Consider the following 53,471-nt stretch of genomic DNA (forward strand, 5'->3'; position numbering starts at 1 on the left):
GGGTGGGTGGGTGGGTGGGTGGGTGGGTTAGAGCTTGGTCCAGGCTTGGGTTAGGACTGTGCGGAGGGTCTGTTCGATCTCGTCGAAGTGCTGCTGTTCGGCGATCAGGGGTGGGGCCAACTGGATGACGGGGTCGCCCCGGTCGTCGGCCCGGCAGTAGAGGCCCGCCTGGAACAGTGCGGTGGAGAGGAAGCCGCGCAGCAGGCGCTCCGACTCGGCCTCGTTGAAGGTCTCCCGGGTGCTCTTGTCCTTGACCAGTTCGATGCCGTAGAAGTAGCCGTCGCCGCGGACGTCGCCGACGATCGGCAGGTCGTACAGTTTCTCCAGGGTGGCCCGGAAGGCGGCCTCGTTGGCGCGTACGTGCCCGACCAGGTCTTCGCGGGCGAAGACCTCCAGGTTGGCCAGGGCCACCGCGCAGGAGACCGGGTGTCCACCGAACGTCACCCCGTGGGCGAACATGCCGGTCTCGGTGAGAAACGGTTCCATCAGCCGGTCGCTGGCGATCATCGCGCCGAGCGGGGCGTAGCCGGAGGTGATGCCCTTGGCGGTGGTGATGATGTCCGGCTGGTAGCCGTAGCGCACCGCGCCGAAGTACTCACCCAACCGGCCCCACGAGCAGATCACCTCGTCCGAGACGAGCAGCACGTCGTACGCGTCGCAGATCTCCCGTACCCGGTCGAAGTAGCCGGGCGGGGGTGGGAAGCACCCGCCGGAGTTCTGCACGGGCTCGAGGAAGACCGCGGCGACCGTGTCCGGCCCTTCCCGCTCGATGGCCCGACCGATCTCGTCGGCGGCCCAACGACCGAACGCCTCGGGGTCGTCGCCGTGCTCGGGCGCCCGGTAGTAGTTCGTGTTCGGCACCTTGATCGCGCCCGGCACCAGTGGCTCGAAGTCGCTCTTGATGCCGGGCAAGCCGGTGATCGACAGGGCGCCCATGGAGGTGCCGTGGTAGGCGATGTAGCGGCTGATCACCTTGTACTTGTTGGGCTTGCCGGTGCGCTTGAAGTAGGCGCGCGCCAGCTTCCACGCCGCCTCGACGGCCTCGGAGCCGCCGGTGGTGAAAAAGACCCGGTTGAGGTCGCCGGGGGTGAGCGTGGCGATCCGCTCGGCCAGCTCGACGGCCTTCGGGTGGGCGTACGACCAGAGTGGGAAGTAGGCCAGCTCGCCGGCCTGTTTGGCGGCAGCCTCAGCCAGCTCGGTGCGGCCGTGGCCGGCGTTGACCACGAAGAGCCCGGCGAGCCCGTCGAGGTAGCGGCGACCCTGCGCGTCCCACACGTACGCACCCTCGCCGCGCACGATGGTCGGCACCTCGCCGGCGGAGTAGCTCGCCATCCGGGTGAAGTGCATCCAGAGGTGGTCGGTGGCGTTGGCCATGTCAGCCCCATCGGTCGTCGGGCCGGTCAACGGGGTGAGGCCGGCCGCTCTGCCAACGGTTATCGCACAGTCTCACGTTCCGAGGCAAGTGTTATCGGCGGTATCATCGTCCGTTGGCGACGGATTCAGCGCGCGGGCGTCATGGAGGCAACGGAATCCGCACTGCCTCTGGCCGGTTCGTTGGCGGTCGCCGGCAGTCTTCGGCAGGGGCCGGAGGTGTGCTGGCGGCTGCCTTTGGAGCTGAATCGTTTGCGGCATCACGGCCGCCGGTTGGAGGCCGCTCGGCTGTTCAGGTCGCGCCCGCCGGCCGCCGAATCGTTTGCGGCGTCACGGCCGCCGGTGGGGGTGCCGCCCGGCTGTCCAGGTCGCGCCCGCCGGCCGCCGAATCGTTTGCGACATCAGCTCCAAAGGGCCTGACAGGTATTAGCTCCCCCTCGGCCACCGGCTCGATCCACTCGGGTTGCCGGAAACCGGGGCGTCAGGGCGGCCCGGACGCCCCGACTTCCGGAAAGCCGAGTTGATCAAAGGAGGCTCAGGCCGTGCCCCAGGTGTAGGTCTGCTTGCGCAGCTTGAGATAGACGAACGCCTCGGTGGAGAGCACCCCGGGCACGGCGCGTAGCCGTTGCAGGATCTCCAGCAGGTGGTCGTCGTTGCGGCAGACCACCTCGGTGAGCAGGTCGAACGACCCCGCGGTGATCACCACGTAGTCGACCTCCTCCAGCTCGGCCAGCCGGTCCGCGACCGCCTCCAGGTCACCGTCGGTACGCAGGCCGATCATCGCCTGTCGGGGGAAGCCGAGCTGGAGCGGATCGGTCACCGCCACGATCTGCATCACGCCGGAGTCGAGCAGCCGCTGGACCCGCTGGCGGACCGCCGCCTCCGACAGCCCCACCGCCTTGCCGATCGTCGCGTAGGGGCGGCGGCCGTCCTCCTGGAGCTGCTCGATGATCTGCTTGGCCACGTCATCCAGCAGAGCGTGATTGGCACCGTCACGGACAGCGACGCGTCGACCGCCGTTGCTGTTCTCGTGCTGCCGGTTTGTCATTGCCCGCTCCCCATATCCCGAATCGTGATGTCGCGCGTGTATCCCCGCGTAGTCTGGCGTATTTCGTCGTACATCGCTATTCCCGCAACGGAATCCCTTGTAAGGGAGGTCACCTCATGTCAGGATCAGTCGTCCATGGCACTTCATCCTCCCGACATTCCCGCCGGCGCGCCTCCCCGTCCCGCCCGCCGACGATGACCCCCTAGGAGTCGTCATGCGTACTCCCCTCCGGCCCCTCTCCCGGCGTGGACTGCTCACCGGCACTCTCGGTTCGGCCGCCCTGCTCACCATGGGCGGCAGCCTCGCGGGCTGCGGCACCAAGGGCGCGCAGCAGACCGAAGCCGGCTGTGTCAGCGAGGACCTCTCCGGCACCGAGAAGAAGCTCGCCTTCGCCAACTGGCCGCAGTACATGGACGTGGACGAGAAGGACGAGTCCAAGCGACCGAGCCTCGACGAGTTCATCACGAAGACCGGCATCCAGGTGACCTACACCGAGGACATCAACGACAACAACGAGTTCTTCGGCAAGGTGCAGAACCAGCTCGCCGCCTGCCAGAGCACCGACCGGGACATCATCGTGCTCACCGACTGGATGGCGGCCCGGATGATCCGGCTCGGCTGGATCCAGAAGCTGGACCCGGCGAACATCCCGAACGTGCAGGCCAACCTGCTTCCGTCGCTGCTCAACCGCCCCTTCGACACCGAGAACCGGATCTCCATCCCGTGGCAGTCCGGTCTCGCCGGTCTGGCGTACAACGGCAACGTCACCAAGGAACTGCGCACAGTGGACGAGCTGCTCACCCGCCCCGACCTCAAGGGCAAGGTGACAGCGCTCAGCGAGATGCGCGACACGATGGGTCTGCTGCTCGGGTCGAACGGGCACGACCCGGCGAACTTCACCGCCGCCCAGTTCGACGACGCCCTCAACAAGCTCAAGAAGGCCGTCGACTCCGGCCAGATCCGCAAGTTCACCGGCAACGACTACGCGCCCGACCTGGCCAAGGGTGATATCGCCGCGTGCATCGGCTGGTCCGGGGACGTGATCCAGCTCTCCGGTGAGGACGAGAAGGTGCGGTTCGTCGCGCCGGACTCCGGCGTGATGCTCTACAGCGACAACATGATGGTCCCCAACAAGGCCACCCACAAGAGCAACGCCGAAGCGTTGATCAACTACTACTACGAGCCGGCGGTCGCGGCGAAGCTCGCCGCCTACGTCAACTACATCTGCCCGGTCAAGGGCGCGCAGGCCGAGATGGAGAAGATCGACCCCGAGCTGGCCGAGAACCCGCTGATCTTCCCCGACGAGGCGCTGCTGTCGAAGTCCAAGGTGTTCATGGCCCTGGACGAGAAGCAGGAACGGGAGTACGAGGGCAAGTTCCAGCAGGTCATCGGGGCGTGACGGGGATGGCGCGCGAGACACCCGCCGGCGACCTGCGCCTGGCCGACCTCACCAAACGCTTCGGCGTCTTCACCGCCGTCGACGACCTCAGCCTGACCATCGAGCAGGGCTCGTTCTTCGCGCTGCTCGGCGCGTCCGGCTGCGGCAAGACCACCACGTTGCGGATGATCGCCGGCCTGGAGGAACCGACAACCGGCCAGGTGCTCCTCGGTGACCGGGACATCGCCCGGCTGCGGCCGTACAAGCGACCGGTCAACACCGTCTTCCAGAGCTACGCGCTCTTCCCCCACCTCAGCATCTTCGAGAACGTCGCCTTCGGGCTGCGCCGACGCGGCATCCGCTCGGTCGACGACGAGGTCACCCGGATGCTGTCCCTGGTGCAGCTGGACGGCTACGGCAACCGCCGGCCCGCCCAGCTCTCCGGTGGTCAGCAGCAGCGGGTCGCGCTGGCCCGCGCCCTGATCAACCGGCCGCAGGTGCTGCTGCTCGACGAACCGTTGGGCGCACTCGACCTGAAACTGCGCCGACAGATGCAGATCGAGCTGAAGCGCATCCAGACCGAGGTCGGCATCACCTTCGTGCACGTCACCCACGACCAGGAGGAGGCCATGACCATGGCCGACACCGTCGCGGTGATGAACGCCGGCCGGATCGAGCAGTTGGGTGCCCCGGCCGACATCTACGAGTTCCCCGCCACCGCGTTCGTGGCGAACTTCCTCGGCCAGTCCAACCTGCTCGCCGGGGACGCCACCGGGGCCGGCGGCGGCGACGTCGCGGTGACGGCGCACGGCACGCGGTTCTCGGTGCCCGCCGGCCGGTCGCGGGCCGACCACGGTCCGGTTCACCTGGGGGTACGCCCCGAGAAGCTGATTCTGGTCGGCTCCGCCGACCAGGTGCCCCAAGGACATCAGCACGTCACCGGGGTGGTCACCGACGCCTCCTACGTGGGAGTCAGCACGCAGTACCTGCTGCGCACCGGCTGGGGCACCGAGGTGTCGGTCTTCGCCGCCAACAGCGGCGCGTCGGAGCGGGTGCCGGTCGGCAGCGAAGCCGTGGCGTACTGGGATCCGCGGCACGCGTTTCTGCTGCCCCGCGACGCCGCCGACACCGACCGGACGTCGCCGGTGCTCGACGAGCCGGTCGGCGCGCCGTCATGACCCTCCTGGCCCGCACCAGATCGGGGGAGCCGCCGCCCTCGGCACCGCGACCCGGGCGGCACCGGCTCCTGCCGTACCTGTTGCTGCTGCCCGGTGCGGCCTGGCTGCTCATCTTCTTCGGCGTGCCGCTGGTGCAGTTGGCGGCGGCCAGCCTGTACGACCCCAGCGGTTCGCTCTCCACCGGGTACGCGATGACCTGGGCGGTCGGCAACTACCCGGATGTGGTGCAGGCGTACTGGCCGCAGTTCCTGCGTTCGTTCGGCTACGCCGGGCTGGCCCTGGTGCTGGCGTTGCTGCTCGGCTACCCGCTGGCGTACGCGATCGCGCAGAAGGCCGGCCGGTGGAAGAACCTGCTGCTGGTGTGCGTCGTCGCGCCGATGTTCACCAGCTTCCTGGTGCGTACGCTGGCCTGGAAGACGATCCTGTCGGACAACGGCGCGCTCGTCGGTCTGCTGCGTGACGTGCACCTGCTCGCCCCGGACGGTCGGCTGCTGGCCACGCCGTTCGCCGTGGTGCTCGGCCTCACGTACAACTTCCTGCCGTTTTTGGTGCTGCCGCTGTACGCGAGCCTGGAGCGCTTGGACCACCGGCTGCTGGAGGCGGCCACCGACCTGTACGCAAGCCCGGTGCAGGCGTTCCGTCGGGTGACGTTGCCGCTGTCCATGCCCGGCCTGGTCGCCGGCACGCTGCTGTTCTTCATCCCGGCCAGTGGTGACTACATCAACGCCGAACTGCTCGGCACCCCGAACGAATACATGATCGGCAACGTCATCGACTCGGCGTTCCTGGTCCGGCTGGACTACCCGCAGGGCGCCGCACTGTCGTTCCTGCTGATGGCGGCGATCCTCGCGGTGGTCTTCGGTTATCTGCGCAAGGCCGGCACGGAGGAGGTCCTCTAATGAGACTCTCGCGCTGGTTGGCGGACCGCTGGGTGATGATCGTGGCGTTGCTGGTGCTGGGCTACCTGGCGTTGCCGATCCTGGTGGTGGCCGCGCTGTCGTTCAACCGGCCGTCGAGTCGGCTGTCGTACGACTTCAACGAGTTCACACTGGACAACTGGCGGCAACCGTGTGCCACCTCGGACATGTGCGACGCCGTGGTCCGCAGCGTGCAGATCGGCTTCCTCGCCACGGTGGTCGCCACGGTGCTCGGCATCCTGATGGCGTTCGCGCTGGTCCGGCACCGCTTCCGGGGCCGGTCCGGGATCAACGTGCTGATCTTCCTGCCGATGGCCACCCCGGAGTTGGTGATGGGCACGTCGTTGCTGGCGCTGTTCGTGTCGGCGGGCGTACCGCAGGGCTTCTGGACCATCCTGATCGCGCACGTGATGTTCTGCGTGTCGTTCGTGGTGGTCACCGTGAAGGCGCGGCTCGCCGGGATGGACCGGCGGCTGGAGGAGGCCGCCATGGACCTCTACGCCAACGAGTGGCAGACCTTCCGGCGGATCACCCTGCCGCTGGTGCTGCCCGGCATCGTGGCCGCCGCGCTGCTGGCCTTCTCGTTGAGCTTCGACGACTTCATCATCACGAACTTCAACGCCGGCACCACCGTCACCTTCCCGATGTACGTCTGGGGTGCCGCCCAGCGTGGCATCCCACCGCAGGTCAACGTGATCGGCACGGCGATGTTCGCGGTCGCGTTGCTGCTGGTGGGGCTCAGCTCGTTGCGGGGCCGACGGGCCCGCCGCGCCGAGCTGCTGTCCAGGCCGTCATGACGCTCCCGCATACCGGGCGGGCGTTGGCCGACGCGGCACCCGTGCCGTACTGGCTCGACCGTCCGGACCGCCCCGACCCGCTGTCGGCACTGGTCGGCCGGCACTCGGCGGACCTGCTGGTGATCGGCGGCGGGTACAGCGGGCTGTGGGCCGCGCTGTTGGCGAAACAGGCCGACCCGGACCGTGACGTGCTGCTCGTCGACGCCGGGACCTGCGGTTGGGCCGCGTCCGGGCGCAACGGCGGGTTCTGCGCCGCCTCGCTGACCCACGGCCTCGCCAACGGCGTCGACCGGTTCCCGGACGAGGTCGGCGAGTTGGAACGCCTCGGCCGGGAGAACCTGGACGCCATCGCCGCCACCGTCGCCGCGTTCGACATCGACTGCGACTTCGAGCGCACCGGTGAGCTGGCCGTCGCCGTCGAGCCGTACCAACTCGACGGGCTGGCCGCCGACGCGGACCTGGCCCGTCGGTACGGGCACCGGGTGCGGCTGCTCGACCGGGACGAGGTGCGCGCGGAGGTGCACTCACCGACGTACCTGGGTGGGATGTTCGACGCCGACCGGGTGGCCATGGTGGACCCGGCGAAGCTGGCCTGGGGGCTGCGCCGCGCCTGCCTCGACCTCGGCGTACGCGTGCACGAGCACACCCGGGTCACCGGCCTGCGCGCCGACGGTGCCGCGCTGCACGCCAGCACCCTGGGCACCGAGCCCACCGCCCACCCGGCCGACACCCGGGCCGACGGCCGACCCGGCTCGGTGCGGGCGCGTCGGGTGGTGCTGGCCACCAACGCGTTCCCGCCGCTGCTGCGCCGACTGCGGGCGTACCTGGTGCCCGTCTACGACCACGTGCTGATGACCGAGCCGCTCACCCCGGCCCAGCGCGACGCCATCGGTTGGCGCAACCGGCAGGGGCTCGCCGACACCGCCAACCAGTTCCACTACTACCGGATCACCGCCGACGGGCGGATCCTCTTCGGCGGCTACGACGCCGTCTACCACTACGGCAACCGGGTCGCACCCGAGCTGGAGCAACGACCGGCCACCTTCACCACCCTCGCCCGCCACTTCTTCACCACGTTCCCGCAGCTCGCCGACGTGCGGTTCAGCCACCGCTGGGGCGGCGTCATCGACACCTGCACCCGGTTCTGCCCGTTCTTCGGCACCGCCTACGGCGGCCGGTTGGCGTACGCGGCCGGCTACACCGGCCTCGGCGTCGGGGCCACCCGCTTCGGCGCCCGGGTGCTGCTCGACCTGCTCGACGGTAAGAACACCCCGCTGACCCGACTCGACCTGGTTCGCCGCAAGCCACTGCCGTTCCCGCCGGAACCCGTCCGCGCGGTCGGCATCAATCTCACCCGCTGGTCACTGGCCCGCGCCGACGCGCGCGAGGGCCGGCGCGACCTCTGGCTCCGTACTCTCGATCGTTTCGGTTTGGGGTTTGATTCCTGATGCGTGTCCTCCTCGTCGGCGCCGGTGGCGTCGGCTCCGCCGCCGTAGCCATCGCCGCCCGACGAACCTTCTTCGAGACCATGGTGGTCGCCGACCACGACCCCGCTCGCGCCCAGCGGGCGGTCGCCGGGCACGGTGACCGCTTCGTCGCCGCCCAGGTGGACGCCGCCTCGGCGGACGCGGTCACCGCGCTCTGCCGGGAGCACCGGATCACGCACGTGCTCAACGCCGTCGACCCGCGCTTCGTCATGCCGATCTTCAACGGCGCGTTCGCAGCCGGCGCGGACTACCTGGACATGGCGATGTCGCTGTCGCACGCCGAGACCGGCGTGAAGCTCGGCGACGAACAGTTCGCACTGGCCGACACCTGGTCGACCGCCGGTCGGCTCGCGCTCTGCGGCATCGGGGTCGAGCCCGGCCTGTCCGACGTGTTCGCCAGGTACGCCGCCGACGAGCTGTTCAGTGAGATCGACGAGATCGGTGTGCGGGACGGGGCGAACCTCACCGTCGACGGGTACGACTTCGCGCCCTCGTTCTCCATCTGGACCACCATCGAGGAGTGCCTCAACCCGCCGGTCGTCTGGGAACGCGACCGGGGCTGGTTCACCACCGAACCGTTCTCCGAGCCGGAGGTCTTCCATTTTCCGGAGGGCATCGGGCCGGTCGAGTGCGTCAACGTCGAACACGAGGAGGTGCTGCTCATCCCGCGCTGGGTCGACGCTCGGCGGGTCACCTTCAAGTACGGCCTCGGCGACGAGTTCATCAAGGTGCTCAAGACACTGCACAAGCTCGGCCTGGACGCGGTCTCCCCGGTGCGGGTCCGCGGGGTCGAGGTCTCCCCGCGTGACGTGGTGGCCGCTAGTCTGCCCGACCCGGCCACGCTCGGCGCCCGGATGCGCGGCAAGACCTGCGCCGGCACCTGGGTACGCGGCCTCGGCCCGGACGGGCGACCCCGCGAGGTCTACCTGTACCACGTGGTCGACAACGAGTGGTCGATGCGGGAGTACGGGCACCAGGCGGTGGTCTGGCAGACCGCCGTCAACCCGGTCATCGCGTTGGAGTTGCTCGCCACCGGAGCGTGGGCCGGTGTCGGTGTGCTCGGGCCGGAGGCTCTGCCCCCGATGCCCTTCCTCGACCTGCTGAACGGATACGGGTCGCCCTGGGGCCTGCAGGAGCGGTGAACGCCTCCGGGTGACGGCATCGCGACAGTTTCGTCGCCGCGACGGGCGTCCGATCGCTCATCGAACCGGTGCATGGTGGTATGCGGTCTTTGGTGGTGCTGACACCCGCACGATCGGCCCTGCCCTGCCGGCCTGGTGGGTTGCCGCGCCTATCGACTCGTCCCCCGCAGGCGCGCCCACCGACCCGTCCCGGGAAGCGAAAGGCGCAGGTGACGAACGCGACGGTGGATATTGCACACGGTATTTGCGACGACACTCATCGCCGTGACGATGCAACCACCACAGAACCCGGGTCCGTCGTACCCGCCGCCGCCCGGCCAGCAGCCCCGGCCCAACTGGTTCCGTCGGACCACGCCTGCCGGTCGGGCGGCCGTGATCCTCGGCTCGGTGACCCTGTCGATCCTGCTGCTCTGCTGCACCGGCACCGCCATCGTCAGCGCGCTGACCGGCGAGCCGGAGCCGACCCAGACCGGCACCGCCGCCGAGCAGCCGCAGCAGCCCATCCTGGCGGCACCCGGCGAGCCGACCGAGGAGACGTCGTCAGCGGCTGCCACACCCTCCACTGTGCCCTCGTCGGCACCCCCGTCGGTGGAAGCCAGCGCGACCAGCGCGGCAGCCGCGCCCGTGGTGCAGGTGACGACGGTGACGGAGCGGGCCACCATCCGGTACGGCGAGCGGACCGTCAAGGACTCGTCGCTGGCCCAGGGCAAGCGGGTCGTGCGCACCAAGGGCGTGAACGGGGTACGGACCCTGACCTACGAGGTGACCACCACCGACGGGGTGACGACGGGCAAGAAGCTCGTCAAGTCCGCCGTGACGAAGCAGCCGGTGACCCAGGTCGTCGCCGTCGGCACCAAGAAGCCGCAGGCGTCGAAGTGCGACCCGAACTACAGCGGCTGCGTCCCGATCGCCAGCGACGTCGACTGCGCCGGTGGCAGTGGCAACGGCCCCGCCTACGTCAGCGGACCGATCAAAGTGATCGGCAGCGACATCTACGACCTGGACCGGGACGGCGACGGCACCGCCTGCGACTGATCCTCGTCACGGTAAGCGGTGCCGTCGGGTCGCGCCGTCCGACGGAACACCGGGGAGAGCGGTATACCTCTGAGTCATATCTATGCCTCGGCGGTATACCGCTCTCGGCACCTGTGGCTTCGGGCTCACGGGGCCAGGTGGGAGCGGATGAGGAAGCGGACGCCGTCGGGGGCTTCCAGGGAGAAGCCGCTGCCTCTGCCCGGCACCACGTCGACGGTCAGCGTGGTGTGTTTCCACAACTCCCACTGGGACGTCGACATCCAGAACTCGACCGGCTCAGCCACCCCGTCGACCGAGAGCGAGGCGAGCAGCACGTCGGACGCGCCGGTGCGGAACTCGCCCGCCGGGAAGCACATCGGGGCGCTGCCGTCGCAGCAGCCGCCGGACTGGTGGAACATCAGCGGGCCGTGCCGCCCCCGCAGCGACCGGATCAACTCGGCCGCGGCGGGGGTGACGGAGACGACCGGCATCAGAAGAAGCCGAGCTTCTTGGTGGAGTAGCTGACCAGCAGGTTCTTCGTCTGCTGGTAGTGCTCCAACATCATCTTGTGGTTCTCTCGGCCGATGCCGGACTGCTTGTACCCGCCGAACGCGGCGTGCGCCGGGTACGCGTGGTAGCAGTTGGTCCACACCCGCCCGGCCTGGATGGCCCGCCCGGCCCGGTAGGCGGTGTTCATGTCCCGGCTCCACACGCCCGCGCCCAGCCCGTACAGGGTGTCGTTGGCGATCTTCACGGCGTCGTCGAGGTCGGCGAAGGAGGTCACCGAGACCACCGGCCCGAAGATCTCCTCCTGGAAGATCCGCATCGAGTTGTCGCCCTCGAAGATGGTTGGCTCAACGTAGTATCCGCCCGACAAGTCGCCGCCCAGGTCGGCACGCGATCCTCCGGTCAGTACACGGGCGCCTTCCTGCCGGCCGATGTCCAGGTAGGACAGGATCTTCTCGAGCTGGTCGTTGGAGGCCTGCGCGCCGATCATCGTGTCGGTGTCCAGTGGGTGTCCCTGCACGATCTGCTCGGTGCGTGAGACCGCCGCCGCGAGGAAGTCGCTGTAGTGGCCCTGCTGGATCAGCGCCCGCGACGGGCAGGTGCAGACCTCGCCCTGGTTGAGGGCGAACATGGTGAAGCCTTCCAGCGCCTTGTCGAGGAAGTCGTCGGATGCAGCGCTGACGTCGTCGAAGAAGATGTTGGGGCTCTTGCCGCCCAACTCCAGCGTGACCGGTTTGATGTTCTCACTGGCGTACTGCATGATCAGCCGCCCGGTGGTGGTCTCGCGACGGACCACGTCCCGTACCCGGTGCGGGGCCGAGCCGGCGGTCAGGAACGCCTCGTGGGCGGCACCGACCTGCGCGATCCGCTCCGCCGGATCGACGCCGAACTCGAGGGCGAGCCACGGGTCAGCCATCGGGCGACCTCCTCGGCCCCCATCGTGACGCAGCTCACCCGCGAGCGCCAACCGCCGTGGTCGTCGGGGACGGACCACGCAGACGACGTGAGCCGGGAACGAAGCCGACATCCGCTGGCTGGCGATGGTTTGCCCGCTGGACACGCGCGTGGAGGATGGCTGCGGCGGGTGCTTACAGAACCCTTAACCCGGGCCTGCGACGGTATGCCGGGCAAGCCGAATGGGGGAGCGGACAAACGTGCGGGTGCTGGTGGCGGACGACGAACGGTTGTTGGCGGACACGGTGGCCGAAGGGCTGCGTCGCCTCTCGATGGCCGTCGACGTCTGCTACGACGGTGACGGTGCGTTGGAGCGGGTCGGGGTGAACCGGTACGACGTCGCGGTGCTCGACCGGGACATGCCGGGGCACACCGGTGACGAGGTGTGCCGCAGCATCGCCGACTCCCAGGTCGGCACCCGGGTCCTGCTGCTCACCGCTGCGGCCGGCATCCGGGACCGGGTGGAGGGGCTCGGCCTCGGCGCGGACGACTACCTGACCAAGCCGTTCGCCTTCGCCGAGCTGGTGGCCCGCGTGCAGGCCCTCGGGCGGCGGTCCACGCCGGCGTTGCCACCGGTGCTCTCCCAGGACGGTCTGGCGCTGGACGTGGGCCGGCACGTGGCCACCCGTGACGGCCGCCCGCTGGCGTTGAGCCCGAAGGAGTTCGCGGTGCTGCACGTGTTGCTGCGCGCGGACGGTCAGGTGGTCAGCGCCGAGGAGTTGCTGGAGCAGGCCTGGGACGAGTTCGCCGACCCGTTCACCAACGCCGTACGGGTCACCGTGATGACCCTGCGCAAGAAGCTCGGCGACCCGGCGATCATCCACACCGTTCCGAAGGCCGGCTACCGCATCGGCGGACCGGCGTGAGCTGGACGCCCCGACGTCGGGTGCTGCTGGTGGGCCTGCTGGCGCTGCTGGCCGGGCCGGTGCTGCCGGCGATGGGCAAGTGGCTGGCGGGGGTGACCTGGATCTGGGGGCAGCAGTTCTGTGACCTGCCGGTGCCCGGACTGAGCACCGTCTGCGCCGACGTGCGACCGACGGCGTTCGCGCTGCCCCTGGTGGCCGTGATCCTGGTGACGGTGTCCGCGCTGGCGGCGCTCTGGTTCGGCGCGGCGTGGTGCCTGCGCCCGGTCGCCGACCTGGCCGGGCCGATCGGTCACCTCGGCCCGCAGAACCTCGGTCACCGGATCCGGCCCCGGGGCCGCGACGAGCTGGCCCGGCTGTCCCGGGCGATCGACGAGATGATGGAACGCGTCTCCGCCGGGTACGAGGGGCAGCGCCGTTTCGCCGCGAACGCCTCACACGAGCTGCGTACCCCCCTCGCCGTGCAGCGGACACTCATCGAGGTCGGCATGGCCCGGACGCTCAGCGGTGAGCAGTTGGAGTTGTTGACCAGCCAGCTGTTGGAGACCAACGAGCGCAACGAACGCCTCATCGAGGGTCTGCTCGCGCTCAGCGAGAGTGACCAGGGCCTGCGCTCGCGGATCCCGCAGCGGCTCGACACGATCGTCGAGGGGGTGCTGGCCGGGTATCTCGACCGCGCCCGGGAGGCCGGGGTCACCATCGACACCCACCTCGTGCCCCGGGTCGTCGTCGGCGAGCGGGTGCTGCTGGAGCGCCTGGTCACCAACCTGGTGGAGAACGGCATCAAGTACAACCGGCCGGGCGGCTCGCTGACCGTCGTGGTGAGCGGCGTGCCCGCACTGTCGGTGGTCAACACCGGTCAACCCGTGCCGGCCGAGGCGGTGGCGGGTCTGTTCGAGCCGTTCCGCCGGCTCGCCCGGGACCGGACCTCGCAGGGCGGCGGGGCCGGTCTGGGCCTGGCCATCGCCCGCTCGATCACCCAGGCGCACGACGGCATCATCGCGGCCCGGCCCGCCGAACACGGCGGCCTGCGGGTCGACGTTCAGCTACCCGCAGTGACCTGACACTTCCACCCACCTTCCCGGGGTCCACGTACCGCTGGATCCCGCCCGTGGTGTGCCCTAAGAAGGAGAGACGATGTCACGCACCGTTGGCCAGACCCGGGCCGATGTCGAGGAGGCCAGCCGCTGGCTTGCCGGCCGCGTGGTCCGCACACCAGTGCTGCGGTCCCCGGTGATCGACGAACTCGCCGGAGCCCGGGTCCTGCTCAAGGCGGAGAACCTTCAGCACGGCGGCTCGTACAAGATGCGTGGCGCACTGCGCGCTGTGGGTCGCCTCGCCGCGGCCGGGCACACCGGGGTGATCGCGCAGAGCACCGGCAACCACGCGGTGGCGGTGGCGTTGGCGGCCCGACAGCACGGCCTCGCGGCGACAGTGGTGCTGCCGGTCGACGCGGCAGCGACGAAGGTCGACCGGGCCCGCGCGGCGGGGGCGCGGGTGGTGTTCGCCGGCACCGCCGTCGAGGAGCGGGTGGCGGTGGCCAACGGGCTCAGCGACGACAGCGGTCACCCCGTCGTCGACGCGTACGACCACCCGGACGTGATCGCCGGGCAGGGCACGGCGAGCCTGGAACTGATCGAGGACGCCGAGCGTGCGGGGACGCCGTTGGACGCGCTCGTCGTACCGGTCGGTGGTGGTGGCGGGGTGGCCGGCGGGTGCCTGGCCGCCGCCGGCACCGGCATCGAGGTGTACGGCGTGGAGCCGGTGGGCTGCGACTCGCTCGCCCGCAGCCTGGCGGCGGGTGTCCGGGTGCCGGTCGCACCGGCGCCCACCATCGCGGACGGGCTGCGGCCGTCCTGTGTGGGTGAGCTGCCGTTCGCCATCGTGCGGGACAGGCTGCGCGGCGTCGTCCGGGTCGACGACGACGAGATCGCGGCGGCGTTCCGGCTGATCCTGACCGAACTCAAGGTGGTCGCCGAGCCGTCCGGCGCGGCGGCCCTGGCCGGCGCACTCCGCCTGGCGCCGGTGAAAGACCGGCAGCGGACGGTCGGCGTGGTGCTGACCGGCGGAAACGTGGAGGCGGCGTTGGTGGCCCGGTTGATGGCACCCCGGTCCGCCGACCTGACCCGGGAAGGGGCGGCGGCGTGAGCGCGCCAGTTCGGATCGGCATCCTGTTCGGTGGGCCGTCGGCGGAGCACGAGGTGTCGTGTGCGTCCGCGCTCGGGGTGGCCCGGGCGCTTGCCGGTGGCGGCTACCGCACCGTCGCCATCGGTGTCACCCGCGCCGGCGGTTTCCGGCTGATGCCCGACGCGCTGCTGGCCGAGTTGCGCGACCGGCCGGCCGGCGAGCGGGCCATCGACGACCAGCTGGTGGTGAGCGGGCCGGCCGTCGAGCTGCGGGCCGGTCCGCGTCCGGGCGTCGTGCAGGTGTCCGCCGGTAACGCCCCCGGCGCTGTGCACGCCGAGCTGGACGTGCTCTTCCCGGTGCTGCACGGCCCGTACGGGGAGGACGGTGTGGTGCAGGGGCTGCTGGAGTCGCTGAACGTGCCGTACGTGGGCTGCGGCATCCTCGCCTCGGCGGTGGGCATGAACAAGGTGGCGATGAAGCGGGCGCTGCGCGCCGAGGGCATTCCCGTCACCCCGTACGTGGCGTTCGACGCGCACACCTACCGGACGGTCGACGACCCGGAGAAGCTGGTGACCGGGCTGAGCCGCCCGCTCTTCGTCAAGCCGGCCAGCATGGGTTCGTCGATCGGCATCTCACGCGTCGGCGAGGGCGACGACCTGGCCGCCGCCGTGCGGGAGGCGCTCCGCCACGACCAGTTGGTCATGGTCGAGCAGGGGGTCGCCGGCCGGGAGCTGGAGTGTGCGGTGCTCGGCGGCTGGCGTCCCGAGGCGTCGGCGGTGGGCGAGGTGCGGGTCACCGGCGGCTGGTTCGACTACCAGCAGAAGTACTTCGGCGACGACGACCCGATGATCGTCCCCGCCGTGCTGCCGGACGAGGTGACCGCGCGGGTCCGTGAGCTGTCGCTGCGCGCGTTCGCCGCGATCGGCGGCTGGGGTCTGGCCCGGGTCGACTTCTTCTACGCCGAGACGACCGGCGAGCTGTACGTCAACGAGCTGAACACGATGCCCGGCTTCACCGCGCACTCGATGTACCCGAAGGTGTGGGCCGCCGTCGGGGTCAGCTACCGGGAGGTGGTGGACCGTCTCGTCGAGTTGGCCCGGGTCCGGCACGCGGAACGGTCCGCGAGCACGGTGGGGAGCCTCGGATGATCCTGCTCTCCGATCCCCGGGTGGCGGCAGTGCCCAGCGCCGACGACGGCGACGAGTTCGTGGACCTGCGGGAGGTGCCGGAGCTGCGGCTCGACGGCCGGGCGGCCGACCCGGCCGGGGCGTACGCCCGGCTGCGCGCCGGTGTGGTGGACCGCCTGCTCGCCGCGCAGCGTGCCCTGCCCGGTGGGCTGCGTCTTCTGATGGTCGAGGGCTACCGGCCGTACCGGGCGCAGCTGGCCATCTTCACCGGCTACCGGGACGAGCTGCGCCGACGACACCCGGACTGGTCGCCGGAGCGGCTGCACCGGGAGACCACCAAGTTCGTCTCACCGGTCGAGGTGGCCCCGCACAGCACCGGCGGCGCGGTGGACCTGACGCTCTGCACCGACGACGGGGTGGAGGTGGATCTGGGCACGGCCATCGACGCCACCCCGGAGGACAGCGCCGACGCCTGCTTCACCGACGCCCCGGCGATCGTCGGCACCGCCCGTCGGCACCGGCAGATCATGGTGGACGCGCTGGGCGGCGCGGGGATGGTGAACTACCCGACGGAGTGGTGGCACTGGTCGTACGGCGACCGTTACTGGGCGCTGATCACCGGCGCGTCGTGTACCCGGTACGGGCCGGTTGACCTGGCCGCCGCCCGATCGGTACCGGTGCCGGCTGAACGGTAGGGCGCTGCGGCCCGTACCAGGTGGGTGAAGACACCACCGAGGACGGGAGTGACGGCGATGAGGGTGCAGCGCAGGCACGTGCTGGCGGCGAGCGTGGCGGTGCTCGCCGCGGTGGGTGTGTCGGTGGGGACCAACTTCGGGTTCGCCGACACCGCCCCGGCCCGGTCGTCGGTCTGCTCCGGCTCGGTCACCTTCTCGGCGGAGGGCGGGGCGCCGGCGGCGACGAGCGACCGGTTCCCGGTGGGTACCCGGCTGCGGGTGACGAACCTGGACAACAACCGGGCGGCCACGGTGACGGTGACCGGCCCGTCGGGCAGTTGCGTGCTGCTCAACGCGGCGGCGATGGAGCTGGTCCGGGAACCGGGGAAGAACGTGATCCGCCGCAACGTGGTGGAACGCGTCGACGGCGCCGCGCCGCCCGCCGGCGCTCCGGCCCCCGGCACGGTCCGCCCCGGCGCCGCGTCGCCCCCCGCCTCCGGACCGGCGCCCCGGTCGGCGTGCACCGGGGCGATCACCTTCTTCGAGGAGGCCGCCGGGCCGGCGGCAACCAGCGGGCAGTTCCCGGTGGGGACGCGGCTGCGGGTGACCAACCTGGACAACAACCGCTCCACCACGGTGACGGTGACCGGCCCGTCGGGCAGTTGCGTGCTGCTCAACGCGGCGGCGATGGAGCAGATCCGCGAGCCGGGCAAGAACCTGGTGCGCCGCAACACCGTCGAGGTGCTGCGCTGACGTCAGCGGAGGGGCCCGCGCACCGGGCCCCTCCGCCGCTCAGCCACTCAGCCGAAGGCGGCGTCGAGCAGGTCCGCGCCCCGGTTGAGCTGTGCGTCGGGGATCACCAGCGGGGGTAGGAGGCGCAGCACGTTCCCGTACGTGCCGCAGGTCAGGGTGAGCAGGCCCGCGGCGTGACAGGCCGCCGAGATCGCCGCGGTGGCGACCGGGTCGGGGGTGAGCGTGCCCGGCAGCACCAGCTCCACGGCGAGCATCGCGCCCCGGCCGCGTACCTCGGCGACCCGGGGGTCCCGCGCGGCGATGGCCCGTAGCCGGGGGACCAGCACCGACTCGATCCGTCGGGCCGCCCCGGCCAGGTCCAGCTCGTGCATGGTCTCGATGGTGGCGAGCGCGGCGGCGCAGGCGAGCGGGTTGCCGCCGTACGTGCCGCCGAGCCCGCCCACGTGCACCGCGTCCATCAGCTCGGCCCGACCGGTCACCGCGGCCAGCGGCAGGCCACCGGCGATGCCCTTGGCGAGTGTCACCAGGTCGGGTTCGACGCCCTCGTGCTGGCAGGCGAACCAGTCACCGGTCCGGCAGAAGCCGGTCTGGATCTCGTCGGCGACGAGGACCACCCCGGCCGCCGTGGCCCAGGCACGCAGCGCGGGCAGGAAACCCGGCGCGGGTACGACGAAACCACCCTCACCCTGGATCGGCTCGATGAGCAGCGCGGCGACGTTCTCCGCGCCGACCTGCTTCTCGATCATCTCGATCGACCGGGCCGCCGCCTCCGCGCCGGAGAGCCCACCATCACGCAGCGGGTACGACATCGGCACCCGGTAGATCTCCCCGGCGAACGGCCCGAACCGGTGCTTGTACGGCATGTTCTTCGCGGTCAACGCCATGGTCAGGTTGGTCCGGCCGTGGTACGCGTGGTCGAACACCACCACCGCCGGCCGACCGGTGGCGTGCCGGGCGACCTTCACCGCGTTCTCCACCGCCTCAGCACCGGAGTTGAACAACGCCGAACGCTTCTCGAACCCGCCCGGCGTCAGCGCGTTGAGGTGCTCGCACACCGCCACGTACGACTCGTACGGCGCGACCATGAAACAGGTGTGGGTGAACCGTTCGACCTGCGCCCGGACCGCCTCGACCACCTTCGGGGCGGAGTTGCCGACGCTGGTCACCGCGATGCCGGCGGCGAAGTCGATCCACTCCCGGCCGTCGACGTCGGTGATCGTCCCGCCGGCGGCACTGTCCACGTAGGACGTGATGACGCTGCCGACGCCCCGGGCGACGGCGTCGCCGCGCCGCTTGTGCAACTCTTCCGAGGACGGCATGGGTTCAGCCCTCGATGTTGTGCATGACGTGCTTGATCCGGGTGTAGTCCTCCAGGCTGTAGACCGACAGGTCCTTGCCGTGACCGGAGTGCTTGAAGCCACCGTGCGGCATCTCCGAGACGAACGGGATGTGCGTGTTCACCCAGACGCAGCCGAAGTCGAGCCGTCGGGTCATCCGCATCGCCCGGCCGTGGTCCTTGGTCCAGACCGAGGCGGACAGGCCGTAGTCGACGCCGTTGGCCCAGCGCACCGCCTCGTCCTCATTGGTGAAGCGCTGCACGGTGATGACCGGACCGAACACCTCGTCCTGGATGATCTCGTCGGCCTGCCGCAGCCCGGAGACCACGGTCGGGGCGTAGAAGTAGCCGCGCTCGCCGTGGCGGGACCCACCGGTCTGGATCGCCGCGTGGTCCGGCAGCCGGTCCACGAAACCGCTGACCCGGGCGAGCTGGTTGGCGTTGTTCAGCGGGCCGTAGAGCACGTCGGCGTCGTCCGGCGCGCCGGTCCTGGTGGTGCGGGCCTGCTCGGTGAGCGCCGCGACGAAGTCGTCGTGGACGCCCGGCCCGGCCAGCACCCGGGTGGCCGCCGTGCAGTCCTGCCCGGCGTTGAAGTAGCCACCCAACGCGATGGCCTCGGCCGCCGCCGCAACGTCCGCGTCGTCGAAGACGACCACCGGGGCCTTGCCGCCCAGCTCCAGGTGGGTCCGCTTCAGGTCGGGGGCCGCGGCGGCGGCGACCTCCATGCCCGCGCGGGTCGAGCCGGTGATCGACACCAGCTGCGGGGTCGGGTGCGACACGAGGGTACGACCGGTGTCCCGGTCGCCGCAGACCACGTTGAACACCCCCGGCGGGAAGAACTCGGCGGCGATCTCGGCGAGCAGCAGCGTCGACACCGGGGTGGTGTCCGACGGCTTGAGCACCACGGTGTTGCCGGCCGCGAGCGCCGGGGCGATCTTCCAGACCGCCATCATCAGCGGGTAGTTCCACGGCGTGACCTGCGCGCAGACGCCGATCGGCTCCCGCCGCACGTACGAGGTGTGCCCGGCCAGGTACTCCCCGGCGGAGCGCCCCTCCAGCATCCGGGCGGCACCGGCGAAGAACCGGAACTGGTCCACCGCCGGGGGAAGCTCCTCCTCTGCGGTGAGCTGCCGGGGCTTGCCGGTGTTGCGCACCTCGGCGTCGACCAGTTCGGCGGCGCGCGCCTCCACGGCGTCGGCGAGCTTGAGCAGCGCCCGCTGCCGTTCGGCGGGGGTGACCTCCCGCCAGCTCTCGAACGCGGTGGCGGCGGCGTTCATCGCCGCGTCCACGTCGGCAGCCACGGAGACCGGGGCCTGGGCGAACACCTCACCCGTGCAGGGGTCGACCAGATCGGCGTAGCCGCCGTCGGCCGGGTCGACGTAGGAGCCGTTGACGAAGTTGCGCAGCTGCTGCTGGTCACTCATGAGGGTTCACTCCGAGGGGGCCGGGGGCGCGGTTCTGCGGCGGTTATCGCAATCTCTCTGCCATCTTCGCTACCGAATTCGCGGCAGACAAGGGTTATCGCGACTGTTTCCGTCGGCTGATCACTCGGCTACGCTGCTCGGCGTGGAGCCCGCCCCCTTCTTCGTCGCCTCCCTACCCGCCACCGGCGAGGGTGAGCTGACCGTCCACCACCCGTACGACGGACGCCCGGTGGGGCGTACCACATTCGCCACGCCCGACCAGGTCGCCGCCGCCGTCGCCGCTGCGGCCGGGGTGGCCGCGCACGCCGCGGCCCTGCCCGCGCACGCCCGCGCGGCGGCCCTCGACCACGTGTCCCGGCGGCTCGCCGAACGCGCCGCCGAGATCGCCGCACTGATCACCGCGGAGAACGGCAAGCCGCTCAAGTGGGCCCGCGCCGAGGTCGGTCGGGCCGTGTCGACCTTCCGGTGGGCAGCCGAGGAGGCCCGACGCTTCTCCGGGGAGCTGCAACGACTCGACACCGACCCGGCTGCCGGCGGGCGGATCGCGCTGGTCCGGCGGGTGCCGAGAGGCCCGGTGCTGGGCATCACGCCGTTCAACTTCCCGCTCAACCTCGTCGCGCACAAGGTGGCGCCGGCCATCGCCGTCGGCGCGCCGATCATCGTCAAGCCCGCGCCCGCGACGCCCCTGACCGCGCTGCTGCTCGGCGAGCTGCTGGCCGAGACCGACCTGCCGGCCGGGATGTTCTCGGTGCTGCCGCTGCCCAACGACCGGGCCGCCGAACTGGTCACCGAACCCCGGCTGCCGGTGGTGTCGTTCACCGGTTCCGGTCCGGTCGGCGCGGCCATCCGCCGCGCCGCGCCGCAGAAACACGTGACGCTGGAGTTGGGCGGCAACGCCGCAGCGGTGCTCTGCGCGGACTGGACCTCCGACGAGGACCTGGACTACGCCGCGCAGCGCATCGCGACGTTCGCCAACTACCAGGCCGGCCAGTCGTGCATCGCCGTGCAGCGGGTGTACGTGCACCACGCCCGCTACGCCGATTTCCTGCCCCGGCTGGTGGCCGCCGTGCGTGGGCTGCGCACCGGCGACCCCACCTCCGAGCTGACCGACGTCGGACCGATGGTGTCCGAGGACGCGGCCCGCCGGGTCGAGACGTGGGTCGCCGAGGCCGTCGCCGCCGGCGGCACCGTCGAGGTGGGCGGCCTGCGCGCAGGTGCCACCTACCCCCCGACCGTCCTCACCGGCGTCCCGGCGGACGCCAAGGTCGTGGCCGAGGAGGTGTTCGGGCCGGTGCTGGTGGTCGCCCCGGTCACCGACGACCAGGCCGCGTTCGCCGCGGTCAACGACTCGGCGTACGGCTTGCAGGCCGGCGTCTTCACACGGCGGCTGGACGTGGCCTTCGCCGCCGCCCGCGCGCTGGAGGTGGGCGGGGTGATCGTCGGCGACGTGCCGTCGTACCGCGCCGACCAGATGCCGTACGGCGGGGTGAAGGGCAGCGGCGTCGGCCGGGAAGGGCTGCGCAGCGCGATGGACGACTACACCGAGCCCCGGGTCATGGTGCTGACCGGCCTCGCGCTCTAGGAGGCGGCCCCGCCCCCGGCTAGTCGGCCTGCCAGGTGCCGTCGTCGCCCACCCGGGCGGGGGCGCGGCCGAGCAGCAGGGCGGTCAGCGCGGCGTCGACGGTGTCGCCGAGGAACCACTCGCCGGACTGGTCGAGCGCGAACACCCGGCCGCGCTCGTCCACCGCCAGGATGCTGTCCTGCTGCTCGGTGCCGATCGGGAAGAGGCGCACACCGAGCACCGCGCCGAAGTCCGCGAGGGTGTCGGCGGTGTGCGCGATGGCGTGCGGACGGATGTCGAACCGTGAGATCCACACCTGCTCGCCCCGGCCGCGCCGCGCCCCGACCAGACTGGGGAACGCGGTGAGCGCCTCCACGGCGGCGGGGAAGACCTCGTGCCGATGGTTTCGCCCCGGCACCGACGTGACGTCCCGTACGGCGGCAGCGGCCATGATCTGGTCGCCGATGTGTGGTCGCCACCCGGCCGCGACCAGCGCGTTGGCGACCGCCGGGGGAAAGCGCCCAGGATCGGGATCAGGCGCCTCCGGCGCGGTCCAGGTTTCGGTGAAGGCGCGGGCCGACTCCGGCAGGACGTTCGCCCGGACCAGGAAGGCGACGCACGAGTCGCAGGGCCGATCGGCCGGCCCACCGGCGGGATCACCCGGCTCACGGATCCGGAAGATCTCGAAGCGGGCCTTGCCCAGGAGCGCCGCCGCCTCGGCCCTCCCCATCGGAGCGATGCCCTCGGCGGCGCGGCGGTGGTCGTACTCGTGCAGGACGTCGGAGACCACGATCAGCTCGGCGTGAGCCTCCCCGCCGCGCACCAGCTCGCCGGGAGGCAGCTGGGCCAGATAGTCGCGGACCAGCGGGTGGTGGTTGAGTGGCACGTCGGCCCTCGTGCCCTGGGCCGTCCAGATCCGTCCGTCGATGGTCAGGTGCGCGGCGGTGTTCGGGGTGACGCCCCGGCTTATCTCCCGCAGCAGCACCGTCGACGGGTCGACGGTGCTGGGCGCGGTCGGCCCGTCGGGCTGGCTACGCCGGTACATCTCCGCCACCACGGTGCTCGGCACCCGGGGCCACGTGGTGACAGTGCCGGTCTGCTTGTCGATGACCGTCGTCGGCAGGTCGCCCGGCACCGTGCGCACCTCGCCGGGCACGACGGACGTGATGACGTAACCCAGGTCGAACTCGTCGACCATCGCGCTGCACTCGTGGCCGAGCCGCTGCGAGTCGCGGCGGGCCCAGGTGGCGGCGAGCTGCTCGGCCTGTTGACGGTCGATCACGCATTGAAACTACCGGACTACACGGATCGATGGCAGCCGGTATCGTTTCGCTCTACCGACGGTGACGGGAGGGGCGGCGGTGGACGCACAGGCGGACCGGGACGTCAATCGCGAGCTACGGGCCCGATTCGACGACATCTATGGGCAGTACCAGCAGCTCAGGTCCGGTTTGGACACCCTTCAGGCGCGGCTCGAAGCGCTGCGGGTGACCCGGCGGTCGGCCGACGGGCAGGTGACGGCGACCGTCGGCGCGCAGGGCCAGTTGATCGAGGTCGAGCTGACCACCGCCATCTACCGGGACCGGGACGCCCTGGCGCTCGGCCAAAAAATCACCGAAACGATCCGGGCCGCCGCGACCGCCGCCGCCGACGCCACCAGCGACCTCGTCGCCGAGAGCATGCCGGCCGGCTCCGGGGCCATGGACTTCCTCAGGACAGGCGACTACGCCACGCTGCTCGGTCGGGCCGACGCCGTCCTCGGCAAGGGTGAGGCGACGGCATGACCGACGGGCAGCTCTGGCTCGATCCGTCCCGGGCCCGCCGGGGCGGTGCCGATCTGGCGCTCGCCGGCGAGGCGGTGACGGCCCGTCGTGCGGCGGAGGGGGGCGCCATCGAGACCGCCAGCGGTGCCCGGCCCTGGGGGCGCGACGACATCGGCGCCGCCTTCGAGCGCAACTACCGCGGGTTCGAACAGACCGTGCTGCGCGCCTGGGCGGGCGTCGGGCACCGGCTCACCGAACTGGGCGGCGATGTGGTCCAGTCCGTCGACGCGAGCGTGCAGACCGACGCCGCCAACGCCACCCGCCTCGGTCGGGCCGCCGACCGGCGCTGACAACCGGCGATCTGAGATGAGCGTGCTGCCGAGCCCCATCCCGCACCCACTGGACCACGCTCCCTGGGACGTGCCCGGCTGGATCTACGAGGCCCTCGACTGGGTGGTCGGCGTGCAGTGGCCGGAGGGCAACGAGCGGGCCGTGTGGGACGTTGCCGACCAGTGGTACGCGGTCGCCTCCGTGCTCGCCGGGCCGCACGCCGACGCCGCCACGGCCGCCGCCGAGGTGCACAGCGGATACGGCGGTGTCGGAGCTGTCGGCGCGGCGTTCGAGGCGGCCTGGCGCAGGCTCGCCGAGGACACCGACGCGCCGCTTCCCGTACTGCTCGCCGTCACGGCCGACCTGGGCCGACTGGTCGAGGAGTGCGGGTGCGACATCGAGGGCGCCAAGCTGGAAGTCTGGATCGAGCTGGGCATCCTGGTCATCGAGTTGCTCACCGTGGCGGTGGCGGCGGTGCTGACCGCCGGTGCCGCAACCCCGGCCGCCGGCGCGGCGATCACCGCCACCCGGCTGCTGGTTCACCAGATCTTCAAGCGGCTGATGGGCCAACTGGCCAGCAAATCCCTCAAACACGGGCTCAAGGAGGCCGGCGAACGGGCCGCCAAGGAGGTCGCCCGAGGGGGCGCACGCGGGTTCGCCAAGCGGGCCGCCCGCGAAGGGCTGGAGGAGGCCACCGAGGAGGCCGGGGTCACCCTGGCCACCCAGGCGTACCAGAACTCCACCGGCCGGGCCCACGGCCTGGACCTGACCGATCTCGGCGCCTCGGCGGTCGGTGGGCTCGCCGGCGGGGCGGTGGCCCCGCTGGCCGGCCTGGGCCGGCACGCGACCGGGCGGGCGGCGCGAGTCGGGGAGCACCTGGGGCGGGAGATGACCGGCGAGGTGCTCGCCGAGGGCGCGGCGAGCCTGGCCACCGGTCAGGGCCTGACCTCGATGGAGGACGTGGCGCGCGCCGCCGCGTCCGGGGCCACCGGTTCGGCGACCGGCCAGACCGACCACGCGCTACGCGCCCGGCTCGACGCCCAGGCGAATGCCCTGGCGGGAGCATCGCTCGCTGGTCCATCCCTCCCGTCGGTGCTGCCCGATGCGGAGGATGTGGCCTCTGCGGGGGCGTCCTCCTCCGTCAATGCCGCGTCTACGGGGGCGGTGCCCTCTGTGGCGGGGCTCTCTGTGACGGAGATGCCTTCTTCGGCCGCGGTGCCGTCCTCGGCGGGGACTGCTGCTGAGGCGGCGGCGGTGCCGTCTGCGGTGGGCGCCGCGTCCTCGGTGGCTGCCGATGGTGTGGCTTCGGGTGGTCCGGTTACGGCTGGGGTCGTGCCCGTGCAGGCCACGGAGACCGTCGACGTGTCGTCGCCGGACCAGCCGGCTGTGCCGACGTCCCCGGGCGCCGAGCAGTCGTCGGCGTCACCTGTCACGCCCGACGGACAGACGTCGGCACCGGTCCCGGTCGGTGTGGTGTCCGAGATGGACCCGTCGGCACTGCCGACCGAGGCGGCGCCGTCCACTCCCGGGCCGATCGAGGAGAGAGTGGGCGTACCGCACCCGGCCATGGCCGACCCCACGCTCTCGGCCGCGCCGCTTGCCGGCACTGTCGAGCCGAACGGTGGCCCGGCTGCCACCGGTGGAGCCCCGCCGCACCCCGGCAACTCGCCGCACGTCACTCCCTCAGGGCCGAACGCCTGGTCTCCGACGACCGGCCCCTCCGCACCGACGCTCACCCCCGGCCTCGCGACGCCGGTCACCTACGGCGTCCCGAGCACCACCAACACGTCGCCGCCGGTCGCCCCCACCCCGGCGGTGGTGGGTCGATCCGCCGTGCCGCCGCGTGCCCCGACGCGGGAGACACCGGCACCGGTGCGCGCACCCGAGCATCCGGCCCGGGGACGGGCGTCGGTCCCCGTCGACGTGGCCGCGTTCGGTGCCCCGTCGGTGCACGATCCCGACCCCGACGACTCGTACGCGGCGCAGTGGGCCGCCGCGGCGGAAGCCGCCGAGCGGCGGCGCTATCAGGACCACTACGAATCACTGCGCATCGGGTTCGAGACCAACCGCCGGCAGACCGAAGCCGCCCGCCTGCGTACCCGCGCCGTGGAGCACGACCGTCGCACCGTCGAGTACGCCACCTACGCCCGACAACTGCACCAGGCCGGCAACCGGCTCTGGGCCGACGGATGGCAGCGCGCCGCGAACGAGGAGGCCCGCGCGTACGCCGAATGGCGTGACCTGGCCGACGCGGTGCTGGCCGGCAGCGCGGCCCCGTCGGTGGTGGACGTCAGCGTCACCTTCGAGTACGCCAACCGGGATGTGGGCGCGCTCGCGCTCGGGGCGGTGGAGACCGCCGGCCCGTCCAGGCTCACCGGCGACGACGATCCGCCGCCGATCGACGACTCCCGGCCGTACGGGCAGCCCGGAGGACTGCGTCCACCGCTCGCCCTGCACCAGGTGGACGTGGAACGGCAGATGCCCCGCGAACCGGACGGCACCGTCATCCGCACCGCCGACCCCCGGCAGGGCGGCTGGTTCCGGCTCCTCAACGACGGCGGTCCCGCCGCCGACGCCACCCGGGGCATCAACTGCCTGGACTGCACGCTGTCGCTCTTCGAGACCTGGGTGCACGGGCGACCCCGCGTCTCGGCACCGCGCACCTTCGACGGCTACCTCGACGGCGACATCAGGCGTCCCATCCGTGGCGAGGCAGGCGGCCCCGGCCGGGTCGAGGACGTGACCGGCGGGCGCTTCCAACAACTCGTCGCCCCGACGTCCGGCGAACGAACGGACGCAGCGCAGGCGCGGCAGGCCGCCGACCGGGGCTACCGCAACCTGCACGACCAACTGCTGCTGGGCGGCCACGGCAGCTACTCGTTCCTGGTCACCGAGTGGGCACACGGTGGTTCGCACGCCTGGGTGGCGCTCAACCAGAACGGCACGATTCTCTACGTGGACCCGCAGAACGGCGCGGTCCGGGACCGGCCGCTCTACCCGGACGTGGTTGGCATCGACGCGCTGGTGCTGAGCGGGGACGGCCGACCGATGCCGCTCGGCGGCCTGCCCCGGGGCCGGTTCAGCGAACGGCCCGACCTGCCGGATCACCCACCGACGTACGACGACGGCGGGCACGGCGACCCGTACATCAACCGGATGTACCTGCTCCTCGACGGCCCTGGCTCGGCGCAACACCCGGACGGGCCAGCCGGAGATCCGACTGCCGCACACGAGCGGGGTGATCCAGCCGACGAGTTGGCGCAACTGACCGCAGGCGAGTTGGCCGCTCTGACCGAGCTTCGGCAGCGCGCCCTGATGGCCGCCGATCGAGTCGAAGAGGCTCTAGATCAGGTCGGGCGTAACGTGACAGAGAGCCTGAGTCTTGAAGAGCCGGTGCAGTTGCGCGACCGCGCCGCTCGCGTCAAAGGGCTGGGTTCGCTGGCACGTAAGTTCGTCGATGAGGCGCGCGGCTCGAACATTGGGGTTGAGGAGTTCTCGCAGACGGTGAACGACGTCCTCCGGTTCCTGTTCGAGATGCCACCCGGGGCGAACTACCTGCGGGGCGTTCAGTTGGTGCTCGCGGGCCTCACCGACGCGGGATTCTCCGTCCCGAGGCCGGATCTCAAGAACTTCTGGCGGGCGGGTAACAGGTTCTACGGATTCAACTGCACCCTCCGCACTCCCGACGGGCTCCTCGTCGAACTGCAGTTGCACACACGTGACTCGCGGGAGGCGTGGATGCGGACCCACGGCGACTACGAGATCCTGCGCCGGGTCTCGAACCGGCCGGAGGAGCATGTGCACGCCTTCCTGCGGATGCTTGCGGCGAACCGTGAGCGCCGGATGTCGGAGTCCGTTCCGGACGGCTTGGCCGCAGAGTTCCCGACGAAGGACGCGAGCTTTGCCAAGTGGTTGAGCCAGAGCGGAGATGCCTGGCCGAGGTATCGGTCGTGGCTCGACCGTCAAGGGATCAGCTTTTCCCAGGTAGTGCACGATTTGGGCTTGAGCTCTTCCGATTTCCCCATTGCGGCGGACGTCGTCACCAAGTTGGAGAAAGAGATTGTTGACGTATTACGTGATCTACCGGAATGACGAGAGGGTCGGAGGGCCAGCCGGGCTCTTCGTCATGGATGTAGGCGCAGGTAACGCGATCCTCTGGGATCACCGCAGCGGACGCTGGGCCTTCGATCCAGCGCTCGTCGTGCGTTTTGTCAACGACTATCGAAACATGGACCGTTTCGAAACCGTTGATCGGGCGACGGCTGAGAGAGTGGCTGAGACTGTCAGCGGGGGTCGTGCGCTGCCCGACGAGGACGACATCCGAGCCATGTTCGTGCCCGACCCCAGCGCGGGCGGCCCGCAGCCATCCGGTCGACAGTGATTGGTGTGCGAATGAGCAGGCAGTCGAGGCGGGCCGGGATCCCGGCCGACAGCGGTGCGCATGGGTCGGGCGGTGGGTCGAGAGGGTCGTGACGAGTGAGGGCTTGCCTGACCGCGCGTCGTCCGGCTGGAAGCCGCGTTTGGTGGGGCAGGGCACTGGTGGCGCCGAATAAGATCGACGCATGGCGAAATCTGGCACGAAGGGCATCAGGTCGACTGTCTGGGCCTGGCCGGTCGGCATCCTGGTCGGCCTGGCTGTCGGCATTCCGGTGTTCGGGGCGAAGGGTGGGGTCGCCTTCGGTGTCGCCACCGGCATTGTTGTCGCGCTCGGCCTGGGTTTGATCAGGGGTCGGGCCGACGGCGACGGTGCCCGGGGCGGCCCGCACGGCAGGGCTGCCGGAGGTGGCGGCGATGCGTCGGGTCGAGGGTGATCGACTCCGGTTTCTTGAAATCGGGGCATCCAAGTCCGGGGGATAGCCCGACTTTCATGATGTCGAGTGGATCATGGCGGGCCGTGCACGCAGCGGGCGTGCCGCACGCAGCGGGCGTGCCGCACGCAGCTCGCACGGCGGGCGTGGGGGCGGTGGCGCCGGGCAGTGTTGCCGAGGCGGTGGCCGTACAGGAGGAGTTGCGGCCTCTGGTGGACCTGGTCGGGCCGGGGCCGAGCGCGCCCGCGACGGTGGCCGGCCTGGACGTCGCGTACGCCGAGGATGGTGACCTGCTGGCGGCGGCCGTGACGGTCCTGGACGCCCGGACCCTGGCGGTGGTGGACTCCGCGGTCGGCGTGGGGCGACCCGCGTTCGACTACGTTCCGGGGTTGTTCGCGTTCCGTGAGGTGCCCGCGTTGCTCGATGCGCTCGACCGCCTGACCACCATTCCGGACCTGCTGGTCTGCGACGGGCACGGGCTGGCCCATCCGCGCAGGTTCGGGCTCGCGTGCCACCTCGGGGTGGTCACCGGGTTGCCCGCGATCGGGGTGGGGAAGACGCCGCTGGTCGGGACGTGGGATCCGCCGTCCGCCGAGCGGGGTTCCTGGTCGTCGTTGCGGGACGGTGGTGACGTCGTCGGCCGGGTGCTGCGGACCCGGGACGGGGTGAAGCCGGTCTTCGTCAGCGTCGGGCATCGGATGAGCCTGGAGAACGCGACAGCGCAGGTGCTGGCGTTGACCCCGCGCTACCGCCTGCCGGAGACCACCCGCACCGCCGACCGACTGTGCCGCGACGCCCTCGCCGAGGCGGAGCGGGCCGGCTGATGCCGGGAGCAGCCCGGCCCACCGGGGCGGAGCGGGCCCGCTGATGCCGGGAGCAGCCCAGCCCACCGGGCCGGAGCGGGCCGGCTGACGCAGAGGCGGGCCACCGGGCCGGAGCAGGCCGGCTGACGCCCGGACCGGCGGGCTGATCGGCTGGTCAGCCGGGCCGGTGGGGCGGGCGGTAAACCGTAACGCCGCACACATCCGGGCCGCTCTATGACCGATGGGGTGGGCCGGCCGGTAGTAGCCTGACCTGCGGACCCCACCCGGGGAGGACGGCGAGGTGATCATGACAGTGCGTCGACGCGTGGCACGGCTGGCGACGGTCTGCGGTCTGGCAGGCGGTCTGGTGCTGCTCGGTGCGTCGCCGGCGCTGGCCGACGAGGACTCGGTCCGGGTGGGCGCGGCCAGCAGCTTCGCCGCTGGTGGTTCCGCACAGGGGGTGAACGTCGCGGTGCGCAAGCGCACCGACGGGTGCGTCCTGCTGCGTACCGCGCTGGGCTTCACGATGGAGGGTCTTCAGCCGAACCAGGTGAAGGTCCAGGTCAACGCGGGCGGGCGCTGGTTCCCGGTGGCCGTCAGCGGAGGCGGCGGCAACGTGTCGACCGCGCAGACGTCACCAGCGAAGCCGACGCTGTGCAAGGGCAAGGGCATCACGGTGCGCTACCGGGTGGCGTTCGCTGCGGGTACGCCGGGCGGCCGACTCGTGGTCACCGGTGCGGGCATCAGCGCGGCCGGCCAGACGTTGGGTCACGCCACCGACGCGGCGCGGCTGACCGGCGCGCGGGTCACCCCGTCGCCGACTCCGTCGCGGTCGACGAAGCCGACGCCCACCCCGAGCCCGTCCGAGGTCGCGACCGTCGACGAGGCGGTGAACCCGGCGGCGTTGTCCAGCGCGCCCAACACCAGGGCGACCGCCGCCGAATCGTCCGGAGGAGGTTCACCAGTGATGTTCATCGGCATTGTGTTGGTGGCAGTCGGACTACTGCTCATCGTGCTGCTGATCCGTCGCTCGCGGCAGGACCGGAAGCCGTCCGACGACGGGCCGGGCATCCTGCCGGGCAACCCCGGCGGCACCACCTACCGTGCCGGGGGTGGGTTGCCGGCCGCGCCCGGTCGCCCCGGTCAGGTGTACGGCCAGCAGCCGCCGGCCGCCGGTTGGGGTGCGGTGCCCGCACCGCGTCCCGCTACCGGCGGGGTCTACGGTGCCCGGCCGGAGACCCCTGCCGCGCCCCCGGAGGCGACGCAGCCGATGCCGGGCCGGCCCGACGGTCGTCCGTTGCCCGGTGACCCGCCCACCGACGGCGGCGGCCACACCGTGTTCATACCCCGGCTCCCCGGCTGAGCGGAGGACGACCCGCCCCCTCCGTTAGGCTCAGGATCGGTGTCTAACCTGCGGCCAAGGAGTGGAACACGTGTCTGATCTGTCCCAGATCGTGAAGGCGTACGACGTCCGCGGGACGGTGCCGGACCAGTGGGACGAGCGGGTCGCCGAGGCACTGGGAGCCGCGTTCACCCAACTGCTCAGCTCGACCGACGAGCCGGGCGACGCGGTCGTCGTCGGGTACGACATGCGGGGCACCTCGCCCGGCCTGGCCGCCGCCTTCGCCACCGGCGTACGCGCCGAGGGGCGCTCGGTGATCGAGATCGGTCTCGCCTCCACCGACCTGCTCTACTACGCGTCCGGCTCGCTCGACCTGCCCGGCGCGATGTTCACGGCCAGCCACAATCCCGCGCAGTACAACGGCATCAAGATGTGCCGCTCCGGTGCCCGCCCGATCGGCCAGGAGAGCGGTCTGGCCGAGATCCGGGACCGGGCCCAGGCCATGCTGGACTCGGGCGACGCCCGTTCCGCCGGTGCGCCGACCCGGCCCGCCGAGCGGCGCGACCTGCTCCCCGACTACGCCGGCTACCTGCGCAAGCTGGTCGACCTCTCGGGCATCCGCCCGTTGAAGGTGGTCGTCGACGCCGGCAACGGCATGGGTGGCTTCACCGTTCCGACGGTGCTGGGTGACGCGGCCCTGTCGCCGCTGCCGCTGGAGATCGTGCCGCTCTACTTCGAGCTGGACGGCACCTTCCCCAACCACGAGGCCAACCCACTGGACCCGGCGAACCTGGTCGACCTGCAGCGTGCGGTGGTCGAGCACGGGGCCGACGTCGGCCTGGCCTTCGACGGTGACGCCGACCGGTGTTTCGTGATCGACGAGCGCGGCGAGCCGGTCTCACCGTCGGCGATCACCGCACTCGTCGCCGCCCGGGAGTTGGCCAAGCACCCCGGTTCCACGGTGATCCACGGTCTGATCACCTCCAGCGCGGTCGCGGAGATCATCCGCGAGCATGGCGGGAAGCCGGTCGTCGCCCGGGTCGGGCACTCCTTCATCAAGGCGGAGATGGCCCGCACCAACGCCGTGTTCGGCGGGGAGCACTCCGCGCACTACTACTTCCGGGACTTCTGGTTCGCCGACACCGGGATGCTGGCGGCGATGCACACGCTGGCGGCGCTGGGCGAGCAGTCGTTGCCGCTGTCCGTGTTGGCCGGTGAGTACGAGCGCTACGTCGCCTCCGGTGAGATCAACTCGACGGTGGCCGACCAGGCGGCCGCGGTGGCCGAGGTGCGCGCCGCGTACCCCGACGCGGTGGCCGACGAGATGGACGGGCTCACTCTGCGTTTCCCCGACGGCGCCTGGTTCAACCTGCGCGCCTCCAACACGGAGCCGCTGCTGCGGCTCAACGTCGAGGCGCCGACCCGGGATCGGATGGTCTCGCTCCGGGACGACGTGCTCGGCCGCGTTCGCCGATAAGATCGCCTGCGCCGGTCGGCACCGCCGTCGGTGAAGCCGCACACGTGGAAGGAGCCGTGCCATGGCCCTGGATCCGCAGTTGCTCGAGATCCTTGCCTGTCCGGACACGCACCACGCCCCGCTCAGCTATGACGCCGAGGCGCAGACGTTGACCTGCACGGAGTGCGGTCGGATCTTCGAGGTCCGCGACGACGTGCCGGTGCTGCTGCTCGACGAGGCGCGCGGCGGCCCCGGGCAGCCCTCATGATCGACGGTACGGCCGGGGTCAGCGGGCGCCGCGACGCCGACGAGGCCCTGCTCGACAACGCGCAGGCGTTGGCCGAGGCCGACCCCGGCGGCATGCTCCGGCACACGGCGTCGGCCGGTGCGCAGGTTCGGGAGAGCGCCGCGCTGGCGGCCGAGGCGAACCTTGCCGTGCTCGCCGACGACGGGCGGCCCCGAGCCGTCGTGATCGCCGGCATCGGCACGGCGGGGCGTACCGGGGACGTGCTGGCCACTGTCGCCGGGCCCCGCTGCCCGGTCCCGATCATCGGGCACCGCTCCGCGGGCGTACCCGGCTGGGTGGGCGCTGCCGACGTGGTGATCGCGGTGAGCGCGTCCGGACGGAGCCCGGAGGCGCTCGGCGCCGCCGAGGCGGCCCACCGACGTGGCGCCCGACTCGTCGCCGTGGGTGCTCCGGACTCGCGGTTGCAGTCGATCGCCGAGCAGGCCCGGGCGCCGTTCATCCCGGTGCCCCGGCGTGCCCCGGCCCGGGCCAGCCTCTGGGCGCTCACCGTGCCCGTCCTGCTCGCCGCCCGTTCCCTCGGGCTGGTGAAGGTCAACGAGGCGGACCTGGCGGAGACCGCGGCCCGGCTCGACGCGGACGCGGACCGCTGCCGGTCCACCGCCGAGTCCTTCGTCAACCCGGCGAAGTCACTGGCGCTGGGTCTGGCCGGCTCGATCCCGATCGTGTGGGGTTCGTCCCCGCTGGCCACGGTGGCGGCCCGCCGGTTCGGCGACACCCTGTCGGCCAACGCCCGCTACCCGGTGGTCACCGGGGCGCTGGGTGAGGCCGGGCGGGGTCGCGTCGGGCTGCTCGACGGCGTCTTCGGCGGCCTGGCCGAGGGGGAGCGGGACATCTTCGCCGACCCGGCCGAGGACGACGGCGAGGGCACCCGGCTGCGGCTGGTGCTGCTGCGTGACGGCGGGCTCAACGCCGAGGACGACACCGACGAGCCGCTCGCCGTGGAGGAGCGCCGTGCGGACGCGGTGCAGACCCTCGCGGAGCGTCGTGGCGTGCGCTGCGACGTGGTGACCGCCGAGGGCGGTTCCGCCCTGGAGCGGCTGGCGTCGCTGATCGCCGTCCCGGATTTCGCCTCGATCTACCTTGCGCTGGCCCACGGGCTGGACCCGATGGCCGTTCCGGCGATCACCGAGATGAAGGAGCTGTCGAACCAGTGAACGAACGTAGGGGGCGGCGCGCCATGCGCGGACCGGTCGGCTTCGTGTGGCGAAGCGGAGCGGCGGCATGAGCGCCAACGGGGGGACGAAGGCGATCGTCGCCGCCCTGCTGGCCAACGTCGGCATCGCCGTCACCAAGTTCGTTGCGTTCCTGCTCTCCGGCTCGTCGTCGATGCTGGCCGAGGCGGTCCACTCGGTCGCCGACTCCGGCAACCAGGGCCTCCTGCTGCTCGGCGGCAAGCGGGCGAAGCGGGCGGCCACCCCGGAACACCCGTTCGGGTACGGCCGGGAGCGCTACATCTACGCGTTCATCGTGTCCATCGTGCTGTTCAGCATCGGTGGCCTGTTCGCGCTCTACGAGGCGTACCACAAGTGGCATCACAAGGGCGGCATCGAGTCCTGGCAGTGGTTGCCGGTGGCCGTGCTGGTGGCCGCGATCATCATGGAGTCGTTCTCGTTCCGGACCGCCATCAAGGAGTCCAACCACATCCGGGGCAACCAGTCCTGGGTGCGTTTCATCCGTCGCGCCAAGGCGCCGGAGCTGCCGGTGGTGCTGCTGGAGGACTTCGGCGCGCTGATCGGCCTGGTGTTCGCCCTGTTCGGCGTCACCATGACGCTGATCACCGGTAACGGCGAGTGGGATGCCGCCGGCACCGCGATGATCGGCATCCTGCTGGTCGTGATCGCGGTCGTGCTCGCCATCGAGACGAAGAGCCTGCTGCTCGGTGAGGGCGCCGAGGCGTCCGACGTGGCCGTCATCGAGCGGGCCGTCACCGACGGCCCCGAGGTGGAGCGGATCATCCACATGAAGACGCTCTACCTGGGCCCCGAAGAGCTGATGGTGGCCGCGAAGATCGCCGTGCCGAAGTGGGAGAGCGCCCACGACCTGGCGCGCGGCATCAACGCCGTGGAGGCGCGGATCCGGGCCGCGGTGCCGATCGCCCGGGTGATCTATCTGGAGCCGGACGTCTACAGCGTCGCTGCCGCGAAGGCCGGGACCGGTGCCGCCGCCGACACCGCCGTGCCGCAGCCACAGGACGCGTCGGGCGAGGCGGCCGGGCGGTCCGGGGGCTGACGGGTGGAGCCACTGTACGGGCCGATCCGGGACTACGCCTGGGGTTCGCGCTCGGCCATCGCTCTCCTCCAGGGGCGCTCGGTGCCGAGCGCGGGCCCGGAGGCGGAGCTGTGGCTGGGGGCGCACCCGGGCGCCCCGGCCCGCGTGGATCGCGCCGGTCTGCGGGTGAGCCTCTGTGATCTGGTGCGGGACGAGCCAGGCCAGTGGCTCGGTCAGCGGGTGTCCGAGCGGTTCGGCAGTCGGCTGCCGTTCCTTCTCAAGGTGCTCGCAGCCGACGCCCCGCTGAGCCTGCAGGCCCACCCGGACGCCGAGCAGGCGCGGGCCGGCTTCGCGGCGGAGTCGGGGCGTCCTGACGGGCAGCGCAACTACGTGGACCCGCACCACAAGCCGGAGTTGCTGGTCGCGCTCACCCCGTTCGAGGCGCTGTGCGGGTTCCGGGATCCGGCGGAGTCGGCCGAGGCGCTCGCCGCGTTCGGCGTACCGGCGTTGGCGCCGGTGGTCGCCGCGTTGCGGGCCGGGCCGGCGGGGCTGCGGACGGCGGTGCGGACGCTGCTCGGCTGGCCGGTCGCCCAGCGTCACGAGCTGCTGGCCGCCGTGGTGGCGGCTCCGGCCGACGGCCCGGACGCGGAGCTGGTCCGCCGGCTGGCCACGGCATACCCGGGGGATCCGGGCGCGCTGGTCGCGTTGCTGCTGCACCACGTGCGGCTGGTGGCGGGGGAGGGGATCTGGATGCCCGCCGGCAACCTGCACGCCTACCTGAGCGGCTGCGGAGTGGAGATCATGGCGGCCAGCGACAACGTGTTGCGCGGCGGCCTGACGCCGAAGCGGGTGGACGTCGACGAGCTGTTGCGGGTGTTGCGCTTCGAGGTGCTCGACGATCCGGTGCGGGCCCCGGAGACGGTCGGTCCGGGCGTGGACTGGTGGCCGGTCCCGGTGGACGATTTCGCGCTGCACCGGGTGCGGGTCGACGCGGCGGTGCCCTCGGTGTCGCTGCCGCTGCCGGGCCCCCGGGTGGTGCTCTGTGCTGGCGGCGCGATCACCGTGGACGACGGCGCCGGCGCGTTGACGCTGGTCTCCGGTGAGGCCGCGATCGGTACGGCGTCCGATGCGCCGCTGCGGATCGACGGTGCCGGTATGGCGTACGTGGCGACGTCCGGGCTGCGCTGACCCGCTCGCCGAGCAACGACACAAGTCCGACTTTCCCGGAATGGCTTGACGTCATCCTGGCTGAGTGTGACTCTATGAGTACGCAGCGTTATCGCGACGACGGTCCGAGAACGTGCGGGGGAAACCAAACCGGGGGGATGCACGGGGCGGGCGGGAGATGGCGGGAAGGTCCGTCCATCACCGACCGCCCCGTGCGCTGTCCGCGGACCGTGCCTGAGGCCCGTCGCCGACGCGCGTAAGGTGGAGGGTCGGCGCAGACATCGTTCGACAGGAGCTTTCATGACCAGCACCCTCCCGGCGTCCGCCAGCGGCACGCCGTCCGAGGCCCGGCCGAGCACGCTCGCGGACGGCGACTTCAAGGTGGCGGATCTGTCGCTCGCCGAGTTCGGGCGTAAAGAGATCCAACTCGCCGAGCACGAGATGCCCGGCCTGATGGCGATCCGTCGGGAGTTCGCCGAGGCGCAGCCGCTCGCCGGCGCGCGGATCACCGGCTCGCTGCACATGACCATCCAGACCGCCGTGCTGATCGAGACGCTGGTCGCGCTCGGCGCGCAGGTGCGCTGGGCGTCCTGCAACATCTTCTCCACCCAGGACCACGCCGCCGCGGCGATCGTCGTCGGCCCGAACGGCACCCCCGAGGCGCCCGCCGGGGTCCCGGTGTACGCCTGGAAGGGCGAGACCCTGCCGGAATACTGGTGGTGCACCGAGCAGGTGCTCGACTGGCCGGACGGGCAGGGCCCCAACATGATCCTCGACGACGGCGGCGACGCCACCCTGCTGGTGCACAAGGGCGCCGAGTTCGAGCGGGCCGGGGTGGTCCCGCCGGTCGAGTCCGCCGACTCCGAGGAGTACGCGGTCATCCTCGAACTGCTGCACCGCTCGCTCGGCGAGGACAACCAGCGCTGGACCCGGATCTCCACCGGTATCAAGGGCGTGACCGAGGAGACCACCACCGGCGTGCACCGGCTCTACGAGATGCACCGGGCGGGCACCCTGCTCTTCCCGGCCATCAACGTCAACGACTCGGTGACCAAGAGCAAGTTCGACAACAAGTACGGCTGCCGGCACTCGCTCATCGACGGCATCAACCGGGCCACCGACGTGCTGATCGGCGGCAAGATGGCCGTCGTCATGGGCTACGGCGACGTGGGCAAGGGCTGCGCCGAGTCGCTGCGCGGCCAGGGTGCCCGGGTCGTGGTGACCGAGGTGGACCCGATCTGCGCATTGCAGGCGGCGATGGACGGCTACCAGGTCGCCACCCTGGACGACGTGGTCGAGCAGGCCGACATCTTCATCACCGCCACCGGCTGCTTCGACGTCATCACCAACGAGCACATGGCCCGGATGAAGCACCAGGCCATCGTCGGCAACATCGGCCACTTCGACAACGAGATCGACATGGCCGGGCTGGCCAAGCGTTCCGACGTCGAGCGGATCAACATCAAGCCGCAGGTCGACCTGTGGCGCTTCGCCGACGGGCACGCCATCATCGTGCTCTCCGAGGGTCGCCTGCTGAACCTGGGCAACGCGACCGGGCACCCGAGCTTCGTCATGTCGAACTCGTTCGCCAACCAGACGATCGCCCAGATCGAGCTCTTCACCAAGACCGAGGAGTACCCGATCGGCGTCTACGTGCTGCCCAAGCACCTGGACGAGAAGGTGGCCCGGCTGCACCTCGGCGCGCTCGGCGCCAAGCTGAGCACGCTGACCAAGGAGCAGGCCGACTACCTCGGCGTCTCCCAGGAGGGTCCGTTCAAGCCGGACCACTACCGCTACTGATCGACACGTTCGAACCGGGTCGGCTGTTCGCAGCCGGCCCGGTTCGGCGTCTCCGCCGCCGGTCCCTCCGTTTCCGCGATCTTGCAGTTCCGGTTGGAGTTGCGCGGCTTTTGACACGGTATGCCGCAGCAGAAAGTGCAAGATCGCCGGGCTGGGCGGGCGGGGTGGGGTCAGTCGCTGCGGGTCGGGCGGAACCAGGTCCACAGGCACCAGGCCAGCCAGCCGAGCGAGACGAGGGTGGCCAGTGCCCGTAGGCGTAGTGCGCTGAGCAGCAGCACCACGGCCAGCACCGTCAACCACGGCAGGAGTCCCCTCACGGCGCGATCTTCGCACAATAAAGCTCGTTGCAGACAGGGTGAGCTTGTCGTGAACGACTTGACGGGGGCCCTGAGCAGGGAGGAAGGTATGCCTGCCCTAAGTAAGCAAAGGCGTGCCTAACTACTCGGAGCCTGGATGTTCGCCACCTATCTGATCGGCCTGCGGGAAGGGCTGGAAGCCACTCTGGTGGTCAGCATCCTGGTCGCCTTCCTGGTGAAGTCGCAGCGCCGGGACCGACTGCCGCAGGTCTGGGCGGGTGTCGGCCTGGCCGTGGCGCTCTCGGTGCTCTTCGGCTGGTTGATCGAATACACGTCGACCTCGCTGTTGTCCCGCTCCGGCGATCGTGAGTTGTTCGAAGCGATCACCTCCGTCGCCGCCGTGGTCTTCGTGACCTGGATGATCTTCTGGATGCGCCGGGCCGCCCGGACCATCGCCGGCGAGCTGCGGGGCAAGCTCACCGAGGCCCTGGCCGTCGGGTCCCTCGCCGTCGCCGGAATGGCCTTCCTCGCCGTGATCCGCGAGGGCCTGGAGACCGCGCTGATCTTCTACTCGGCGGCCCAGGGCGCGGCCGGCGACAGCGGGCCGCTGCTCGCGTTGATCGGCGGCATCGTCACCGCCGTGGTCATCGGCGTGCTGCTCTACGCCAGCGCGCTGCGCATCAACCTCAGCAAGTTCTTCACCTGGACCGGCGCGCTGCTGATCCTGGTTGCCGCCGGCATCCTCAAGTACGGCGTGCACGACTTCCAGGAGGCCGGCGTCCTTCCCGGCCTGAGCAACCTGGCCTTCGACATCACCGGCGTGCTCGACCCGAGCACCTGGTACGCGGCAGTGCTCGCCGGCATGTTCAACGTGACTCCCGCGCCCACCGTGCTGGAGACGATCGCCTGGGTCGGGTACGCCGTACCGGTGCTCCTGCTCTTCCTGCGACCGGCCCGGCGTAAGCCGGCACCCACCGTGACCACCACCACCGTCACCGGGCGCGGGGCCGACACCAGCGCCGAGGCCGAGGCGGCGTCCACGCCGCAGCGCGCCTGACCCACGAGGAGAGACAGCCCAGATGCGTACCACCCAGTTCTTCGCGCTGGCCGCCGCCGGTGTGCTGGCAACGGCCGGTCTGACCGCCTGCTCCGGCTCGGGCAAGGGCGACCAGGCCGGGGCCGTCGGCCCGATCGTGGTCAAGGCCAGCGACACCGCCTGTGAGGTCGGCACCACCGACCTGGGCGCCGGCACGGCCACCTTCAAGATCACCAACTCGGGCGCGAAGGTGACCGAGTTCTACGTGTACGCCGACGGCGACCGCGTCATGGGCGAGGTGGAGAACATCGCCCCCGGGCTGAGCCGCGAGCTGCACGTGGAGTTGCCGGCCGGGACGTACCAGACCGCCTGCAAGCCGGGGATGAGCGGCAAGGGCATCCGGGGCGCGCTCAAGGTCAGCGGGTCGGCGCAGCCGCTCACCGCCGACGCCGCGCTGGGTGACGCCACCGCCAACTACCAGCGCTACGTCAAGAGCCAGACCACTGCGCTGTTGGCCAAGACCGAGGAGTTCGTCGGCGCGGTCAAGGCCGGCGATGTCGCGAAGTCCAAGGCGCTCTACCCGGTCGCCCGCACCTACTGGGAGCGGATCGAGCCGGTTGCCGAGATCTTCGGTGACCTCGACCCCAAGATCGACGGCCGCGAGGAAGTCATCGAGGAGGGAATGGAGTTCACCGGCTTCCACCGGATCGAGAAGGACCTCTGGCAGTCCGGTGACATCAGCAAGGACGGCCCGATCGCCGACCGCCTGCTGGTCGACGTCAAGGAGATCGTGGCCAAGGCGAACGCCGAGAAGCTCTCCCCGCTCCAGCTCGCCAACGGTGCCAAGGAACTGCTCGACGAGGTCGCCAGCGGCAAGATCACTGGCGAGGAGGACCGCTACTCGCACACCGACCTCTGGGACTTCGCCGCCAACCTCGAAGGTTCCAAGGCGGCCGTGTCCGCCCTGCGTCCCGCGCTGCAGCAGCGCTCGCCAGAGCTGGTCACGCAGCTGGACACCGAGTTCGCCAACGTCGAAGGGCTGCTCGGCAAGCACCGCGACGGCGACGGGTGGAAGCTGCACACCGCGTTGAGCAAGGCCGAGCTCAAGGAGCTCTCCGACGGGATCAACGCGCTCGCGGAGCCGATCAGCAAGGTCGCCGCGGCCGTCGCGAAGTGACCACAACGCAGAAAGAGTCGAGTCGATGAGCGGAAGCAGGTTGACCCGGCGCCGGGCGATCACCCTGGCCGGCGCCGGGGTGGCCGGGGTCGCCGGGGTGGCGGCCGGCGCGGGCGCACTGCTGAACGGCTCCGGTGGCCCGGCCTCGGCGACCGACCACCCGGCCGGGGCGGTGCCGTTCCACGGTGAGCACCAGGCCGGCATCGTCACCCCGGCGCAGGACCGACTGCACTTCGTGGCCTTTGACGTGATCACCAAGGATCGGGCCCGGCTGGTCGAACTGCTCGAGGAGTGGTCGGCCGCCGCCGCCCGGATGACCGCGGGGCGCGACGCCGGGGTGCTGGGCGCGGTCGGCGGAATGCCGCAGGCCCCACCGGACGACACCGGTGAAGCGCTCGGCCTGCCTCCCTCGCAGCTCACCCTCACCATCGGCTTCGGGCCGACGCTGTTCCGCGACTCCGACGGCCGGGACCGCTTCGGCATCGCCGATCGGCGGCCCGCCGCCCTTGCCGAGCTGCCGAGGTTCCCCGGCGACGCGTTGCAGCCGCAGCTCTCCGGCGGCGACCTCTGCGTCCAGGCCTGTGCCAACGACCCGCAGGTGGCGGTGCACGCGATCCGCAACCTGGCCCGTCTCGGCATGGGCGTGGTGAGCGTCCGCTGGTCGCAGCTCGGCTTCGGCCGTACCTCGTCAACCTCCCGGGACCAGGCCACCGCGCGAAACCTCTTCGGGTTCAAGGACGGCACGGCCAACCTCAAGGCCGAGGACACCGACCTGCTGCGTGACCAGTTGTGGGTGCAGCCGGGCGACGGGCCGGCCTGGATGGCCGGCGGCTCGTACCTGGTCACCCGCAAGATTCGGATGCTGGTGGAGACCTGGGACCGGACCTCCCTGGCTGAGCAGGAGGAGATCGTCGGCCGGGCCAAGGGCAGCGGCGCGCCACTCGGTCGGAGCGACGAGTTCGACGAGCCCGACTTCGCCGCGCGCGGCGCGGACGGCAAGCCGGTGATCGCCGAGCACGCTCATGTCGCGTTGGCCCACCCGAGCCGGAACAGCGGTGCCCAACTGCTCCGCCGCGGTTACAACTTCGTCGACGGGTCGGACGGCCTCGGCCGGCTCGACGCGGGCCTCTTCTTCATCGCCTACCAGCGCGATCCACGCCGCCAGTTCGTGCCGATCCAGACCCAGTTGGCGCGGCACGACGTGATGAACGAGTATCTGCGACACGTCTCCAGCGGCGTGTTCGCCTGTCCGCCCGGGGTGCGCGACGGCGGGGATTACTGGGGGCGTGGGCTGTTCGGCTGACCGTCGTCCGGATGGCGACAATCGGATCGGCCCGGCCTGCGGTGGCGCCAGGCGCAGCCAAAGGGGGATCATGGTGGCAGCCTGACCACGGCCATCCGTGCGCCGGGCACCGCAGCACGTGGCGCCGCCGCCGCGGACCGCGGTCACCCGGTTTGCCGGCGGCGCGAAGCATGTACCGGCAGACGCCGGTCCCACCGAACTGAATGAGGATGCAATATTAATCCCATGAGAGCCCGCGTACTGGTGGTCGACGATGACCCCGCGCTCGCCGAGATGCTCGGAATTGTGCTGCGCAGTGAGGGTTTCCTACCCTCGTTTGTGGCGGACGGCGAGCGGGCGTTGGCCGCTTTTCGCGACAGTCGTCCCGATATCGTGCTGCTTGACCTGATGCTTCCCGGCATGAGCGGTATCGACGTCGCCCGGTCGATCCGCGCGGAGTCCGGCGTGCCCATCGTCATGCTGACCGCCAAGAGCGACACCGTGGACGTCGTGCTCGGCCTGGAGTCCGGTGCCGACGACTACGTGGTCAAGCCGTTCAAGCCCAAGGAGTTGGTGGCCCGGATGCGGGCCCGTCTGCGCCGAGGCGAGGACGTGGCCCCCGAGATGCTCACCATCGGGCCGCCCGACAACCAGATCACCATCGACGTGCCCGCGCACACCGTGAGCCGCAACGACGAGGAGGTGAAGCTGACTCCGCTGGAGTTCGACCTGCTTGTCGCGCTCGCCCGCAAGCCTCGTCAGGTCTTCACCCGTGAGGTGCTGCTCGAGCAGGTCTGGGGCTACCGGCACGCGGCGGACACCCGTCTGGTCAACGTGCACGTCCAGCGGCTGCGGGCCAAGATCGAGCCGGACCCGGAGCGGCCGGAAATCATCCTCACCGTGCGGGGCGTGGGTTACAAGGCGGGGACCGGATAGCCTGGTCGCACTGTGTCAACCTCGCCGCCGCCACCCTCCCCGAGTACGGCGCCCCGCCGGCCCAGCGCCGCCGGGGAGCTCTGGCGTGCGGTGAGTGTCCGGGTCGCGGGCGTGCTGGGCCGGGCGCACCAGACCTGGCGCCGCTCGCTCCAGGTCCGGGTGGTGACCATCACGCTCGTCGCGTCCAGCCTGCTGGTCGGCGGCTTCGCGTTCCTCATCGCTGACAAGATCACCACCATCCTGCTCGACAGCGCGCGCAGCGACGTCCGGCAGCGGGTGACCAGCGGTGCCAGCTACGCGGCCAAGCAGGTCTCCTTCTACGGGCAGCCGCAGGAGGCGCAGCTTCAGGAGACCATCGACGGCACCGTCAACTACCTGGCCGGCGGCGACCCTCAGCAGACCAGCGGGGTGGTGGTGGCGATCACCGCCGACGACTACCCCAACGACATCCAGACCCGCACCTCCCCGTCGGCGAACGTCCAGCCGCTGATCAGCCCCGAGCTGCGCGCCGCGATCGCCGACGGCAAGGTGGCCAGCCAGATCCGCACCGGGCGACTCACCGGCGAGACCACCAAATACCTGGTCTACGGCTCGCCGGTGCCGACCCGCTTCGGCCAGATCGAGCTCTACTATCTGGTCCCGCTGGGCCGGCAGGACGTCACCGCCGCCGACGCCCGAGCCACAGTGGTGGCCACCGGCGTCGCCCTGGTGATCCTGCTCGGCCTGCTCGCGGCGCTGGTCACCCGGCTGGTGGTCAACCCGGTCCGGGTCGCCGCCCGCACCGCCCAGCGGCTCTCCGCGGGCCTGCTCGACCAGCGGATGGTGGTCAACGGCGAGGACGACCTGGCGCTGCTCGCCGCGTCGTTCAACCAGATGGCCACCAACCTGCAACGGCAGATCCTGCGCCTGGAAGAGATGTCCCGGTTGCAGCGCCGCTTCACCTCCGACGTCTCCCACGAGCTGCGGACCCCGCTGACCACGGTCCGGATGGCCGCTGACCTGATCTTCGCCGAGCGCGACGAGTTCGACCCGGCGGTCGCCCGCAGCGCCGAACTGCTCCAGGCCGAGCTGGACCGATTCGAGGAACTGCTCACCGACCTCTTGGAGATCAGTCGGTTCGACGCGGGTTTCGCCATGCTGGATTCCGAGCCGACCGACCTGGTGCCGGTGGTGCACCGGGTGGTCGACCGGCTGGCCGGGCTGGCCGAGCGGGTGGGCGTACCGATCGAACTCGACCTGCCGGGCACGCCGGTGATCGCCGAGGTCGACCCGCGCCGGGTCGAACGGGTGTTGCGCAACCTGGTCGGTAACGCTGTCGAGCACGGTGAGGCCCGTCCGGTGCTGATCACCCTCGGCATCGACGAGACCGCCGTGGCGATCACCGTCCGGGACCACGGTGTGGGGCTGAAGGTGGGCGAGGAGAAGTTGGTGTTCAACCGGTTCTGGCGGGCGGACCCGTCCCGGGCCCGGCAGACCGGGGGCACCGGGCTCGGCCTGTCGATCAGCCTGGAGGACGCTCGGCTGCACGGCGGCTGGCTGGAGGCGTGGGGCGCTCCCGGGCAGGGCGCGCAGTTCCGGCTCACCCTGCCGGCCCGGGCGGGCGACCGGCTGACCACCTCGCCGCTGCGGCTGGTGCCGGCCGACGCGACGCTGCCGTTCGGCGGCCCCCGCACCGGCAGCCCTCGCGACGGCAGCCCCCGTGACGGCGGCCAACTTGCCATCGGTCCCGGCACCGGCGGGGCACTGGCGATCGGTCCGGCTCCGGCCGGCGACGGGCAGCGGACGGAGGTGCACTCGTGAGACGGCCGACCCTGCTCGGGACCTTCGGCGTGATGGTGCTGCTGGGCGCCGGCTGCGGCATCCCGGCGGCCTCCGACGTGCGGGTGGACGGCAAGGGCGGTGCCGCGACCGAGGCCGGTGTGATCAGTCGGGGCAGTGAGCCACCGACGCGGACCGCCAGCGGCACCGTCCAAGAGATGTTCGTCCGCAACTTCCTGTCCGCAGCCGCCGGCGAGCCGGATCGGGCGTACGAGCGGGTCAAGGCGTTCGTCGCCCCGGAGGACAAGAGCCGCCTGCAGGACAAGAAGGGCAGCGAGGTCGCGCTGAACGTGGTCCGGCCGGGCGAGGCGGTCTACACCCTCAACAGAGACTTGACCACGACCGTGAAGATCGCAGTGCAGCAGGTTGGTGTGCTGCGGGCCAACGGCACCCTGGCTCCGCCGGTGGCGACCGAGACGGAGTACGAGTTCGGCCTGCGCAGCGCGTCGTTCGACGGCGGCGTCGACGACGATCGCGCCGGTCTGTACGTCATCAACCCGCCGAACGTGCTGCTGCTCAGCGACACCGCCCTCCGACAGTATTACCAGGACGAGACGATCTACTTCTGGAACTCCGACCGCACCCGCCTGGTGCCTGACCAGCGCTACCGACCGCTGGCGGTGCCGGTCGAGCGGCGGGTCAACGAGGTGGTGAAGTGGCTGGTCGGCGGTCCCTCCGACTGGCTGCGCCCGGGTGTCGTCGGGCTGCCGGACCGCACCGAGCTGATCAACAATGCCACCGGTGGGAACGGTCGGTGGGAGGTCAACCTGGACATGCCCAGCGACGACCAGAACGGCATCGACCAGTTGATCACCCAGATCGCCTGGTCGTTGGGTGACCTGCCCGGCCAGCTGGAGTTGAAGATCCGCAACAACGCGCAACCGGTGGTGGACCTGGCCGAGCGCCGGAACTCCCAGGCGCTCTACCCGCACGCCGCCAGCCCCCTGCGTTTCGGGGTGTACGACGGCGCGATCCACCCGCTCGACTTCGAAGGCGAGCCCAGCGGCACCGTGCCGCTGGCGCCCGAGGTCAACCGCAACGTCGTCTCGGCCAGCCTCGGGTTCGCCAAGGACCGGCGGATCCTCGCCGCGATGGTGGTCACCGGCAGCAAGAACCGCTACGGGCTCGCTGTGGGCACGGGCGTCGAGCCGGTCTCCGTGCTCAGCCGCAGCAGCACCGAGTACTCCTCGATCAGCCGGCCGGTCTGGCTGCGGATGGTCGACTCCCGCCCCGGCCGTGGCCTGGTGGTGGCCGACGGGAAGCTCTACCGGTTCGACGAGACGGCGCGGATGTATCAGATGCCGCTCAACCTGCCCACCGCCGAGGTCACGGCGGTGGCTGCCGCGTTGGACGGCCAGCGGGTGGCGCTGATCGCCGGCGGCCGCCTCTACGTCGCCGCTGTCAACCTCGACGGCGGCGGGGTCTCCATCGGTCCGCCCCGAGAGCTGATCACCTCGCTGACCAACCCGACGGCGGTCGACTGGGGCAGGGAGGACCAGTTGGTGGTGGCCGGGTCGGTCGGCCAGCCGGCGATCTACGAGATCAGCGTCGACGGCGCCCTGGAGACGCCGTTGCGGACCGACCTCGGTGCCAAGGTCAACCACCTGACCGCGTACCCGAGCAACCGCGGCGTGCGGGCGCCCAGCGGTGCCTACATGTACGAGGTGAACGGGGTGGCCTACCGCAGTAGCCCGTTCGAACGCATCGAGCCCAAGCAGGTACGCGGCATCGCCCCGGTGCCGGCCGGCGTGCGGCCGAGCAACCCGTCGGCCCCGTTCTTCCTCTACTGACCCCGTGCGCGGGCTCTGGGCGGACCTCGCCGATCTGGTGCTGCCCGCCGACTGCGCCGGTTGTCGCGAGCGCCGCCCCGGCCTGCGGCACGGGGTCTGCCCCGCCTGCGTCGCCGCGCTGAGCCAGTTGCGGCCACGGGCGGTGCGCCCCACCCCCGCCCCACCGGGCCTGCCGTCCTGCGTCGCACTCGGCTCGTACGCGGGTCCGCTGCGGGAGGCTCTGCTGGCGTACAAGGAACACGGCCGACACGGCCTGGCCCGCCCGCTCGGCGCGCTGCTCGCCGAAGTCGTCGCGGCGGCCGTCGGCGAGCCTCGTCCGCTGGCGTTGGTTCCGGTCCCGGACACCGCGGCGGCGGCCCGGTCCCGTTACGGAGACCACCTCGACCGGTTGGCCCGGCACTGTGCGGCCCGGCTCAACCGGGGCGGTTGGGCGGCGCGGGTGCACCGTCCGCTGCGGGCGCTGCCCCGGCCCGACTCGGTCACCCTGGACAGCGCCGGGCGGGCGGCGGCGGCCGGGGCGGCCTTCCAGCCTCGCTCGACCGGGCCGTTGCGGGGTGGTGCCGCGGGCCCGGCGCCGGTCGTGGTGCTGCTCGACGACATCGTCACCACCGGGGTGACCCTCGCCGCCGCGAGCGGAGTGCTGAGCGCGACGGGATGGGCGCCCACCGTCGCCGCAGTGCTCGCGGCGACCGAAAAAAGACACCAGTCGTAACCGATCGTGTTTCCGTTTCACCCGTTGGTGTATGAGCTGCGAAAAATTCTGGGCCGTCTCGGCAACATGGGGTGACTGCCGGGCAAACAGGAGTTAGCGTTTCGCTGTCGGGGGTAGGAGGTCGTTCCAACCGCCCCCGGCGGTGAGAGGAGGCGTAGCCGTACAACCGGTCGACGCCAGCGGGTCTCCCCACGGCGCGCGGCCGGGTAACCGGATCGAAGACCGTCCGAACAAGGGAGGTCACGTGGACATCGTGGTCAAGGGCCGTAACGTCGAAGTTCCCGATCATTACCGGGTGCACGTAGCCGAGAAACTCGCGAAGATCGAACGCTACGACCACAAACTTATTCGCGTCGATGTCGAGCTGTTTCACGAGCGCAATCCGCGCCAAGCCGACCACTGCCAGCGGGTGGAGATCACCTGCGTTTCCCGGGGTCCGGTGATTCGCGCCGAGGCCTGCACGAACGACTTCTACAGCGCGCTCGATGCCGCCATCGCGAAGCTCGACACCCGGCTACGCCGCGCAGCCGACCGCCGCCGCGTACACCGGGGCCGGCACGCACCGATCTCCGTCGCCGAGGCCACCGCGGGCCTGCCGGTCGCCGACCTGGTCTCCACCGCGCCGAGCGACGGCGCCCGCGCCGGCACGGCCGTCGCGGAGCGGGTCGAGGAGGAGTACGACGACCAGCAGCCGTGGCACATTGCCCGGGAGAAGGTGCACCCGGCGGAGCCGATGACCATCGACGACGCGTTGTTCGAGATGGAACTGGTCGGCCACGACTTCTACCTTTTCCAGGACAAGGAGTCCGGCCGTCCCAGCGTCGTCTACCGGCGGCACGCCTACGACTACGGGATCATCTCCCTCGCCACCTGACCCACCCCTCTCGTTCGACCGGGGAGTTGTGGCGGGACGCCCCCCCACAACTCCCTGCCGCCGTTCTCAGCGCAGGTCGGTGGAGAGCAGCGCGAACGTCAGATCGTCCAGGCGGGTGCCGTCCAGGCCGGGCAGCCGGCCACGCTGGAGCCCCTCCCGCTGGAAGCCGACCCGCTCCAGCACCCGGTGTGAGGCGACGTTTCCCGGCACCGTGCCCGCGACCAGCCGGGTGACACCCGCCGAGCCGAACGCCCACGCGGCGAGCAGTCGGACAGCGCGGGTCGCGTACCCCCGGCCCCGCCACTCGGGAAGCAGCGCGTAACCGACCGAGCCCTCGCCGCTGGCCGCATCCGTGATCGACATCCCGCAACTGCCCGCCGGCGCGCCGCTGGCCACGTCGACGATCAGCAGGCGGGCGATGACACCGGTGAGCCAGGCGCTCTCCGCCAGCAGGCAGCGCCGTTGCGTCGCCTCGGACGTCGGTGGCACCGGCGGGGCCTGGTTGGCGACGACCTCCGGTCGGCTGTGCAGCCGGTGCATCAGCTCCGCGTCGTCCGGCGCGAGCCGGCGCACTGTCACGACACCGTCGGTGAGCAGCCCGCCGGGCAGATCGGGCAGCAGGCGGGCGGTCGGGCCGGGCGGGTCGTCGGCGAGGCGTACCCAGGCCAGCAGATCGTGCCGGTCCCCGTTCCGGCCGGATCCGGCCGACCGGCGCGAGCCCTCGTAGCGGTAGCCGGCGGCCAGCGCGACCCGCTGGCTCGACGCGTTTTCCGGCTCGGTGAGCAGCTCCAGGCGGGCGGTGCCGGCGGCGAACGCGTGGTCGCTCAGCGCGCGGGTCGCGGCGGTGGCGACGCCGCGTCCGCGCGCCGCCGGCCGCACCCAGTAGCCGATCTCGGCCTGACCCCGGGCGGACACCGGGTTGTTCAACCCCACCGCGCCGAGCAGCCGGTCGGTGGCCGGGTCGGCGATGGCGTACGCGGCGCCGCCGCCGGTCCAGGCCGCCGGAGCGCCCACCTCGATCCACCAGCGGGCGTCGACATCGGTGTACGGGGCTGGCAGGTTCGACACGAACCGCTGGCTGACCGGGTCGGCGCAGCCGTCGACCACGTCGGCGGCGTCGTCGGCGCGGAACGGCCGCAGCCGCACCCCGTACGCCTCGATGACCTCCTGCTCGGTCACGCGAGATCCTCGGCGAGCAGCGCGGCGATCCAGACGTCGGCCCGTTCGCCCCGGTGCGGTACGGCACCCCGGGCGGTCCCCTCGAACGAGAAGCCCGCCTTCTCCGCCACCCGACGGGAGGCGTCGTTGCCGACGTTCGCCTTCCACTCGATCCGGGCCAGACCCAGCGCGGTGAAACCCCAGGCGCTCAGCGCGAGCAGCGCGGCCGTCATGTAGCCGCGACCACGGGCGTCGGGCGCGGTCATGAACCCGACGTCGGCCAGCAGCGGGTCGGCCGGGGAGAGCCGCAGGTCGATGGTGCCCGCGTAGCTGTCGTCCGGGTCGGCGATCACGAAGCAGGCGGCGTCGCCCCGGGCCCACAGCGCCTGGCAGTGCTCCTGGTACCACAGTGCGTCGGCGTGGTCGTACGGGTCCGGCACCGTGGTCCAGCGGATCGATTCCGGGTCCCGGCAGGTCCGCACCACGGCGTCCAGGTCCCGCTCCTCCATGGGCCGTAGCCGCAGCTCGCCCGCCCCGGTGGTGGCGAACAGAACGGGCTGCGGGCGGCCGAAGACGGCGGCCCGGCGGGCGGCGAGGGTGCCCGGCTGGGCCGGACCGGCAGACCCGGCGGCGGGCACCTCGCCAGGCAGCAGCGAACCGATCCAGCCGTCCGCCATACCCTTCAGCGCCGGGTTGGCCAGCCGCAACCGGCCATCGACCCGGAAACCGGCCCGCAGGGCCACCAGCCGGGAGGCGTGGTTGCCCACCTCGGCCTGCCAGATGAGCCGACGCAGCCCGACGGTGTCGAAGGACCAGCGGGCCACCGCCCGGGTGGCCCGGACCATCACGCCCCGACCACGCGCCCAGGGAGCCGTCCAGTAGCCGACCTCACCGGTGCCGTCCTTGTCGATGGAGATCAGGCCGTTGGCGCCCAGCAGCTCACCGGTGCCCGGGTCGCAGACCGCGAACGGTGCCCCGGTGCCCTCGGCCCAGGACTTCCGGCTCATCTCGGTGACAAATCCGTGCGCGTGTTCCGGCCGGTATGGGCGCGGTACGGTGGTCCAGCGCTGAATGTCCGGGTCCTGGCAGGCTCGGTGCACGGCTTCGGCATCCGCCTCTCGCCAGGGCCGCAGCAGCACGCCGTCCTCGATGATCTCCACGGGCTCCACTCGTGCATCCTGCCGCAGCGTTCGCCGACGGCGTAACCGGATAACGTTTGGAGCGTGCACAGGGCGCGAGTTATGTCGGGTTCTGCGGGGCCGAGCACCGCCACCAGTGACCATCGCGCCGATGGAGCGCCTACGATGGTTCGAGACTGTCTAGGGGAGCGTTGATCCGTGTCGATTCTGGAAAAGGTCCTTAACGCGGGCGAGGGCCGCATGGTGCGCCGGCTCAAGGCCATCGCCGCCGCCGTCAGCTCGATCGAGGACGACTACGTCAACCTCACCGACGAGGAACTGGCCGGCATGACCGAACAGTTCCGGGAGCGGCTCGACGAGGGGGAAACCCTCGATGACCTGCTGCCGGAGGCGTTCGCGGTGGCCCGCGAGGCGGCCGCCAGGGTGCTGGGCCAGCGCCCGTACGACGTCCAGGTGATGGGCGGCGCGGCGCTGCACTTCGGCAACATCGCCGAGATGAAGACCGGTGAGGGTAAGACGCTGACCTCGGTCATGGCCGTCTACCTCAACGCGCTCTCCGGCAAGGGCGTCCACGTCATCACGGTCAACGACTACCTCGCCCAGCGTGACGCGGCGTGGATGGGCCGGGTGCACGAGTTCCTCGGGCTGACCGTCGGCGTGGTGCTGCCCAACCGGCCGGCCAGCGAGCACAAGGCCGCCTACGAGTGCGACATCACCTACGGCACCAACAACGAGTTCGGCTTCGACTACCTGCGCGACAACATGGCGTGGTCGAAGGACGAGCTGGTGCAGCGCGGGCACAACTTCGCGGTGGTCGACGAGGTCGACTCGATCCTGATCGACGAGGCCCGCACCCCGCTGATCATCTCGGGCCCGGCCGAGCACTCCGCCCGCTGGTACGGCGAGTTCGCCGGCGTGGTGGCCCGGCTCCAGCCCGGCACCGACGGCGAGGGCGACTACGAGGTCGACCACTCCAAGCGCACCATCGCGGTGACCGAGCGGGGCGTCGCCAAGGTCGAGGACCGGCTCGGCATCGACAACCTGTACGAGTCGGTGAACACCCCGCTGGTCGGCTACCTCAACAACGCCATCAAGGCCAAGGAGCTCTACAAGCGCGACAAGGACTACATCGTCAGCGACGGTGAGGTCCTGATCGTCGACGAGTTCACCGGTCGCATCCTGCACGGCCGTCGCTACAACGAGGGCATGCACCAGGCGATCGAGGCCAAGGAGGGGGTGGAGATCAAGCAGGAGAACCAGACCCTGGCCACCATCACCCTCCAGAACTACTTCCGCCTCTACGAGAAGCTGTCCGGAATGACCGGTACGGCCCAGACCGAGGCGAGCGAGTTCAACAAGGTCTACAAGGTCGGCGTCGTGACGATCCCGACCCACCGCCCGATGGTTCGCGAAGACCGGCCGGACGTCATCTACAAGACGGAAAAGGCCAAGTTCAACGCCGTCATCGAGGACATCGCCGAGCGGCACCAGATGGGCCAACCGGTGCTCGTCGGCACCGTCTCGGTGGAAAACTCCGAGATCCTCTCCCAGCTCCTGCGCCGCCGGGGCATCCCGCACAACGTGCTGAACGCCAAGTTCCACGCGCGGGAGGCCGAGATCGTCGCCCAGGCAGGGCGTAAGGGCGCTGTCACCGTCGCGACCAACATGGCCGGTCGCGGCACCGACATCCTGCTCGGCGGCAACGCCGAGTTCCTCGCCGCCAACGAGCTGCGCCAGCGCGGCCTCGACCCGCTGGAGAACGAGGAAGAGTACGCCAAGGCGATGGAGGAGGTCCTTCCCAAGTGGAAGCAGGCCTGCGACGCCGAGGCGGAGGAGGTCGCCGCCGCCGGTGGCCTCTACGTGCTGGGCACCGAACGGCACGAGTCCCGCCGGATCGACAACCAGCTGCGCGGTCGCGCCGGCCGGCAGGGCGACCCGGGCGAGTCCCGTTTCTACCTGTCGCTGCAGGACGAGCTGATGCGGCGCTTCCGGGCCGGGGCCGTCGAGGCGGTGATGGAGCGCTTCAACATCCCGGAGGACGTGCCCATCGAGTCGAAGATGGTCACCCGGCAGATCAAGAGCGCCCAGGCCCAGATCGAGGGCCAGAACGCCGAGATCCGCAAGAACGTGCTCAAGTACGATGAGGTGCTCAACAAGCAGCGCCAGGTCGTCTACGCCGAGCGGCTCCGGGTGCTCAACGGTGAAGACCTCTCCGACCAGGTCCGCAACATGATCGACGACACCGTCGAGGCGTACGTGCGGGGTGCCACCTCCGAGGGCTACGGCGAAGACTGGGACCTTGAGCAGCTCTGGTCCAGCCTCAAGCAGCTCTACCCGGTCGGCGTGACGATCGAGGAGCTGGAGGAGGAGACCGGCGGCTCTCGGGCCGGCATGGACGCCGACTTCCTGGTCGCCCGCCTCAAGGACGACGCCAACGCCGCGTACGACCGGCGTGAGGAGCAGCTCGGCACCGAGGGCGTTCGCCAACTCGAGCGGATGGTGCTGCTCCAGGTCATCGACCGCAAGTGGCGCGAGCACCTCTACGAGATGGACTACCTCCAGGAGGGCATCAACCTCCGCGCGTACGCCCAGCGTGACCCGGTGGTGGAATACCAGCGCGAGGGCTTCGACATGTTCGCCACGATGATGGAGGGCATCAAGGAGGAGACCGTCGGTTTCCTCTACAACATCGAGGTCCAGGTCACCGAACCGGAGCCGGAGGCGGGGGCCGACGAGGTCACGCTGCTCGACAAGCCGGTCGAGATCCGGGCCAAGGGCCTCAACCAGGCACCGCGGCGGCAGGGCCTGCAATACTCCGCGCCCACCATCGACGGTGAGGCCAGCCCCGGTGCGGTCGCCGTGGAGCAAGCCGAGCAGCAGGCTCCGGCGCTCGGTGTTGGCCGACCGGCTCCGGGTGCCCCGGCGGCACCGGGGCAGAGCGCGCCATCCGCTCCGCAGCGGCCGGCATCCGGGCTGCGTGGCCCGGCTGTTCCGTCGGCTGCCGCCCGTCGGACTGCGCCCAACCAGGCCGAGGCGAGCAACGGCCCGTCCCGCAACGCGCCGTGCCCCTGTGGCTCGGGCCGCAAGTACAAGCGCTGCCACGGCGCCCCCAACGGCGGCAACTGACCGACAGCGTCCGCACCGACAGTTCCTGGCCGACGGGTCCCGGCCGACCAGGCCGGGGCCCGTCGGTGTCTGCCAGCAATGCCGGCCCGACAAACCACCTGCCTGGGCGGCCCTCCTCGGGTTACGCGTACCCGCACACCGTGATCACCTCGCCTTTCAGAAAACCGGGCCATCACCGACAGCCGGACAACCCGACTTCCTGAAACCGGAGTGGATCACCCGATTTCAGGCCTGGCCCTGGCCCTGGCCCTGGCCCTGCCTGGCCCTGGCCCTGGCCCTGCCTGGCCCTGGCCCTGGCCCTGCCTGGCCCTGGCCCTGGCCCTGCCTGGCCCTGGCCCTGGCCCTGCCTGGCCCTGGCCCTGGCCCTGCCTGGCCCTGCCTGGCCCTGCCTGGCCCTGCCTGGCCCTGCCTGGCCCTGCCTGGCCCTGCCTGGCCCTGCCTGGCCCTGCCTGGCCCTGCCTGGCCCTGCCTGGCCCTGCCTGGCC

Annotated in this window: 45 protein-coding genes and 1 pseudogene; 36 read left to right on the forward strand and 10 right to left on the reverse strand. The window is 71.1% G+C overall.

What is annotated here, in order from left to right:
* Window positions 1-27: 27 nt before the first annotated feature.
* Both QCZ28_RS31115 and QCZ28_RS31120 read right to left on the reverse strand, forming a co-directional pair.
* Window positions 28-1,374 (reverse strand): aspartate aminotransferase family protein, encoded by a 1,347-nt coding sequence (locus tag QCZ28_RS31115; RefSeq protein WP_279519939.1) that lies wholly within the window; start codon window positions 1,372-1,374, stop codon window positions 28-30.
* A gap of 532 nt (window positions 1,375-1,906) precedes the next feature.
* Complete coding sequence (locus tag QCZ28_RS31120; RefSeq protein ID WP_030338307.1) at window positions 1,907-2,419, reverse strand: Lrp/AsnC family transcriptional regulator; 513 nt, start codon at window positions 2,417-2,419, stop codon at window positions 1,907-1,909.
* 214 nt (window positions 2,420-2,633) lie between these two features.
* Here QCZ28_RS31120 and QCZ28_RS31125 point away from each other — a divergent pair, with 214 nt between their 5' ends.
* The 7 genes from QCZ28_RS31125 to QCZ28_RS31155 all read left to right on the forward strand — a co-directional run bounded on the left by QCZ28_RS31125 (window position 2,634) and on the right by QCZ28_RS31155 (window position 10,353).
* A complete protein-coding gene (locus QCZ28_RS31125; RefSeq protein WP_279519940.1) occupies window positions 2,634-3,818 on the forward strand; it encodes a spermidine/putrescine ABC transporter substrate-binding protein in 1,185 nt (394 codons plus the stop codon).
* Between the two features lie 5 nt (window positions 3,819-3,823).
* On the forward strand, window positions 3,824-4,975 hold the full coding sequence (locus QCZ28_RS31130) for an ABC transporter ATP-binding protein (RefSeq protein WP_279519941.1): 1,152 nt from the start codon (window positions 3,824-3,826) through the stop codon (window positions 4,973-4,975).
* A complete protein-coding gene (locus QCZ28_RS31135) occupies window positions 4,972-5,874 on the forward strand; it encodes an ABC transporter permease (protein ID WP_279519942.1) in 903 nt (300 codons plus the stop codon). Before QCZ28_RS31130 ends, QCZ28_RS31135 begins: the two co-directional genes overlap by 4 nt.
* On the forward strand, window positions 5,874-6,689 hold the full coding sequence (locus QCZ28_RS31140) for an ABC transporter permease (RefSeq protein ID WP_279519943.1): 816 nt from the start codon (window positions 5,874-5,876) through the stop codon (window positions 6,687-6,689). The genes QCZ28_RS31135 and QCZ28_RS31140 overlap by 1 nt, the downstream gene beginning before the upstream one ends.
* A complete protein-coding gene (locus QCZ28_RS31145) occupies window positions 6,686-8,137 on the forward strand; it encodes an FAD-dependent oxidoreductase (RefSeq protein WP_279519944.1) in 1,452 nt (483 codons plus the stop codon). Before QCZ28_RS31140 ends, QCZ28_RS31145 begins: the two co-directional genes overlap by 4 nt.
* Complete coding sequence (locus QCZ28_RS31150; RefSeq protein ID WP_279519945.1) at window positions 8,137-9,318, forward strand: saccharopine dehydrogenase C-terminal domain-containing protein; 1,182 nt, start codon at window positions 8,137-8,139, stop codon at window positions 9,316-9,318. The genes QCZ28_RS31145 and QCZ28_RS31150 overlap by 1 nt, the downstream gene beginning before the upstream one ends.
* Before the next feature lie 270 nt (window positions 9,319-9,588).
* Window positions 9,589-10,353: a G5 domain-containing protein gene (locus QCZ28_RS31155; protein WP_279519975.1), complete on the forward strand. Its 765-nt coding sequence runs from the start codon at window positions 9,589-9,591 to the stop codon at window positions 10,351-10,353.
* 125 nt (window positions 10,354-10,478) lie between these two features.
* On the opposite strand, the gene QCZ28_RS31160 is transcribed toward QCZ28_RS31155, so the two are convergent.
* On the reverse strand, window positions 10,479-10,826 hold the full coding sequence (locus QCZ28_RS31160) for a DUF779 domain-containing protein (RefSeq protein ID WP_156057526.1): 348 nt from the start codon (window positions 10,824-10,826) through the stop codon (window positions 10,479-10,481).
* Window positions 10,823-11,623 (reverse strand): annotated as a pseudogene (gene adh / locus QCZ28_RS31165) (aldehyde dehydrogenase); the annotation flags it as partial. The gene QCZ28_RS31160 and the pseudogene adh, both read right to left, overlap by 4 nt.
* A gap of 370 nt (window positions 11,624-11,993) precedes the next feature.
* On the opposite strand from adh, the gene QCZ28_RS31170 reads away from it, so the two are divergent.
* From QCZ28_RS31170 to QCZ28_RS31195, 6 genes are all read left to right on the forward strand, one after another.
* A complete protein-coding gene (locus QCZ28_RS31170) occupies window positions 11,994-12,659 on the forward strand; it encodes a response regulator transcription factor (protein ID WP_030331573.1) in 666 nt (221 codons plus the stop codon).
* Window positions 12,656-13,720 (forward strand): HAMP domain-containing sensor histidine kinase, encoded by a 1,065-nt coding sequence (locus QCZ28_RS31175; RefSeq protein ID WP_279519946.1) that lies wholly within the window; start codon window positions 12,656-12,658, stop codon window positions 13,718-13,720. The genes QCZ28_RS31170 and QCZ28_RS31175 overlap by 4 nt, the downstream gene beginning before the upstream one ends.
* A 73-nt stretch (window positions 13,721-13,793) precedes the next feature.
* Window positions 13,794-14,804 carry a pyridoxal-phosphate dependent enzyme gene (locus QCZ28_RS31180; RefSeq protein ID WP_279519947.1) on the forward strand — a complete coding sequence of 337 codons (1,011 nt, stop codon included), beginning with the start codon at window positions 13,794-13,796 and terminating at the stop codon, window positions 14,802-14,804.
* On the forward strand, window positions 14,801-15,931 hold the full coding sequence (locus QCZ28_RS31185; RefSeq protein WP_279519948.1) for a D-alanine--D-alanine ligase: 1,131 nt from the start codon (window positions 14,801-14,803) through the stop codon (window positions 15,929-15,931). Before QCZ28_RS31180 ends, QCZ28_RS31185 begins: the two co-directional genes overlap by 4 nt.
* Window positions 15,928-16,605: a M15 family metallopeptidase gene (locus QCZ28_RS31190; protein WP_279519949.1), complete on the forward strand. Its 678-nt coding sequence runs from the start codon at window positions 15,928-15,930 to the stop codon at window positions 16,603-16,605. The genes QCZ28_RS31185 and QCZ28_RS31190 overlap by 4 nt, the downstream gene beginning before the upstream one ends.
* 57 nt (window positions 16,606-16,662) lie before the next feature.
* The gene (locus QCZ28_RS31195) at window positions 16,663-17,337 is read left to right on the forward strand and encodes a hypothetical protein (RefSeq protein WP_279519950.1); all 675 of its coding nucleotides are present in this window, start codon (window positions 16,663-16,665) and stop codon (window positions 17,335-17,337) included.
* Between the two features lie 47 nt (window positions 17,338-17,384).
* On the opposite strand, the gene gabT is transcribed toward QCZ28_RS31195, so the two are convergent.
* Both gabT and QCZ28_RS31205 read right to left on the reverse strand, forming a co-directional pair.
* A complete protein-coding gene (gabT, locus tag QCZ28_RS31200) occupies window positions 17,385-18,656 on the reverse strand; it encodes a 4-aminobutyrate--2-oxoglutarate transaminase (protein WP_279519951.1) in 1,272 nt (423 codons plus the stop codon).
* 4 nt (window positions 18,657-18,660) lie between these two features.
* Entirely contained in the window at window positions 18,661-20,097 is a 1,437-nt protein-coding gene (locus QCZ28_RS31205; RefSeq protein ID WP_279519952.1) for a gamma-aminobutyraldehyde dehydrogenase, read from the reverse strand.
* Between the two features lie 142 nt (window positions 20,098-20,239).
* Between QCZ28_RS31205 and QCZ28_RS31210 the strand changes: the two genes are divergently transcribed.
* Window positions 20,240-21,679 carry an aldehyde dehydrogenase family protein gene (locus QCZ28_RS31210; RefSeq protein WP_279519953.1) on the forward strand — a complete coding sequence of 480 codons (1,440 nt, stop codon included), beginning with the start codon at window positions 20,240-20,242 and terminating at the stop codon, window positions 21,677-21,679.
* 19 nt (window positions 21,680-21,698) lie between these two features.
* Here the strand turns inward: QCZ28_RS31210 and QCZ28_RS31215 are convergent, their stop codons facing one another.
* Complete coding sequence (locus tag QCZ28_RS31215; protein WP_279519954.1) at window positions 21,699-22,940, reverse strand: SUKH-3 domain-containing protein; 1,242 nt, start codon at window positions 22,938-22,940, stop codon at window positions 21,699-21,701.
* Window positions 22,941-23,019: 79 nt separating this feature from the next.
* Here QCZ28_RS31215 and QCZ28_RS31220 point away from each other — a divergent pair, with 79 nt between their 5' ends.
* The 13 genes from QCZ28_RS31220 to ahcY all read left to right on the forward strand — a co-directional run bounded on the left by QCZ28_RS31220 (window position 23,020) and on the right by ahcY (window position 37,642).
* Window positions 23,020-23,442 carry a YbaB/EbfC family nucleoid-associated protein gene (locus QCZ28_RS31220; protein ID WP_279519955.1) on the forward strand — a complete coding sequence of 141 codons (423 nt, stop codon included), beginning with the start codon at window positions 23,020-23,022 and terminating at the stop codon, window positions 23,440-23,442.
* Window positions 23,439-23,771 (forward strand): hypothetical protein, encoded by a 333-nt coding sequence (locus QCZ28_RS31225; RefSeq protein WP_279519956.1) that lies wholly within the window; start codon window positions 23,439-23,441, stop codon window positions 23,769-23,771. The genes QCZ28_RS31220 and QCZ28_RS31225 overlap by 4 nt, the downstream gene beginning before the upstream one ends.
* A gap of 16 nt (window positions 23,772-23,787) precedes the next feature.
* Window positions 23,788-27,843 (forward strand): toxin glutamine deamidase domain-containing protein, encoded by a 4,056-nt coding sequence (locus tag QCZ28_RS31230; protein WP_279519957.1) that lies wholly within the window; start codon window positions 23,788-23,790, stop codon window positions 27,841-27,843.
* Window positions 27,815-28,132 carry a hypothetical protein gene (locus QCZ28_RS31235; RefSeq protein WP_279519958.1) on the forward strand — a complete coding sequence of 106 codons (318 nt, stop codon included), beginning with the start codon at window positions 27,815-27,817 and terminating at the stop codon, window positions 28,130-28,132. The genes QCZ28_RS31230 and QCZ28_RS31235 overlap by 29 nt, the downstream gene beginning before the upstream one ends.
* A 181-nt stretch (window positions 28,133-28,313) precedes the next feature.
* Window positions 28,314-28,562: a hypothetical protein gene (locus QCZ28_RS31240; protein ID WP_279519959.1), complete on the forward strand. Its 249-nt coding sequence runs from the start codon at window positions 28,314-28,316 to the stop codon at window positions 28,560-28,562.
* A gap of 116 nt (window positions 28,563-28,678) precedes the next feature.
* On the forward strand, window positions 28,679-29,383 hold the full coding sequence (gene nfi, locus QCZ28_RS31245) for a deoxyribonuclease V (RefSeq protein WP_279519960.1): 705 nt from the start codon (window positions 28,679-28,681) through the stop codon (window positions 29,381-29,383).
* A 286-nt stretch (window positions 29,384-29,669) separates the two neighbouring features.
* Window positions 29,670-30,725 (forward strand): hypothetical protein, encoded by a 1,056-nt coding sequence (locus QCZ28_RS31250; RefSeq protein WP_279519976.1) that lies wholly within the window; start codon window positions 29,670-29,672, stop codon window positions 30,723-30,725.
* A 70-nt stretch (window positions 30,726-30,795) separates the two neighbouring features.
* Window positions 30,796-32,181, forward strand: a complete 1,386-nt coding sequence (locus tag QCZ28_RS31255) for a phosphomannomutase/phosphoglucomutase (RefSeq protein ID WP_279519961.1) — start codon at window positions 30,796-30,798, stop codon at window positions 32,179-32,181.
* Window positions 32,182-32,242: 61 nt separating this feature from the next.
* The gene (locus QCZ28_RS31260; RefSeq protein WP_030331539.1) at window positions 32,243-32,428 is read left to right on the forward strand and encodes a Trm112 family protein; all 186 of its coding nucleotides are present in this window, start codon (window positions 32,243-32,245) and stop codon (window positions 32,426-32,428) included.
* Window positions 32,425-33,621: an SIS domain-containing protein gene (locus QCZ28_RS31265; protein WP_279519962.1), complete on the forward strand. Its 1,197-nt coding sequence runs from the start codon at window positions 32,425-32,427 to the stop codon at window positions 33,619-33,621. The genes QCZ28_RS31260 and QCZ28_RS31265 overlap by 4 nt, the downstream gene beginning before the upstream one ends.
* Window positions 33,622-33,688: 67 nt before the next feature.
* Complete coding sequence (locus tag QCZ28_RS31270) at window positions 33,689-34,696, forward strand: cation diffusion facilitator family transporter (protein WP_279519963.1); 1,008 nt, start codon at window positions 33,689-33,691, stop codon at window positions 34,694-34,696.
* A 3-nt stretch (window positions 34,697-34,699) separates the two neighbouring features.
* The gene (gene manA / locus QCZ28_RS31275) at window positions 34,700-35,863 is read left to right on the forward strand and encodes a mannose-6-phosphate isomerase, class I (RefSeq protein ID WP_279519964.1); all 1,164 of its coding nucleotides are present in this window, start codon (window positions 34,700-34,702) and stop codon (window positions 35,861-35,863) included.
* A gap of 279 nt (window positions 35,864-36,142) precedes the next feature.
* Window positions 36,143-37,642, forward strand: coding sequence for an adenosylhomocysteinase (gene ahcY, locus QCZ28_RS31280; protein WP_279519965.1), 1,500 nt, complete (start codon window positions 36,143-36,145; stop codon window positions 37,640-37,642).
* A 170-nt stretch (window positions 37,643-37,812) separates the two neighbouring features.
* Here ahcY and QCZ28_RS31285 read toward each other — a convergent pair whose 3' ends face one another.
* Window positions 37,813-37,959: a hypothetical protein gene (locus tag QCZ28_RS31285; protein WP_279519966.1), complete on the reverse strand. Its 147-nt coding sequence runs from the start codon at window positions 37,957-37,959 to the stop codon at window positions 37,813-37,815.
* Between the two features lie 136 nt (window positions 37,960-38,095).
* On the opposite strand from QCZ28_RS31285, the gene efeU reads away from it, so the two are divergent.
* The 8 genes from efeU (at window position 38,096) to raiA (ending at window position 47,563) form a co-directional block, all read left to right on the forward strand.
* Window positions 38,096-38,995 carry an iron uptake transporter permease EfeU gene (gene efeU, locus QCZ28_RS31290; RefSeq protein WP_279519967.1) on the forward strand — a complete coding sequence of 300 codons (900 nt, stop codon included), beginning with the start codon at window positions 38,096-38,098 and terminating at the stop codon, window positions 38,993-38,995.
* Between the two features lie 22 nt (window positions 38,996-39,017).
* Window positions 39,018-40,151 carry an iron uptake system protein EfeO gene (gene efeO, locus QCZ28_RS31295; RefSeq protein WP_279519968.1) on the forward strand — a complete coding sequence of 378 codons (1,134 nt, stop codon included), beginning with the start codon at window positions 39,018-39,020 and terminating at the stop codon, window positions 40,149-40,151.
* 25 nt (window positions 40,152-40,176) lie between these two features.
* Window positions 40,177-41,454, forward strand: coding sequence for an iron uptake transporter deferrochelatase/peroxidase subunit (gene efeB / locus QCZ28_RS31300; protein WP_279519969.1), 1,278 nt, complete (start codon window positions 40,177-40,179; stop codon window positions 41,452-41,454).
* A 225-nt stretch (window positions 41,455-41,679) separates the two neighbouring features.
* The gene (gene mtrA, locus QCZ28_RS31305; RefSeq protein ID WP_030331519.1) at window positions 41,680-42,369 is read left to right on the forward strand and encodes an MtrAB system response regulator MtrA; all 690 of its coding nucleotides are present in this window, start codon (window positions 41,680-41,682) and stop codon (window positions 42,367-42,369) included.
* A 12-nt stretch (window positions 42,370-42,381) separates the two neighbouring features.
* On the forward strand, window positions 42,382-44,169 hold the full coding sequence (gene mtrB / locus QCZ28_RS31310; RefSeq protein WP_279519970.1) for an MtrAB system histidine kinase MtrB: 1,788 nt from the start codon (window positions 42,382-42,384) through the stop codon (window positions 44,167-44,169).
* A 32-nt stretch (window positions 44,170-44,201) separates the two neighbouring features.
* Window positions 44,202-45,977 (forward strand): LpqB family beta-propeller domain-containing protein, encoded by a 1,776-nt coding sequence (locus QCZ28_RS31315; RefSeq protein ID WP_279519977.1) that lies wholly within the window; start codon window positions 44,202-44,204, stop codon window positions 45,975-45,977.
* Window positions 45,978-45,981: 4 nt separating this feature from the next.
* On the forward strand, window positions 45,982-46,689 hold the full coding sequence (locus tag QCZ28_RS31320) for a ComF family protein (RefSeq protein WP_279519971.1): 708 nt from the start codon (window positions 45,982-45,984) through the stop codon (window positions 46,687-46,689).
* Window positions 46,690-46,933: 244 nt separating this feature from the next.
* Window positions 46,934-47,563: a ribosome-associated translation inhibitor RaiA gene (gene raiA, locus QCZ28_RS31325; RefSeq protein WP_030331512.1), complete on the forward strand. Its 630-nt coding sequence runs from the start codon at window positions 46,934-46,936 to the stop codon at window positions 47,561-47,563.
* Between the two features lie 66 nt (window positions 47,564-47,629).
* On the opposite strand, the gene QCZ28_RS31330 is transcribed toward raiA, so the two are convergent.
* Together QCZ28_RS31330 and QCZ28_RS31335 are read right to left on the reverse strand one after the other, a co-directional pair.
* The gene (locus QCZ28_RS31330; RefSeq protein ID WP_279519972.1) at window positions 47,630-48,742 is read right to left on the reverse strand and encodes a GNAT family N-acetyltransferase; all 1,113 of its coding nucleotides are present in this window, start codon (window positions 48,740-48,742) and stop codon (window positions 47,630-47,632) included.
* Window positions 48,739-49,890, reverse strand: coding sequence for a GNAT family N-acetyltransferase (locus QCZ28_RS31335; RefSeq protein WP_279519973.1), 1,152 nt, complete (start codon window positions 49,888-49,890; stop codon window positions 48,739-48,741). The genes QCZ28_RS31330 and QCZ28_RS31335 overlap by 4 nt, the downstream gene beginning before the upstream one ends.
* 168 nt (window positions 49,891-50,058) lie before the next feature.
* On the opposite strand from QCZ28_RS31335, the gene secA reads away from it, so the two are divergent.
* A complete protein-coding gene (gene secA / locus QCZ28_RS31340) occupies window positions 50,059-52,986 on the forward strand; it encodes a preprotein translocase subunit SecA (protein WP_279519974.1) in 2,928 nt (975 codons plus the stop codon).
* The last annotated feature ends 485 nt before the right edge of the window (window positions 52,987-53,471 follow it).

This window comes from Micromonospora sp. DH14 (genome assembly GCF_029809455.1).
Taxonomy (GTDB): Bacteria; Actinomycetota; Actinomycetes; order Mycobacteriales; family Micromonosporaceae; genus Micromonospora; species Micromonospora parva.

Excerpts from the sequence above, each read along its gene's own strand:
- QCZ28_RS31115 (WP_279519939.1), bottom strand. The coding sequence starts at position 1,374 with ATGGCCAACGCCACCGACCACCTCTGGATGCACTTCACCCGGATGGCG.
- QCZ28_RS31120 (WP_030338307.1), bottom strand. The coding sequence starts at position 2,419 with ATGACAAACCGGCAGCACGAGAACAGCAACGGCGGTCGACGCGTCGCT.
- QCZ28_RS31125 (WP_279519940.1), top strand. The coding sequence starts at position 2,634 with ATGCGTACTCCCCTCCGGCCCCTCTCCCGGCGTGGACTGCTCACCGGC.
- QCZ28_RS31130 (WP_279519941.1), top strand. The coding sequence starts at position 3,824 with ATGGCGCGCGAGACACCCGCCGGCGACCTGCGCCTGGCCGACCTCACC.
- QCZ28_RS31135 (WP_279519942.1), top strand. The coding sequence starts at position 4,972 with ATGACCCTCCTGGCCCGCACCAGATCGGGGGAGCCGCCGCCCTCGGCA.
- QCZ28_RS31140 (WP_279519943.1), top strand. The coding sequence starts at position 5,874 with ATGAGACTCTCGCGCTGGTTGGCGGACCGCTGGGTGATGATCGTGGCG.
- QCZ28_RS31145 (WP_279519944.1), top strand. The coding sequence starts at position 6,686 with ATGACGCTCCCGCATACCGGGCGGGCGTTGGCCGACGCGGCACCCGTG.
- QCZ28_RS31150 (WP_279519945.1), top strand. The coding sequence starts at position 8,137 with ATGCGTGTCCTCCTCGTCGGCGCCGGTGGCGTCGGCTCCGCCGCCGTA.
- QCZ28_RS31155 (WP_279519975.1), top strand. The coding sequence starts at position 9,589 with ATGCAACCACCACAGAACCCGGGTCCGTCGTACCCGCCGCCGCCCGGC.
- QCZ28_RS31180 (WP_279519947.1), top strand. The coding sequence starts at position 13,794 with ATGTCACGCACCGTTGGCCAGACCCGGGCCGATGTCGAGGAGGCCAGC.
- QCZ28_RS31190 (WP_279519949.1), top strand. The coding sequence starts at position 15,928 with ATGATCCTGCTCTCCGATCCCCGGGTGGCGGCAGTGCCCAGCGCCGAC.
- QCZ28_RS31195 (WP_279519950.1), top strand. The coding sequence starts at position 16,663 with ATGAGGGTGCAGCGCAGGCACGTGCTGGCGGCGAGCGTGGCGGTGCTC.
- gabT (WP_279519951.1), bottom strand. The coding sequence starts at position 18,656 with ATGCCGTCCTCGGAAGAGTTGCACAAGCGGCGCGGCGACGCCGTCGCC.
- QCZ28_RS31205 (WP_279519952.1), bottom strand. The coding sequence starts at position 20,097 with ATGAGTGACCAGCAGCAGCTGCGCAACTTCGTCAACGGCTCCTACGTC.
- QCZ28_RS31225 (WP_279519956.1), top strand. The coding sequence starts at position 23,439 with ATGACCGACGGGCAGCTCTGGCTCGATCCGTCCCGGGCCCGCCGGGGC.
- QCZ28_RS31230 (WP_279519957.1), top strand. The coding sequence starts at position 23,788 with ATGAGCGTGCTGCCGAGCCCCATCCCGCACCCACTGGACCACGCTCCC.
- QCZ28_RS31240 (WP_279519959.1), top strand. The coding sequence starts at position 28,314 with ATGGCGAAATCTGGCACGAAGGGCATCAGGTCGACTGTCTGGGCCTGG.
- QCZ28_RS31250 (WP_279519976.1), top strand. The coding sequence starts at position 29,670 with ATGACAGTGCGTCGACGCGTGGCACGGCTGGCGACGGTCTGCGGTCTG.
- QCZ28_RS31260 (WP_030331539.1), top strand. The coding sequence starts at position 32,243 with ATGGCCCTGGATCCGCAGTTGCTCGAGATCCTTGCCTGTCCGGACACG.
- QCZ28_RS31265 (WP_279519962.1), top strand. The coding sequence starts at position 32,425 with ATGATCGACGGTACGGCCGGGGTCAGCGGGCGCCGCGACGCCGACGAG.
- QCZ28_RS31270 (WP_279519963.1), top strand. The coding sequence starts at position 33,689 with ATGAGCGCCAACGGGGGGACGAAGGCGATCGTCGCCGCCCTGCTGGCC.
- ahcY (WP_279519965.1), top strand. The coding sequence starts at position 36,143 with ATGACCAGCACCCTCCCGGCGTCCGCCAGCGGCACGCCGTCCGAGGCC.
- efeU (WP_279519967.1), top strand. The coding sequence starts at position 38,096 with ATGTTCGCCACCTATCTGATCGGCCTGCGGGAAGGGCTGGAAGCCACT.
- efeO (WP_279519968.1), top strand. The coding sequence starts at position 39,018 with ATGCGTACCACCCAGTTCTTCGCGCTGGCCGCCGCCGGTGTGCTGGCA.
- efeB (WP_279519969.1), top strand. The coding sequence starts at position 40,177 with ATGAGCGGAAGCAGGTTGACCCGGCGCCGGGCGATCACCCTGGCCGGC.
- mtrA (WP_030331519.1), top strand. The coding sequence starts at position 41,680 with ATGAGAGCCCGCGTACTGGTGGTCGACGATGACCCCGCGCTCGCCGAG.
- QCZ28_RS31315 (WP_279519977.1), top strand. The coding sequence starts at position 44,202 with ATGGTGCTGCTGGGCGCCGGCTGCGGCATCCCGGCGGCCTCCGACGTG.